This window comes from Sphingobacterium deserti (genome assembly GCF_000757725.1).
In the GTDB taxonomy this organism is placed as follows: Bacteria; Bacteroidota; Bacteroidia; order Sphingobacteriales; family Sphingobacteriaceae; genus Sphingobacterium; species Sphingobacterium deserti.
The window spans coordinates 1-57,671 of the sequence record NZ_JJMU01000001.1 but is presented as its reverse complement, the minus strand read 5'-3'; the positions used below and the strand labels follow the sequence as shown (position 1 = coordinate 57,671).

General features: G+C 41.5%; 49 protein-coding genes. 32 read left to right on the top strand and 17 right to left on the bottom strand.

Going from position 1 to position 57,671, the window contains the following annotated elements:
- Positions 1-24: 24 nt before the first annotated feature.
- Both DI53_RS19795 and DI53_RS00240 read right to left on the bottom strand, forming a co-directional pair.
- Positions 25-246 (bottom strand): PLDc N-terminal domain-containing protein, encoded by a 222-nt coding sequence (locus tag DI53_RS19795; protein WP_071790439.1) that lies wholly within the window; start codon positions 244-246, stop codon positions 25-27.
- 177 nt (positions 247-423) lie between these two features.
- On the bottom strand, positions 424-1,071 hold the full coding sequence (locus tag DI53_RS00240) for a metallophosphatase domain-containing protein (protein ID WP_241462334.1): 648 nt from the start codon (positions 1,069-1,071) through the stop codon (positions 424-426).
- Between the two features lie 196 nt (positions 1,072-1,267).
- On the opposite strand from DI53_RS00240, the gene DI53_RS20235 reads away from it, so the two are divergent.
- From DI53_RS20235 to DI53_RS00230, 4 genes are all read left to right on the top strand, one after another.
- Positions 1,268-1,423, top strand: coding sequence for a hypothetical protein (locus DI53_RS20235; RefSeq protein WP_157836738.1), 156 nt, complete (start codon positions 1,268-1,270; stop codon positions 1,421-1,423).
- An 81-nt stretch (positions 1,424-1,504) separates the two neighbouring features.
- Positions 1,505-1,660 carry a hypothetical protein gene (locus tag DI53_RS20230; protein WP_157836737.1) on the top strand — a complete coding sequence of 52 codons (156 nt, stop codon included), beginning with the start codon at positions 1,505-1,507 and terminating at the stop codon, positions 1,658-1,660.
- 1 nt (position 1,661) lies between these two features.
- Complete coding sequence (nadE, locus tag DI53_RS00235; RefSeq protein WP_206537970.1) at positions 1,662-2,432, top strand: NAD(+) synthase; 771 nt, start codon at positions 1,662-1,664, stop codon at positions 2,430-2,432.
- Between the two features lie 111 nt (positions 2,433-2,543).
- Positions 2,544-3,458, top strand: a complete 915-nt coding sequence (locus DI53_RS00230; RefSeq protein ID WP_037494093.1) for a cysteine hydrolase family protein — start codon at positions 2,544-2,546, stop codon at positions 3,456-3,458.
- A 286-nt stretch (positions 3,459-3,744) separates the two neighbouring features.
- On the opposite strand, the gene DI53_RS00225 is transcribed toward DI53_RS00230, so the two are convergent.
- From DI53_RS00225 to mnmE, 5 genes are all read right to left on the bottom strand, one after another.
- Positions 3,745-4,260, bottom strand: a complete 516-nt coding sequence (locus tag DI53_RS00225) for an RNA polymerase sigma factor (protein WP_052071898.1) — start codon at positions 4,258-4,260, stop codon at positions 3,745-3,747.
- Between the two features lie 551 nt (positions 4,261-4,811).
- A complete protein-coding gene (locus DI53_RS00220; protein WP_052071897.1) occupies positions 4,812-5,951 on the bottom strand; it encodes a glycosyltransferase family 2 protein in 1,140 nt (379 codons plus the stop codon).
- A 68-nt stretch (positions 5,952-6,019) separates the two neighbouring features.
- Positions 6,020-6,637, bottom strand: a complete 618-nt coding sequence (locus DI53_RS00215; protein WP_037494113.1) for a DUF4142 domain-containing protein — start codon at positions 6,635-6,637, stop codon at positions 6,020-6,022.
- Positions 6,638-6,881: 244 nt separating this feature from the next.
- Positions 6,882-7,247 (bottom strand): DUF1304 domain-containing protein, encoded by a 366-nt coding sequence (locus DI53_RS00210; protein ID WP_037494092.1) that lies wholly within the window; start codon positions 7,245-7,247, stop codon positions 6,882-6,884.
- Positions 7,248-7,614: 367 nt separating this feature from the next.
- Entirely contained in the window at positions 7,615-8,991 is a 1,377-nt protein-coding gene (mnmE, locus tag DI53_RS00205; RefSeq protein ID WP_037494091.1) for a tRNA uridine-5-carboxymethylaminomethyl(34) synthesis GTPase MnmE, read from the bottom strand.
- A gap of 84 nt (positions 8,992-9,075) precedes the next feature.
- On the opposite strand from mnmE, the gene DI53_RS00200 reads away from it, so the two are divergent.
- The 5 genes from DI53_RS00200 (at position 9,076) to DI53_RS00180 (ending at position 16,171) form a co-directional block, all read left to right on the top strand.
- The gene (locus tag DI53_RS00200; protein ID WP_206537969.1) at positions 9,076-9,618 is read left to right on the top strand and encodes a DJ-1/PfpI/YhbO family deglycase/protease; all 543 of its coding nucleotides are present in this window, start codon (positions 9,076-9,078) and stop codon (positions 9,616-9,618) included.
- Positions 9,619-9,855: 237 nt separating this feature from the next.
- Positions 9,856-11,994 carry a catalase gene (locus DI53_RS00195; protein ID WP_037494090.1) on the top strand — a complete coding sequence of 713 codons (2,139 nt, stop codon included), beginning with the start codon at positions 9,856-9,858 and terminating at the stop codon, positions 11,992-11,994.
- Positions 11,995-12,184: 190 nt separating this feature from the next.
- Positions 12,185-13,342, top strand: coding sequence for a zinc-dependent alcohol dehydrogenase (locus DI53_RS00190; protein WP_037494088.1), 1,158 nt, complete (start codon positions 12,185-12,187; stop codon positions 13,340-13,342).
- Between the two features lie 134 nt (positions 13,343-13,476).
- Positions 13,477-14,496 carry an SDR family NAD(P)-dependent oxidoreductase gene (locus tag DI53_RS00185; protein WP_037494086.1) on the top strand — a complete coding sequence of 340 codons (1,020 nt, stop codon included), beginning with the start codon at positions 13,477-13,479 and terminating at the stop codon, positions 14,494-14,496.
- A gap of 760 nt (positions 14,497-15,256) precedes the next feature.
- Positions 15,257-16,171 (top strand): LytR/AlgR family response regulator transcription factor, encoded by a 915-nt coding sequence (locus DI53_RS00180; RefSeq protein ID WP_037494085.1) that lies wholly within the window; start codon positions 15,257-15,259, stop codon positions 16,169-16,171.
- 217 nt (positions 16,172-16,388) lie between these two features.
- On the opposite strand, the gene DI53_RS00175 is transcribed toward DI53_RS00180, so the two are convergent.
- Together DI53_RS00175 and DI53_RS00170 are read right to left on the bottom strand one after the other, a co-directional pair.
- Positions 16,389-17,288, bottom strand: coding sequence for a PepSY-like domain-containing protein (locus DI53_RS00175; RefSeq protein ID WP_131555125.1), 900 nt, complete (start codon positions 17,286-17,288; stop codon positions 16,389-16,391).
- 138 nt (positions 17,289-17,426) lie between these two features.
- Positions 17,427-18,266, bottom strand: a complete 840-nt coding sequence (locus DI53_RS00170) for an SDR family oxidoreductase (protein ID WP_037494084.1) — start codon at positions 18,264-18,266, stop codon at positions 17,427-17,429.
- A gap of 239 nt (positions 18,267-18,505) precedes the next feature.
- Here DI53_RS00170 and DI53_RS00165 point away from each other — a divergent pair, with 239 nt between their 5' ends.
- From DI53_RS00165 to DI53_RS00150, 4 genes are all read left to right on the top strand, one after another.
- On the top strand, positions 18,506-19,519 hold the full coding sequence (locus DI53_RS00165; RefSeq protein WP_037494083.1) for a TolB family protein: 1,014 nt from the start codon (positions 18,506-18,508) through the stop codon (positions 19,517-19,519).
- Positions 19,520-19,538: 19 nt separating this feature from the next.
- On the top strand, positions 19,539-20,150 hold the full coding sequence (locus tag DI53_RS00160) for a hypothetical protein (protein ID WP_037494082.1): 612 nt from the start codon (positions 19,539-19,541) through the stop codon (positions 20,148-20,150).
- Positions 20,151-20,310: 160 nt separating this feature from the next.
- A complete protein-coding gene (locus DI53_RS00155; RefSeq protein WP_169741982.1) occupies positions 20,311-22,224 on the top strand; it encodes a tetratricopeptide repeat-containing sensor histidine kinase in 1,914 nt (637 codons plus the stop codon).
- Positions 22,217-22,837: a response regulator transcription factor gene (locus tag DI53_RS00150; RefSeq protein ID WP_037494079.1), complete on the top strand. Its 621-nt coding sequence runs from the start codon at positions 22,217-22,219 to the stop codon at positions 22,835-22,837. Before DI53_RS00155 ends, DI53_RS00150 begins: the two co-directional genes overlap by 8 nt.
- Positions 22,838-22,898: 61 nt before the next feature.
- Here the strand turns inward: DI53_RS00150 and DI53_RS00145 are convergent, their stop codons facing one another.
- The 3 genes from DI53_RS00145 to DI53_RS00135 all read right to left on the bottom strand — a co-directional run bounded on the left by DI53_RS00145 (position 22,899) and on the right by DI53_RS00135 (position 27,105).
- Positions 22,899-24,188, bottom strand: coding sequence for a sensor histidine kinase (locus DI53_RS00145; protein ID WP_157836736.1), 1,290 nt, complete (start codon positions 24,186-24,188; stop codon positions 22,899-22,901).
- Between the two features lie 343 nt (positions 24,189-24,531).
- On the bottom strand, positions 24,532-25,953 hold the full coding sequence (locus DI53_RS19450) for a LuxR C-terminal-related transcriptional regulator (protein ID WP_052071891.1): 1,422 nt from the start codon (positions 25,951-25,953) through the stop codon (positions 24,532-24,534).
- A gap of 192 nt (positions 25,954-26,145) precedes the next feature.
- Positions 26,146-27,105 (bottom strand): lipid A deacylase LpxR family protein, encoded by a 960-nt coding sequence (locus tag DI53_RS00135; RefSeq protein ID WP_037494077.1) that lies wholly within the window; start codon positions 27,103-27,105, stop codon positions 26,146-26,148.
- Between the two features lie 318 nt (positions 27,106-27,423).
- Between DI53_RS00135 and DI53_RS00130 the strand changes: the two genes are divergently transcribed.
- The 6 genes from DI53_RS00130 (at position 27,424) to DI53_RS00105 (ending at position 31,600) form a co-directional block, all read left to right on the top strand.
- Entirely contained in the window at positions 27,424-27,639 is a 216-nt protein-coding gene (locus tag DI53_RS00130) for a hypothetical protein (RefSeq protein ID WP_131555123.1), read from the top strand.
- Between the two features lie 592 nt (positions 27,640-28,231).
- Positions 28,232-28,579 carry a hypothetical protein gene (locus DI53_RS00125; RefSeq protein WP_037494075.1) on the top strand — a complete coding sequence of 116 codons (348 nt, stop codon included), beginning with the start codon at positions 28,232-28,234 and terminating at the stop codon, positions 28,577-28,579.
- Between the two features lie 134 nt (positions 28,580-28,713).
- Positions 28,714-29,541, top strand: coding sequence for an ABC transporter ATP-binding protein (locus DI53_RS00120; protein ID WP_037494074.1), 828 nt, complete (start codon positions 28,714-28,716; stop codon positions 29,539-29,541).
- 8 nt (positions 29,542-29,549) lie between these two features.
- On the top strand, positions 29,550-30,365 hold the full coding sequence (locus tag DI53_RS00115; protein ID WP_131555121.1) for a hypothetical protein: 816 nt from the start codon (positions 29,550-29,552) through the stop codon (positions 30,363-30,365).
- The gene (locus DI53_RS00110; protein ID WP_037494072.1) at positions 30,366-30,737 is read left to right on the top strand and encodes a GntR family transcriptional regulator; all 372 of its coding nucleotides are present in this window, start codon (positions 30,366-30,368) and stop codon (positions 30,735-30,737) included. It abuts the gene before it with no gap.
- Between the two features lie 5 nt (positions 30,738-30,742).
- A complete protein-coding gene (locus DI53_RS00105; protein WP_037494071.1) occupies positions 30,743-31,600 on the top strand; it encodes a hypothetical protein in 858 nt (285 codons plus the stop codon).
- 52 nt (positions 31,601-31,652) lie between these two features.
- On the opposite strand, the gene DI53_RS00100 is transcribed toward DI53_RS00105, so the two are convergent.
- Positions 31,653-32,756: a mechanosensitive ion channel family protein gene (locus tag DI53_RS00100; protein ID WP_052071888.1), complete on the bottom strand. Its 1,104-nt coding sequence runs from the start codon at positions 32,754-32,756 to the stop codon at positions 31,653-31,655.
- A 201-nt stretch (positions 32,757-32,957) separates the two neighbouring features.
- Between DI53_RS00100 and DI53_RS00095 the strand changes: the two genes are divergently transcribed.
- The 4 genes from DI53_RS00095 (at position 32,958) to DI53_RS00075 (ending at position 38,229) form a co-directional block, all read left to right on the top strand.
- A complete protein-coding gene (locus DI53_RS00095) occupies positions 32,958-34,178 on the top strand; it encodes a DEAD/DEAH box helicase (RefSeq protein WP_037494070.1) in 1,221 nt (406 codons plus the stop codon).
- Between the two features lie 589 nt (positions 34,179-34,767).
- The gene (locus tag DI53_RS00085) at positions 34,768-36,447 is read left to right on the top strand and encodes a GMC oxidoreductase (protein WP_037494068.1); all 1,680 of its coding nucleotides are present in this window, start codon (positions 34,768-34,770) and stop codon (positions 36,445-36,447) included.
- 4 nt (positions 36,448-36,451) lie between these two features.
- A complete protein-coding gene (locus DI53_RS00080; RefSeq protein WP_037494067.1) occupies positions 36,452-37,036 on the top strand; it encodes a gluconate 2-dehydrogenase subunit 3 family protein in 585 nt (194 codons plus the stop codon).
- Positions 37,037-37,077: 41 nt separating this feature from the next.
- Positions 37,078-38,229 (top strand): Gfo/Idh/MocA family protein, encoded by a 1,152-nt coding sequence (locus tag DI53_RS00075; RefSeq protein ID WP_037494108.1) that lies wholly within the window; start codon positions 37,078-37,080, stop codon positions 38,227-38,229.
- 78 nt (positions 38,230-38,307) lie between these two features.
- On the opposite strand, the gene DI53_RS00070 is transcribed toward DI53_RS00075, so the two are convergent.
- Entirely contained in the window at positions 38,308-39,582 is a 1,275-nt protein-coding gene (locus DI53_RS00070; RefSeq protein ID WP_037494066.1) for a DEAD/DEAH box helicase, read from the bottom strand.
- 357 nt (positions 39,583-39,939) lie between these two features.
- Between DI53_RS00070 and DI53_RS00065 the strand changes: the two genes are divergently transcribed.
- The 6 genes from DI53_RS00065 to DI53_RS00040 all read left to right on the top strand — a co-directional run bounded on the left by DI53_RS00065 (position 39,940) and on the right by DI53_RS00040 (position 49,328).
- Positions 39,940-42,279, top strand: coding sequence for a TonB-dependent receptor (locus DI53_RS00065; RefSeq protein ID WP_037494065.1), 2,340 nt, complete (start codon positions 39,940-39,942; stop codon positions 42,277-42,279).
- 27 nt (positions 42,280-42,306) lie between these two features.
- On the top strand, positions 42,307-43,464 hold the full coding sequence (locus tag DI53_RS00060) for a PepSY-associated TM helix domain-containing protein (RefSeq protein ID WP_241462333.1): 1,158 nt from the start codon (positions 42,307-42,309) through the stop codon (positions 43,462-43,464).
- Positions 43,465-43,538: 74 nt separating this feature from the next.
- A complete protein-coding gene (locus DI53_RS00055) occupies positions 43,539-43,808 on the top strand; it encodes a hypothetical protein (RefSeq protein ID WP_037494064.1) in 270 nt (89 codons plus the stop codon).
- Between the two features lie 146 nt (positions 43,809-43,954).
- Entirely contained in the window at positions 43,955-46,297 is a 2,343-nt protein-coding gene (locus DI53_RS00050) for a GH92 family glycosyl hydrolase (protein ID WP_071790438.1), read from the top strand.
- A 142-nt stretch (positions 46,298-46,439) separates the two neighbouring features.
- Positions 46,440-48,707, top strand: coding sequence for an alpha/beta hydrolase family protein (locus DI53_RS00045; protein ID WP_206537968.1), 2,268 nt, complete (start codon positions 46,440-46,442; stop codon positions 48,705-48,707).
- 240 nt (positions 48,708-48,947) lie between these two features.
- Positions 48,948-49,328, top strand: coding sequence for a hypothetical protein (locus DI53_RS00040; RefSeq protein ID WP_131555119.1), 381 nt, complete (start codon positions 48,948-48,950; stop codon positions 49,326-49,328).
- Positions 49,329-49,428: 100 nt separating this feature from the next.
- Here the strand turns inward: DI53_RS00040 and DI53_RS00035 are convergent, their stop codons facing one another.
- Positions 49,429-49,743 carry an HU family DNA-binding protein gene (locus DI53_RS00035; RefSeq protein WP_476712779.1) on the bottom strand — a complete coding sequence of 105 codons (315 nt, stop codon included), beginning with the start codon at positions 49,741-49,743 and terminating at the stop codon, positions 49,429-49,431.
- Between the two features lie 515 nt (positions 49,744-50,258).
- Between DI53_RS00035 and DI53_RS00030 the strand changes: the two genes are divergently transcribed.
- Positions 50,259-52,211, top strand: coding sequence for a gamma-glutamyltransferase family protein (locus DI53_RS00030; protein WP_071790440.1), 1,953 nt, complete (start codon positions 50,259-50,261; stop codon positions 52,209-52,211).
- Between the two features lie 64 nt (positions 52,212-52,275).
- Here the strand turns inward: DI53_RS00030 and DI53_RS00025 are convergent, their stop codons facing one another.
- Together DI53_RS00025 and DI53_RS00020 are read right to left on the bottom strand one after the other, a co-directional pair.
- Entirely contained in the window at positions 52,276-53,025 is a 750-nt protein-coding gene (locus tag DI53_RS00025; RefSeq protein ID WP_037494060.1) for a GIN domain-containing protein, read from the bottom strand.
- A gap of 781 nt (positions 53,026-53,806) precedes the next feature.
- Positions 53,807-54,175 carry a diacylglycerol kinase family protein gene (locus DI53_RS00020; protein WP_037494059.1) on the bottom strand — a complete coding sequence of 123 codons (369 nt, stop codon included), beginning with the start codon at positions 54,173-54,175 and terminating at the stop codon, positions 53,807-53,809.
- 133 nt (positions 54,176-54,308) lie between these two features.
- On the opposite strand from DI53_RS00020, the gene DI53_RS19930 reads away from it, so the two are divergent.
- Positions 54,309-56,315 (top strand): sensor histidine kinase, encoded by a 2,007-nt coding sequence (locus tag DI53_RS19930; RefSeq protein WP_131555117.1) that lies wholly within the window; start codon positions 54,309-54,311, stop codon positions 56,313-56,315.
- Between the two features lie 444 nt (positions 56,316-56,759).
- The gene (locus DI53_RS00005) at positions 56,760-57,356 is read left to right on the top strand and encodes a hypothetical protein (RefSeq protein WP_037494057.1); all 597 of its coding nucleotides are present in this window, start codon (positions 56,760-56,762) and stop codon (positions 57,354-57,356) included.
- The last annotated feature ends 315 nt before the right edge of the window (positions 57,357-57,671 follow it).

Genomic DNA, 57,671 nt, shown 5'->3' with positions numbered 1-57,671 from the left:
AAAGTTCTTCACACCATTATTTCACTATGTTATGGAGTTTCCACGGCGACTATTCGAAAGGATGTGTTTCGCTAAATAAATTAATGATCCAAAAATGGGAACAAAAAGTAGTATTAAAATCCAAATCAATCGTTGCCATCCCGATTCATTTACTACTATGAGATAGGTAACGTAGATCAGAAGAGCTAATGCTGCTACCGAGAGTATCGACAGCTCAATGGTGCCGATGTTTATAAATGCTATCATTTTTATCACTTTAGGTCAACTTCATATTTTGGTTTGACATGCAGATAAAGGAATCTGTAATAATCTAAACATTCCGTATTGGGAACTTCGAGTAATTACTGGTGAAACCTTTATGAAATCACACATCATTTTCTAGTCCGATAAACGAAGATAGTTATTTATATCCAGCAGTGAAACTTATACGACCACACTAATTTCCACCGGCTTATTCCTTAAATCGTACCAATTGTCCAGTACGCTCGCGTTTATAAAAGTAATTTCTCCTTTAGTAAAACTGCCGTAATCCTCATGAATATGCCCGAAAATATGATATTTCGGTTTCACCGTTTCAATACGTTCTAATAAATCTTCACAACCGGTTCGCTGCCCATAGACAGTTTCGTCTAAAATCCCTAAAGGCGGACCATGCGTTATTAATATATCGGTATCAAGCGGTATTAAATCCCAGTGTTTCTTTATGTCATCCCCACGATCCCGATTGAACGCCCAATTGTTGAACCAAGGCGTGATAGGAGATCCCCAGATTTTGAAGCCTTCTACTTCCACCTCAGCATCGTTAAGATAGGTAACACCCTTGGGAATCATATTCAAAATAACATCCGGATGTGCATTTTCAAAGAGAAAGTCGTGGTTACCAGCAATAAATATTTTGTGCTTAAAATTTAATTTAGCAAACCAGTCTAGAAAATCGAGCACCTCTGCTTGGCCGCCAGATTGGCTTATGTCACCCGCGTGGATGATAATATCCCCCTTGGGCAACTTTAATAAGCGATGGCAGCCATGGGTGTCTGAAATTGCTACTACTTTGATTTCCCTCTTTTTCAATAGACTATTTTATATACGCTAGTATAGTAAATAAAGCTCAATAAAACATGGCGTATGGATAATTCCATTTTATCTGCCATATCGAGGAATAGATTGATGCGTACCTTTTAACTCAATAAATTTGTGGTTTTAAACTCGAACAATCATCTTTATCAAGTATAATTTACCCAACGCAAACATTGGAACGCTAGATAACATGATCATACTTAACAAGCAGAGCATAGTTACAGAGCAGTTCGCAAATAGGGAAATAAAGGTAAAGGACTTTGATAACCCCTGTTCAGCTGGAGGTAAGTTCCATTCGCCAGGGCAGATCTTGAACGAAATGGGGCTAGCGAGGTTTATCTACTAGTGATACATTGCAAAGATGGGATATTCTCTGGGAAGTTGCTGCAAGATGATTCACCGATAAAGAAAAATTACGAGTACTTTCATGATGAGCGAAGTGCATCCAGAGACAGCGGAAGCATTGGAAGACCGTGATTTGCATAAACTAAGCTATGTTGATGGCGAATGTATTCGAACCCAAATATTTGAGAAAATAAAAGAACTAGTAAAGTCAGAATCAAGACGTGTTTATGGAAAATAGAATGATTAAATCATTTGTCATCAAGGATGACAACGTAGAACAATATGCAACGACAATCGCTAATTGGATAGCGGATCGTGTGAAAAGTGCGAATCGTAAGGGCGTGGTATTGGGGATGAGCGGAGGAATAGATAGTAGCGTCGTCGCCTGCCTCTGTCACCTTGCAAAAGTAGATACCTATTTGGTGATGCTACCTTATGGCAGCGACATGAACAATTCCCAAAGTTATCAGCACGCTTTAGAGCTCATTAATAAGTTTGATTTCGCCTACCATATTTATGATATCCAACCCGCTGCAGATGCATTACAGGTGACAAACCAAGATTTTTTAGCAAAGGCTGATGCCACCAATGTGAGTTTTAGTTTGGCAAATATTCGCCCACGTGTGCGCATGACTTACCTTTACCAATTGGCGCAATTGGGTAGCCGGTTTGTTATTGGTACGGGAAATATGGCTGAAGGAACAGTTGGATACTTTACAAAATGGGGAGATGGCGCTGTGGATTTAAATCCTCTTGCTAAGCTAACGAAACAGGAAGTATATACATTAGCAAAGTTTTTGGGCGTGCCGGATGCAATCATCAATAAAAAGCCTTCAGCTGGATTGTGGGAAGGGCAAACCGATGAAGACGAACTTGGAATGAGCTACGCTCAGATTGATTCATTTATCCTAAGCGGGACTTCAGGTGATGCTGACATTGATGAAAAAATAAAGCAACGCTTTGCACTTTCTGCACATAAATTCGCAGCGGTGCCCATCTTTACTGAATAATTATATTGAGCGTTACGGCTCAATATATAACCCATGTAAGGCTCGTGCTACGCAGAGGGCAAAGTGAATAAAAAATGCTGTACAGGAATTGAAATAACACGAATCACGCATATGAAACCAACATACGAGGAAATTGTGAATATAGATCACATTGCTAGCCTCGGTAGCAATGAAGATATAAACCAAATTCTCGCGCTAGGGCAGACGACAGCTAATCTGCCTGCTAGCCAAGATACAAAACGCACATTGCTATTAGCTATCGATGTGCAAAACGACTTTATGGAAGAGATCGGCAGCTTGGCGGTTGCTGGATCCAAGGATGATGTGAGACGCCTCACACAGTGGATGTACCGTAATCTTAGTTCGTTGACACAGGTTATTTGTAGCCTCGACTGCCACTCCATGATGCAGATATTCCATCCAATTTGGTGGCTGGATAAGGATAATAAACATCCAGATCCTTTTACCATTATTACGTATGAAGATGTAGCGCGAGGCGTTTGGAAAGCGACTAATGGCGAGACAGACCGTTCGCTGGAATACTTGTTTAATTTGGAATCTGCTGGCAAAAAGCAACTGTGCATTTGGCCGTACCATTGTTTGGAAGGTACAGAAGGCGCAAAATTAGAAAGTGAATTTACTAAAATGCTTTACTTCCATGCCGCAGCCCGTAATGTAAGGCCTAGACTGGTTTACAAAGGTCAAGATCCGTATACGGAAATGTATGGCATTATCCATGCGGAATATGATAAGGAGGGTTATGTTAATAAAGAAGTTCTCGATGCCATTCGTGAGTTCGACGCGATCTATATTGCCGGACAAGCATCGAGCCACTGCGTGTTGGCATCGGCAGAACAAATTTTGGCATACTTCAAAGACGATCGATCCATCACCTCGCGCATCACCATATTGGAAGACTGCATGTCTCCGATAGCTGGCTTTGAAGAAAATACGAAGGAAAAATTTAATATGCTTCGAGAGCGATACGGAATAAAAATCCGTAAATCTACTGATGTAGTTTTATAGTAGGGCATGATGAAGAATTTGCAGTTAAAGTACACTTATGCATATCCGCGTCCGGCAGTCACAGTAGATTGTGTCATTTTTGGCTTCGATAAAGGAGATTTGAAAATTCTCCTGACGAAGCGTGGGATAGGACCCTATATTGGTAGATGGGCGTTTCCAGGAGGCTTCATCCGATAGGCGTAAACTGCCGCATCTTCCCTTTCAATCGAACGACTGAAAGGGAAGATTGGTGATGAACCTGACGGCAGGTCGATCTTATCTTATAGCGGGAGTATAAACAATTTTTCTAAGCTGTTTTTCTGTAAACGGCTAATTGCTTTTGCAAATATTTACGCATATGATGGATCCGGGTTTTGACCGTTCCTTCTGGTAACGAATAGATCTCGGAAAGCTCCCGATATTTATAGCCCTCGGTGTAGCGTAAGAAAAGATCATAATACTCACCTGGATACTTGCTCAACAATGTCTTTACATCTTTCTCGAGAAAGCTCTTGTCTGCAAGGTTTTGTGTAGACGGTTCCATGCATCCGTCTTCTTTAAATCCGCTGACCTGAAAGTGTTCATAGCGTACTCTTTTTTGGTTTCGGCGGTAGCCATTGATATACACATTTTTCATAATCACGTAAAGCCAGGCCACGAGACGTGGATTATTGAAATATTTCTCATAAAATTTGAGGGAAAGAGCAAGGGTCTCCTGTACCAGTTCCTGTATTTCCTCAGGATCTTTTGTAAACTTTAAAGCGATGCTCTTTAAAATTGGGACATTTTCCTGGATGGCACATGTTAAATCTTTATTCGTCATAATATGTGTTTTTAGCTGATGTAGTTTATTTGGCACAAAAACAATGCGCGTATTCCCTTGCGTCTAATGCCCAAAAGCGCCGGGAAAAATCATCAAAAAATTACCTAGGCACTACGTAGTTTGCATGCACAATTCAAGCTATTCATAGCGGTTTTAGTGAGGTTGCTCATTAGAAAAAATACTTTTGAGAAAAAATGCGGTTTTTATTCAGGTGTTTTTAATTCAAATTAGGAAGAAACACGAGCATCAAGCTCGATTATTTTTAAGGCAACGGTGTAATGATATTGTAGCAGTAAGACGGGAATTCCGAAAAAGTATTACAGCTAGTTCATGTAAAATCGTTCGATACTGGTTTGGTTCAGTTGCATTGTAATAGAGGAAGGTAACCGAACTATTATGCGTTTCCAGCTAATCAATGGAGGTAATAACACGATGAAAAAGCATTATCACTTCGTGGGTTTCTGTATGGGCTTGCGCGTGGGATGTTAATATGATCTATTGCTAGCTGTCTTAAAGCGACTTTGTTACTTATACATGATTTTATAAAGCTACTATGCTGATAACTTACCGTCGCTAGGATAGCGTAATACAGGTGCCTTTCTTATTGTTCTTCCTTTCCACTTCCCCCTGCCACTTAAATGAATATAGATGGCCGTACTTCCTATAATAAAAAGATTGAATAGTGTGATAGGTAGTAACACGACATTCGTTAGGACGTCTTCATTTGCAAGTAGTGATGTCAATATACGCGTGCCAAATAGTATCGCACACAGTGTAAGAAAACCGATAGTGCCTGTCAAGCACCACACTAAAAGCGGACCAAAGACCATGGGCAGCATATAGGTCAGGAAAAGAGCAATTTTATCATTAAATGGACCGAGAAAGTTTTTTCCGAAGCCATTTACGGCTTCCAGGTAACCTTTGTACATACGGCATCCCACCAACTTGTTGCCCATTAGCGTTTTTCCTTTCTGGGAAAGCTGCTTTACTGTGCGCATAATGCATAGATCTTCGACGATTTCGGTTCTGACACGCTCATGGAATTGATAAGTATGGTACTTATGAGCGTTAAAACACATCACTTGTCCGCATGCTGCCGCGAAAACGGGCATTTCATGCTCTGAAACTAAAGGCAGTGGGAGCAGGGTAAGCAACATATGATTCATCAGAGGAACCGACACTTTTTCACCTAAAGTCATTAGTTGTTGTTGCGGTACAATACTTAAAAGTGTAAGCTTGTCGTGCGACATGGCCTGTGCCAGACTCGCAAGGAGCTGTGGACGTGTTACGATATCTGCATCTAAAAATAGCAAGTAGTCACCAGAAGCCTTTTCCGCCAATTGCGCGCAGGCGAAATTCTTGCCCGTCCATCCCGCGGGAAGCGGTTTGCCTTTAATCACCGTGAAGTTGTCGAAGCTGTTGGCATATTGAAGTGCGATCTCTGCTGTTCCGTCATTCGATTCATCGTCGAGAATGATAATTTCAAAGTCTGGATAAGACTGCTGCTTTAAAGACTCAAGCAAGAATGGTAATGATCTCGCTTCATTCCGCGCCGGAATCAATATTGATATTTTGGCTTTTGATGATTTTGTGCAATGTGGTAGGAGCGGTTTACGATAATAATTATACGCCGCGACTGCAAACTGAAGAATGAAAAAGATAAATAGATAAGCAATAAGGGTAACTGCCATGGGGGAGGGTTGAAAATGCAAAAATAATAGCCCACAACATGCGTCAGGGGCTATTATTTCTTTGTCACTTATTTCATTTCAGATTTAATTTTTTTGATAGCTTCCAAATGCGACTTTACTACAGGCGTCGTTTTTGTTGCAAATTTTTTCAAATCAGCATCTTTTAACGACATACTGCCCTGTTCCATCAACGCTACCGTTTTTTCATGGCCTTCCACCATGGCCATCACGTAAGCTTTATCAAATTCTGCACCTTTTTTACTCTTCAGCATTGTGAGCTTATCCATGTGTGCCTTGTCTAGCTTCTCAGGCAACATTAAATTTTTGGAACCTGCTATTTGTTTGAGTTCGGCGTTTGCACGGCTATGATCGGTAACCATCATGTTTGCAAACTCCTTCACTTTCGCGTGGCTGGCATGTTGCTGCGCCAACTCACTCATCTGCACTTCCGCCATCCCTGCGATAGCTGCTGTATTAACGAATGTGGTATCCATAGCACTAGACTGCATGGTCATAGAGTCCATTACCATAGAATCCATAGACATAGAATCCGTATGCATATGCATTGAATCGGTCGACATGGCCGTTGAGTCGGACATGTTATTAGCTGTAGCACTCCCGCTACCACACGCTTGCAGGCCTGAAGCCGCCGCGCTTATTGCTAATATGTAAGCTATTTTTTTCATTTTCTGATGTTTGTTCATGATGAACGAGCAAACGGCATGATTGTTCAAATGGCTTACTATTTTATTGACCGTTCGACGGTAAATCGAAACTCGGTTGGAAATGGATCATACTCCGCTATTTGCTATGCTTAGATCTGTGCTACCTATTTGTTGGATCTAATTTTTACTGTTTTAAAATAGAAGCTTTCATGTGAAGACGACAATGGCGTAAGGGATAAATGATTATTATGCCTATCCAATTACGCTATTTAGAAAGCAACACCAGGACAAGCCCTATTAGTGCCGGAAGACCTTGTTTAAAAAAGATACTTTTCTCGGCCGAGATGGCTCCATAAACGGCAGCAATAACAACGCAGCCTAGGAAGAACAAGGCGATATGGTGTTGCCACGTGACGTCGCTTATCAATAACGACCAAATAAGACCCGCCGCTAAAAATCCGTTGTAAAGCCCTTGATTTGCTGCTAGTCCCTTAGTGTCCTTAAACAGGTGTTTTGGCAAGGACTTGAAAGTCTCCTTGCCCTTGGTCTCCCATGCAAACATTTCGATCCATAAAATATAAAGGTGTTCAAGGGCTACTATCCCGATTACTACTTTTGTTAGAACTTCCATAGGTATGTTGATTATCCAAACGAATTTACAAAATATCCTGTCATCTCGGTTGATTTGCAGTGAAAGCCAAACAAAACTTGAATTTCAACTACAATTGCTGCTGATCGTTTGGAGTCTTTATGTTGCTACAAAACCTGAAGCTTTTGCTCATCAGTTAGGTTAATCCACATAGATTAAGACTGATAAAGATTAGCAAGTTGTTTCTGAATACGCACAGCAATATACCGTATTATATTTTTCATTACTTATCGACTAGCTATCAACCCTACTCATACTTGCCATCATACCTTTCACTGAATCACAGCCTAGATTTTAATCTGTTCAGATCTTTACGAGAAAATAGAACCTTTTGTCCAGTAATACCCAACTACTTCCCAATACAAAACTTGGAAAAGATGTTTTCCAGCAAGTCATCTGTTGTTACGCTGCCCGTAATTTCACCAAGGTGATGAAGAGCTTGCCGAATATCCATGGCCAAGAAATCAGACGTCACGGGATTATCTATACCATACAGCACACGTTCGAGCGATTCCTGCGTTTTCTGTAAGGCTTCTACATGTCGGATATTTGTAACCAGTACATCGTCCGTTTGAATATTGAGTAGATTTACTTGACGAAGCAGTTCGGTTTTAAGCTCTTCGATGCCTATTTGCTCCTTTGCAGAGATATACACAGGAGCTAACACTTCGAAGGTTTGTCTTTCTGCAGCTGACAGCAGATCGGATTTATTGATTAGCGTTACGAAAGCAATGTTTAACGCAGAAAGTTCGGCGATCTGTTGCTGGGCAGTTTCCAGTGAATCCTGCGTAGGATCGAACAAATAAATAATCAGGCTCGCTTGCTTCATTTTGTCCCGTGTGCGCTCAACACCTTTTGCCTCAATCACGTCGAGCGTTTCGCGAATGCCCGCGGTGTCGATGAAACGAAAGGTGATACCCTGTATATTTATTTCGTCTTCTATGGTATCCCGCGTTGTGCCTGCTATATCGGATACTATCGCACGTTCTTCGTTCAATAATGCATTAAGTAAAGTAGATTTTCCAACATTTGGTTTTCCTGCAATTACGACCGGGACGCCGTTTTTCAGCACATTGCCCTGCTCAAATGAAGATATGAGTCGACGAATTACCTGTTCGATATTTAAAATAAGCGATTTCAACTGATCGCGATTTGCAAACTCCACATCTTCTTCGCCAAAATCAAGTTCCAATTCGATTAACGATGCAAAATGTACCAAGTCTTCGCGTAACTTTTTAAGTTGGTTGGAGAAGCCGCCACGCATTTGTTGCATGGCCACCTGATGAGAAGCGGCAGAATTTGACGCGATAAGATCAGCTACAGCTTCCGCTTGCGATAGATCCAAACCGCCGTTTAAAAATGCCCTTAATGTAAACTCGCCCGCCCGAGCCGCTCGAGCTCCTTTTTTCAAGAGCAGGTTAATCAGTCGTTCAATGATATACTTTGAGTTATGCGTTGAAATTTCAACCACATTTTCTTTTGTATAGGAGTTTGGTCCTATAAACAGAGAAACAAGTACCTCATCTATTATTTCTTCGCCATCGCGGATCGTACCAAAGTGAATCGTATGAGAAGCTTCTTTAAGCAGATCTTTTCCTTTAAATACCGCATTCGTAATTGCTATTGCTTCCGCACCTGATAATCGAATGACTGCGATAGCGCCATTCGCTCCAGATGATGTAGCAAGTGCTACGATGGTATCTTGCGAAATTAAATCAGTTGACATCCCGCAAAGGTACGGTTTAGAATTCATTTTGATTAAAACTTTATACGACGGCGCACGTTCGTTTTATGGTAATAAAATACAAAGATGATGAAAGAGAAAATAGCAATTTTAACAGAACTCGGATTTGAAGAAGTAGAATTGACCTCTCCAAAACAAAAACTTGAAGAGCAGGGATACGACGTGCATATTATATCACCCAATGAAGAGAGCAGCATCAAATCATGGGATAAGACAGACTGGGGTAAGGACTTCAACGTAGATGTGCACGTAACAGAGGCAAATGCTTCGGATTACCGCGCGATTATTCTGCCAGGGGGCGTGTTGAATCCAGATAAACTACGTGTCAGTGAAGAAAGTATAATTTTTCTCAACAAGTTTGTGGATGATGGAAAGCTTATCGCAGCTATTTGTCATGGCCCGCTTATTTTGACAGAAAATGGTTATGTCGGTGGGAAGCGACTTACATCCGTAAAAAACATTAAGACAGATCTCGTGCACGCCGGAGCCGAATGGGAAGATAGCGAAGTTGTTGTCGATGGTAATCTTATCACCAGCCGAACGCCGGAGGATCTCGACGCCTTTAACGGGGCAATTATTGATTATTTAAAAGATACGGAGGAACAATAATAAGTCTACCTAACGAGAAAAGAAAGGTTCGTATTTAAGTTTAAGATTAAAGAGAAGGTTGTAATAGCGACCTTCTCTTTTTTCATTGGGCTCACTTTAGGGTCTAGATAATGTAGCGGATGCTTTATTCACCCAGATCCCGAAATGATAGAACCTTTATAAATTATAGTATATACAAAATTTACGAAACGAAGCTATTCCATTATTGTTCGATAGGAAACATAAAACAAATGCGTTATGGAGAAGAGCACAGTAAAGACAGACCAATTATCAAAACAGCGAGACCTTGCGAATTTTAGTCAGGATGATGCTGGCCACCCAATGACTACCGATCAGGGGGTAAAGATTAACAACGATGCAAATTCTTTGAAAGGGGGGAGCAGAGGGGCTACCTTATTGGAAGATTTTATATTGCGGGAGAAGATCACGCATTTCGATCATGAACGTATTCCAGAGCGCATCGTGCATGCTCGCGGTAGCGGCGCCCACGGATATTTCGAACTTTACGAAGATTTGAGCACACTTACACGTGCCTCGTTTTTGACCGACACGAGCCAAAAGGTACCTATATTTGTTCGGTTTTCTACTGTAGCGGGTAGTAAGGGGTCTGCTGATCTCGCGCGTGACATCCGCGGTTTTGCCGTAAAATTTTACACGAATGAAGGTGTCTTTGATTTAGTAGGGAATAACACCCCGGTATTCTTTATCCAGGACGCGATGAAGTTTCCAGATCTAATTCACTCGGTAAAACCTGAACCCGATAATGAGATACCGCAAGCAGCGTCTGCGCACGATACATTTTATGATTTTGTTTCTTTAGCAACAGAAACGCTGCACAACCATATGTGGGCGATGAGCGACCGCGCGATTCCGCGCAGCTTACGCATGATGGAGGGGTTCGGTATTCATACCTTTAGGTTGATCAATGACGCCGGAAAAGCTCATTTTGTTCGGTTTCACTGGAAGCCCGAATTAGGTGTTCACTCGGTAACTTGGGATGAAGCCTTGAAAGTAAACGGTGCCGATCCAGACTTTCATAGACGCGACCTTTGGGACGCTATTGAAAGCGGAAATTTCCCGTCATGGGAATTGGGAATACAAATCATTCCCGAAGAAGATGAACATAAATTTGACTTCGACCTGTTAGATGCGACCAAACTTATCCCAGAGGAAATGGTGCCGGTAAAAATTGTGGGTAAGATGACCTTGGACAGAAACCCTGATAATTTCTTTGCCGAAACGGAACAAGTGGCATTTCACCCGGGGCATATCGTGCCGGGGATAGATTTCACCAATGATCCTCTTTTGCAGGGACGCCTGTTTTCTTATACTGATACACAGCTTTCTCGACTGGGCGGGCCTAATTTCCACGAACTCCCAATAAATCGCTCTGTAGCGCCGGTACATAATAATCAGCGGGATGCGCAGATGCGTACCACAATTAACAAAGGGAAGGTGGCGTACCATCCGAACTCCATGGCTGGCGGATGTCCATTTCTTTCGAAAATAGCAGATGGGGGCTTCTCCAGCTACGAAGAACGTATAGATGGTAATAAAGTACGTGCGCGTTCAGCAAGTTTTAGCGACCATTTCTCACAACCTGCACTATTGTACCGCAGTCTTTCCAATTGGGAAAAGGAACATCTTATCGGAGCCTATACCTTCGAACTGGGGAAATGTACGATAGATCCTATAAAATCGAGAATGCTCTATTTACTAGATCAAATCGATCACAATCTAGCACAGCGAGTCGCAGAGGGCATAGGGCTACCTGTTCCATCCGAAATTGAAGGTCCTATCAATAGGAATGTTGGCGCAGACGAAGATGTAGAAGCGCAACAGCCGGGCAAAGCGAAAATCTATTTGGAAAAATCTCCTACCTTGAGTCAGGAGACGTCTACGGCGTACCCAATAGCCACGCGTCAAATTGCGGTTTTAGTCGATAATGGTTTTGATATGGACGGTTTCGGAAAAATGCAAGCTGCCCTGTTGGCTGAAAAAGCAATTGTCAAATTGATTGCGCCAAAAGGTGGTGTGATCACGTGTAGCAAGGGTATGGAGCATAAGGTAGACGCAGCATTGCCGACTACGGAGAGCGTGCTATTTGATGCTGTTTACATTCCTTGCGGTAAGGAAAGTATAGATTCATTGGCTAAACAAGGGAAGGTATTTAAGTTTATCAATGAAGCTGTCAAACATTGTAAAGCATTGGCTTTTGAAGGCCGAGCGAAAGAATTGTTTGAAAAATCTGCCGCGAAAGACTTTCGTGATGACAAAGCGATCTTGCTCGATGATGAACCACAAAAATTCATAGCGGCAATAGCACAGCATAGAAACTGGGATCGGGAGCCAAAAACCATGCACATCGCCGTTTAATCATGCTGCTTTGGCAAAGCTAAAAAGGTGCAAGTGGGTAATTAACCCCTTGCACTTTATTTTTAAATTACCAATCGATCAACCACATTAGAACCAAAAGATAAAACCTACGTTCAAAGAATAGCAGCTATCATATTTAAAAGGAGTATCGCATAGCCGCCTATTAATTATATATAAATCACGATAAACTATGAAAGCAGCAGTGTTTCACAAACCCGGAGATATACGGGTAGATACCGTAGCGGATCCATCAATCTTGGATCCACAAGATGTTATTTTGAGAGTTACATCAACCGCTATATGTGGTAGTGATCTTCACATTTTAAGTGGTGCTGTGCCGCAGAAAGAAGAGCTGATCATGGGGCATGAGTTTATGGGTATTGTCGAAGAAGTTGGCTCGGCAGTTACCAAGCTCAAAAAAGGTGATCGCGTAGTGGTACCTTTTCCAATAGCCTGTGGTCAATGTTTTTTTTGTAATCACGAAGCATCAACAGCGTGTGAAAACTCCAACTATAAACATTACGGACCCAACGGCGACATGCTTGATCAAAAAGGCGCAGCACTTTTTGGCTATACCGATCTTTATGGAGGATACTCCGGCGGTCAAGCCGAATATGTTCGTGTACCGTATGCAGATATTAGCCCGCGTATTGTGCCCGACCATCTGACTGATGAGCAGGCACTTTTTCTTACGGATATATTTCCGACAGGTTGGTCCGCTATCGATTGGGCGCAGCTGAAAGGGGGAGAAGTCGTCGCTATCTTTGGTTCAGGGCCTGTAGGGCTTATGGCACAAAAAGCAGCTTGGTTGAATGGGGCGAGTCGCGTTATCGCTATTGATCCGTTGGATTACAGACTGGATAAAGCACGAGCAGTAAATAAGGTTGATACCCTAAACCCGAATAATGTTGACGTGGTGGAGGCAATACGAGAGATGACGGGCGGTCGTGGTGCAGACGTTTGTGTCGATGCTGTCGGTTTCGAACCGGAGCGTAATTTTTTAGATAAACTAAAAGCTACCGTAAATTTTGAAATGGGTTCGATGAAAGTTTTAGATCTCTGTTTTCAAGCCGTAAGGCGCATGGGCACTGTTTCCATCGTCGGTGTATATGGGTCTACCTATGATAACTTTCCTTTGCACCGAATTTTCGATAAGGGAATTACGATCAAGCAAGGACAAGCACCCGTGTTAAATTATATCGATAAGCTGATCGATTTGGTTAAGGAAGAAAAGGTTGTGCTAGACGATATCATAACACATACATTGCCACTTTCAGAAGCAAGTTTTGGCTACGAAATTTTTGAGAAAAAACAAGAAGACTGTGTAAAGGTGGTTTTGAAACCTTAGACTAAATAATAGACTTTTTAGAGAAATTTCCAAGAATAATTTTAAAGAGGCCGGTGTTATCATCGGCTTTTTTTCGAACTATTTCGTTCTGCTTTCGTTTTATAGAAAGAGAAATCGGTTTAACACTGTATAAGATGAAAACGAATATATTATCGAACACACTAAAAATTGCACTTTTCGCTGTTGGCGCACGTATAGTGATGGATAAAGTAATACGTCAAGGTAAGAAACAAAACCTTTATGGTAAGGTCGTCCTGATAACGGGTGGGTCTCGCGGCCTTGGTCTTGCTCTGGCGCAAGAACTTGTAAAAAAGGGTGCTATACTCGCCCTATGTGCGCGTAATGAAGAAAATCTAGCGCAGGCATCTGCAAGCTTGCAGGCCGCTGGCGGCACAGTTTTTACCTGTGTCGCAGATGTCAGTCAGGCCGAGGATGTAGAAAATATGATAGCAAGCGTGATTGCAGAATACGGTCGTATTGATGTTTTAATAAATAATGCAGGCGCAATGATAGTAGGACCGGAAGAAACCATGGATATCGCCGATTACAAGCAAATTATGGATACTAATTGTTGGTCCAGCCTATTCACTACGAAAGCTATCCTTCCACACTTTAGAAATCGCAAGGTGGGGCACATTGTCAACATTGCTTCCATAGGAGGTAAATTGTCGGTGCCACACATGCTACCTTACAGTGTGAGTAAATTCGCACTTGTGGGGCTATCCCAAGGTTTTTCAGCAGAACTGGCTAAGGAAAATGTTCGAGTTACTACGGTAGTGCCGAGTCTCATGCGTACAGGAAGTCCCCGCAATATCGACGTCAAAGGTAATCACCAATCAGAGTATGCATGGTTTAAGATAGCCGATTCGCTACCGCTATTATCGCAGCATGCTGCCTTTGCAGCGAAGACTATCGTTGAGGGGATTGAGGAGCGGAAGAGAAACATCACATTAGGTTTAAATGCAAAAGTAGCTATTGCCTTACAAGCTTTGCTGCCCGAGACCACCGCCATAATTACAGAAAAAATAGGAGCGTTTTTGCCATCAGGTACGGACAAGACCACCAAGAAAGGGTACCAAAGCGAATCTTGGTTAACGAAAACAGTCACTGGATTTTTAGCAGATAGATCGGCTAAAAAGTTTAATCAATTTTAATTTCGGAATTGTTGCGACGCAGACTTTAATGGCGTATGCTTTTTTACCATACGCCCGTCCGACAATCTATCTACTTGTTTGCTGTGTTTTTTAGAAGTATAGACTTTGGCTTCAAGTCGTCGGCCATTTCTATTGGTCTACTGGAAGCAATCCGCGACCTGTTAAGCAAAGTTTAAGTTTTCGTAAGAGAGAGATAGAGTTCAGCTTTTTACAGTCGAAAATCGACAGCTAAACTTCACGCTTTTGGATTAAAAGGTATTAGACATTTCTTAAAAATAGTTCCATCGGCATCCTATTTTTTTTGTGTCGTTCGAGAAGGAAGCTTACGGTCGTCGATAAAGCATATGCTTAATATGCAAAAAAGATGTAGGTAGCTGAATTTTCAACTTTTTAATATGCATTATTTTAACATACTAAAATCGAACTGTGCAGTTCATGCTGTCTTTCTGGAAAGCGATCCACTACCGAGATTCAACGCGTTGGTTTTTCGTCTACGAAAGACAAATCCATAAGGCACGACCTGAATTATAAAGTTTAATTGGTTAGTTAACAGGGGGTTGTTTCTACGTTAGACTACTCGCCAAAAGTATCGCCATTCTATTTGCGTAAAGTGGACGGCACAATTGTTCACCGTCGTTCCGCACGCGTTTCATCTAAAATTATCAAGAAAAAGGCTGCTGCATTTTTATTAACTATAGCGATTTTTTATTTTAGCATAAGTTAGTCCTTTACTAACTTTTGTTATTTAAAACTCGCCATTATGTATTTGAAAGATTTAACTTATTCTTTTCGAGATAGTGTCAAATTATCTTATTGTCCGTTACTTTTTCAAGGCCTGTTAAGCTTCCTTCTTGCCTGTTACACTTACCCTGTATTGGCAGAAAGTTTACGTAATAGCGGTAGGGATCTCGGAGGCGTTCCCCTGTTGCTGACTTCATATTTCCTAATTACAACGCTTTGGGTAAGCGTTCAGAAGATAGTCCTTTCTTTCGATAGAAAGCTACCTTGGCCTTTAAATTTCACTTCCAGATTAACCATTCAAACATTACTTATAGTTGCATTACCGAGTGTACTCATCACGGGGCTTTTATCTCTCATACTGTTTCTATATAGCGGAGATGCTTCGTTAGTACAGCGGTTTGCATTTATGCTTCAACCCGTGATTTTCAGTTTTCTTCTTGTGATCAACTTAATTTATACCGTTTGGTTTTTTGTAGATTTCTGCTTTTTTGCATGCAATATGGGGGATATGTTGTCCAGAGCGTGTGAATCGGCGGAGAAGAAACTGTCCGACCTTTCACAGGCGAACCTGCCGACGAATTATTTAAAATCTTTGGATGTGCGTGTAGGCTTCCGTAAGGAAGTCATATTAGTAGAAAGTATTGGCCTTTTTGAGGCCTCAGCTGAGGGGCGTAGTTGTATGCTGAAGGATGGGGGATTTACCTATGAATTTGATTACGCACTTGACACGTTGGCTGAAAGCCTCGACCCAGATCTATTCTTTAAGGCAAGCCGTCGGTATTTGATAAATCGGCATATTATAATTGGGTATCAACCGGCAAGGCACGGTCGTATCCGTGTCCAGCTAAAACGGTCTGTAAAAAGCGTAAAAGAAATTATCATTAGCCGTGATTTCGCAAAAGAGTTTAGAAATTGGTATAATACCGATAGCTAATGCTGCTTAAATGTGATGTTTAAACTGATTTTTAGTCCAATTATAACTATTACGGTGGGGAGGGGAAGATGAAGCTGTTTTTCTGTTGTGTACTGTGCTCGAGTTCACTTTGCTTTCCATCAGCACCCTTCCTCCCGTAATTATTTTTAAAGTTTACAAAAGACGGCCGCCAGATTCTGACAGCCGCCTGCAAAATATGAATTGTATAGCCTAAAGATTAATCCTCTACACGAATAAAATTACCATTCGCATCGAATTCTAATTCTAGATCATTTCCACTTGTCGTATGTTGTATTTCAATAGTGAAGCTACCGTTACGCTTCTTTTCGATCTCTTTTACAACGTAGGCGGGAAAAGATTGAACAATATACTGGGCAATATTAGCAGGAATTAGTGCCGCTGGAATAATTACATTGCGTTTGCTTTCAATTTCTACCCAATCTCCAGCTTCGTTAAATTGAATTTTTATTCCGTTGTCTAAATAAACTTCGAAGGAGATCTCATTATCATCTTTTTCTCTTTTAATTGTAATTGCAGTCGCACCGTTAAAAGAAGTAGTAAGGAAATTACGTGCATTCGCTGGTAATTGCTCCAATGGAATACGCACTTCGTCATCATCATCATTGCCATCCAAATCGACACCTATAAATCTTTGCTCACGGTCGAATACCAAATCCACGCTATTATTGAGCTCCACGGTGAAACCAAATTGCTCACGTTCTATCTCGATTATATGATTATTGGCATAGTTAGCCACTACATATGCTTGAATCGCGGGAACTTGACCTTCCAGAAAACTGCTTGGAATGGGTAAATTTCTCTCGCTCTCAATCTCGGTCCATAAGCCATCTTTGTCAAAATCTATCTCGAAGCCATTGCTTAATAAAGCCTTGTAGATAGAACCATAGATATTCGCGCTGCTTGATCTTCTTGCCGATGTAACATTCGCATCCGTAAAATAAGTGCTCAATGTGGTGCGTGATGCCTGCGGAAGCGCAGATACCTCAATTGTCTCTCCGTCGGGTTGAACATCGTCATTATCGTTACTACAGCTGAGAAAGCCGATAGTCACTAAAACAGCGAAAAGAGCGGTGGAGATTTTTTTGTACATTTTCATTTCTAATACTTTTTTGTTTTTGATAGTCGTCACCTTACAACTTCCAGGCCAAAATACGTTATTTGTTTTCTTCACGCTATGTAAGTGTATCGTCGGCGGAAATATGTAGTAGATCAATGACGTCGAAATGAAAACGTACTAGTCGTTGTCAAAATCAGTTGATAATGTTATCGTTCTGTATTTTTCTACTTCTTCCTCTTGTATGCGTTGCTGTTCAATAAATAGTTGGTAGGCATCTGGTCCCAAGATTAATCGTTGTGGTGGCAAGTCCATGTGAGCAATAGCGTCTAACACTTCGACAAGTTTTTCTGGATCGCCGGGTTGTTCGCCGCTAGCTTCAGACCAAGCCTGCTGCGTCTGGTCCATTAGGTATTCAGGAACGCGGGTACTTACATAGCGTATGGAAGCGTCGTCCATAAAGCTTGTGCGAAACTCTCCAGGTGCAACAAGCGTTACCTTCACGTCGAAATCCGCCAGTTCTTTCATTAAGCTTTCCGTAAGACCCACAACCGCGAATTTCGATGCGCTATAGCTGCTGGCTAAAGCAATGCCTGAATATCCTGCAATAGACGAAATATTAATAATATGGCCTGCGCGTCTGGATCGAAAATGTGGAATCACATAGCGAAGTACATTGACGGTCGCAAAAAGGTTGACATCTACGGTCGCACGAAATTCCTCATCACTCATCTCCTCTACACTACCGATTAGCGCATAGCCCGCATTGTTCACCACAACATCCAATTTTTCAAATCTATCGATAGCATAGTCTACCGCCTCTTTGACAGCAAGATCCGAAGTTAAGTCCACCTGGAGGGGTAGAAAATTGTCGGTATCATTTGCTACTTGAGAACGAAGAACTTCAATGCTCCTGCTGGTTGCAATAACTCGGTCACCATTTAATAATAAACGCTTTGTCAACGCTAAACCGAAGCCCCGAGATGCGCCGGTTATAAACCATGTTTTCTGCTCTTTCACTGTTTATATCTTCTAAATACGTAAAATTATGTCAGTGATCAAATCTACGTTTTATAGACGGATCCATGACCTTCTATTTTTTTGTTGCTCATTACTAAACGCTAGATTGTTAAATGTTCTCCTGTCATTGATTTAATTTTCTATTCGATAGCGTTATAAATTACTGGTTTTCGTGGATTGTCTACGAGGTATTGGTTGGATAACTTTGTTATAATCAACTTCATTATAATTTCGGAACGATGAAAATAGACACCATACAAACAATTGATAAAGATACTCGGCCTTATTTGTACCGGCTAAATCTTATGTTGCTTAGTTCCTTGCTGTTCTTAATAGCGTGCTCCAAAAGCGATGGCCCAGACGACCCAGGTAATAATAAATACCCAGAGTATTTGAGCGGTACAATTTATTATGACTGGGCCACGGAAGGAATCATTAAAATGAGCTTGCCAGATGGCACTGGCGGCGCTTTTATCCCGGATAATACCAAATTAAATAACTTCGACATATCACGGGATGGCAAATTGCGACTTTCGGTTATAAATGCGAGCTCACTAGGGCAGTACGATATCCGTTTCACAATAAGCAACATGGATGATAGCGGTATCGTTGAGGAGTTCATTTATAACAGTCCGTCAACCAATACCTTTTGCAAAGGTTTTCTATCGCCTGATAACAATTTCATTGTAGTCACTTCAAATGATGCAGAGGATGGTATAACGATATTAAAGCGCAACGGCGAGTTTGTAACGCGGATAATGGGAATTAATGGGGAAGAGTTCGATTTCAATGAAACGCGACTTTGGCTACCTAACAATAGTCTATTGCTCACCCACGGCAAGCTGATTCTTCGGTTGGATCCGCCGTATACCAATGGGACATTGGTCAGGCAGATGGATTATGATGATTGGGGTGATTTACAGGTGAATATGCAGGGCAGCATGCTTGTTGTGCGGATAGGGAACCACCTTCATACGATGAACATGGACGGGACAAATCTAACGCAGCTGACCACAAGTAATTTCAAAGAGGCCGAACCTGCTTTTTCCCCAGATGGCAGGCATTTATTGATCGGTACCGAATATAGGCAAACAGGACCTTTTGGATATATCTGGCAACTGAAAATTATTCCCAGCACAGGTGGGCCATATAACGTAGATCCGATAGAGCAAAACTCGCCGGAAGCGATTCCTGTTATATGGAAGGATAAAGATAAAATAGAGGCGGCCGGGGGGCAAATGCTATGGCGATAACACCTATATATTAGAACATATGAAAAATAATTTTTTAACACTATGTATTGCAACGGCATTGCTATTGCTGACAGGCTGTTCCAAAGATGGAGATGGACCAAGTGATAATGATGATTTTGTATCCCTATACGGATCAAAACCTTTTAAAGGGGAAGCCAAAGGGCAGCGACTACTCAACGGCCAGGTAAATTATAACTGGGAAGGGGAGGCACGAATTGCATTGATGGAGCCTACGGCGGATTCTGTTTCGCTGCTGTTTTTGGCTGATTTTGGGGATGAGGGAGAAATAAACTTTAAAATTCGAGGCGCGTACAACGACGGAAATTTTCGAGCAGGCGAAAGCGATCCAAATTCTATGTTTGCTATTAACGGTAATACTTTGACAGGAACAATAGTTAACTCATCGCAATCGATGAATTTTAATGGAAGCTTCGAGCGAGAAAAGGCATCAGTCGCTATGCGCGTAGAGTTTTTAGAGGAAATAGGGGCTTTCCCCAAAAATGCCATCCTAAATCTGACGTTTGAAACATCACGCGACATGACGACTGATAACGGAGAAGGATGTGAAATGCGTCTGGTCCCTATTTGGAGCCCGTCGGGCGTGACTATGGGAATGGTCCCGGATTGCTAGTTCAAGGTTTAATACGTATATTCAACGCATACACCCGATAGAAACGATGCGCCACACCCGAAACTTATGCTTAATTCTGCAATTACTTTTTTTTGCTAATTCCCTTTTTGCGCAGTCAGAGAGAAGCATACAGGTCTACGGTGACAGTTTGTACCAGGTTTTGTCCAAAATTACAGATCCCGAACAAAAAGCAGAAGCGTTGCTTGATCTTAGTTTCTTTTGGAGCGATTACGACACGGTAAAGGCCTTCTACTATATTGATGAGGCGCACGACCTTTTGGGAACCAAAGCAAAAGACAGGTATTATCAAGGGATATTTTCATTCTATCGCGCGTCTGTGCTCTTTGAGCCGGCGCCAGAGAGAGCCAAAAGCGCGTATCTGGAAGTAGACAATATACTAAAGGCATTGCCTGACAATAAGCGTGCTTTGCGGTATCGAATACGTGCACTTGGAAGTTATGGAGCGCTTTTGCAACGCGATGGCCATGCTGAAGAATATGTGGAGGTGCTCCTGAATAAAGTTATTCCGATGGCGAAGGATATACGCGATTCCGTGTTGCTCGGTGTCAACCTTCAAAATGTTGCTATGGCTTTGATGAACATGCAGCGTTATGATAAAGCTAATCAATACTACGGTGAAGCATTACAATTGTTGCAAAGAAAAGCAAATAGCGAGGAGGAACGATTGACTTTGTTTGTAAATGCTGCGCGAAATCGGCTCTATCAACAAGATATGGAAAACGCACGTAAATTTCTAGATAGTGCGGAAACAGTATCAAAAGCGATTCCGTTGTCAAGCTATATGCCTACTTATCATGTCGTGGAAGGAAGTTATTGGGAGCGTAAAAACGAGATTGGTAACGCGCTCGCACATTTCGATAAAGCATTGCTGAGGGCGAAGCAGATGAATAGTCAGGATATTATTCCGAACATTTTGTACGGTCAGTATGAAGCGTTGAAGCGAATGGGCAGATATAAAGAAGCGAAGGCGGCACTGATTCAAGTATTGCCCTATGTGGAAGGAAAGTCACTGTTGCGCAATAAGCAAACATTGTACTACCATATTGCAAACCTGAATACGCTGACTGGAAATTTTAAAGAAGCTGCTCAGTGGTATGAAAAATTCAAGTTGGTCTCAGATAGTGTTTTTGCACACGCAGGCGAAGACAAGATTCTCACATTGGAACAAAAATATAAAACGGCGGAAAGGGAAAACGAGTTGTTGCTCGCAAAGAGTAAATTTCAAGAACAGCAATTATCTTTAAAGCGTACCCAAAGTTGGCTGGTAATAATGGTATTTGCCAGTGCTTTATTGGCGCTATTAAGTGTTTTATGGTACAATACCTCACGTAATAGAAAACGCTTAGCCGCACAGCAAGAGCTGTTGTTGCATCAAGAACTGAAGAACCTGCAACAGCGAGAAAAAATTAGCGTATTCAACGCTATGGTACAAGGACAAGAAAAGGAGCGGAGCCGTATCGCGCGCGATCTTCACGATGGATTGGGAGGGATGTTAGCTAGTGTCAAATTACAACTTTCAGCAGTAGCAGATGACCAGCAGGCTGAACAGCGAAAGGAAGAAACCAATATGGAACTGTATAATATTATCAATCAGCTCGATCAATCAGTTAACGAACTGCGTCGAGTCGCAAGGAATATGATGCCTGAATCCTTACTTTATATGGGGTTGGAGGCTGCACTGGGTGATCTTTGCAATGCTATGCGTCACAAGGGGCTAGATATAGAATTTGAAGCGAGAGATTTACGAAATGATTATGATCAGTCGTTCTTGATATCCGTTTATAGAATAGTACAGGAATTACTTACCAATGCCGTCAAACACAGTGATGCAAGTAAGGTTTGGGTGCAGTGCAATGAAAATGATGGACATTTCTATTTATCCGTAGAAGACAACGGGAAGGGCTTCACCTTTAATAAGAATCCAGAAAGGGCTAGTGGTATCGGCTTATCAAATATACTAAATAGGGTAGAATTGCTTAATGGACAACTGGAAGTCGATTCTGTAATAGGAAGAGGAGCTTCGTTTCACATAGATATTAATTTAAATGGATAAAATTATTTCTGTCATCATTGTCGACGACCATCCATTGGTGCTCAATGGCCTGCAATTTATACTGCGCAATACAAAGACCATAGATTTGAAAGGTTGCTTTATATCTGCGACTGATGCACTTGCGTTTTTGGAGATAGAAAAGGTGAGTGTCGTGCTCATGGATATCAATATGCCTGAGATGAATGGTATTGATGCGACATTGGAGATTAAGAAAAAATATCCGCAGACCCATGTAGTCGCTATCAGCAATCTGAACGAAGCCAGTGTAGCTGATAGGATGCTTCAAAGTGGGGCTTCGGGATATCTTCTCAAAAATATTGCTGCAAATGAACTTATCCAAGCAATAAAAGATGTTGATAACGATCAGAAGATCGTCAGTAAAGAGATGCAGGCGGCGATGGAACATCGAAAAACGGAGATACCCGTCGTGACACCAAGAGAAAAAGAGGTGTTAGCACATTTAGCCGAAGGTAAAACCACACCTGAGATTGCAGATCTGCTATTCATTAGCAAGCTTACTGTGGAGACACATCGTCGGAATTTACTGCAAAAGTTCAATGTAAGCAATGCCGCATCGCTTATTCACAAAGCCGCTGAGATGAAGTTTATTTGAATTGGATGAACACGGAAGTAGGAAAGACCGAGGGTAAAATAGCGAGGAGTCTATAATCTGGCTAAACGGAGGGGAACTTCAGCGAAATCGTTGTTCCACTGTTCTCAACACTTGAAACCTTAATCTCTCCACGGTTAATTTCTATCAAGTTGTTTACCAAGACTAGTCCTACTCCCGTGCCCCGTTCGCCCGAGGTGCCGTAAGATGGTAATTGCAAATTGTTAAATAGCTTCTTTACTTTTTTCTTGGACATCCCCACGCCCCAGTCTTCTATGGAAATCTCTACAGCTGCATCCATTTTTTTTGCGGAAATCTTAACTTTGCCGTGTTTATGGCTAAATTTAAGGGCATTATTTAATATGTTCCTGAGAATAATATGCATCTGTTCTGGATCGGCGAAGATCAACATACCGAAAGGAACATCAATGACGGTCTGTATTCGCTTGGCTTTACGCTGAGCTTCCATTCCTTTGAGCACTTCTATTAATAGGGTATGTATACTAAAACTGGTCGGCCGACTAACCAGCCCTTGAAGGTTCTGACTACTCCAATGCAACAGATTATCCACATTTTCCGTCATCATATGTAGTTGCGCCGCTACCTGCGAGAAAGCCTGTTTTTTAAACTCCTCGCTCGTTTCATCGTTTATGATATGCTGCAACATTTGTGTGGTAGCAATTAGTGGCGAACGGATATCGTGTGCAACGATCGCAAATAGTTGCTCTTTATCTCGATTAAGATCTTGCAGGTGAAGTTGTTGTTTCTTTATCTCATCCTGGTAGGTTTGTTGAATGTATTTAAAATGTCGAACCGTAAAGAAGACAAAAAACACAGCCAAAGGAAGATTGTAAGATAACCGTCCTTGCGTAAGCGAAACCATGCTATTAAGATCATGAGATAGCGTCCTCGGCAGTATTACGGCAAGCACCAAAGAAATGCAAATAAACACCTGCATCCATTTGTTCTGAAATATGAGTATCCCCCCGATCACTACACAAAAAACGAAATATTCAGCAATATTGTAGGATAAAAGGCTTAATGTGCTTAGAAATAAGATCGTCACACCTAGTAAATAGAATCTAGCTACAATAAATTTCTTATGATAGTGAAAATAAAATACCAATAGCACCGATAGACTAAAAATCAAATCGACGATTGCTAGATCAATAATGCCAAGGAGAAGATTAAATACGCTATAAAATAAAGCACAAATAAACGACCACATTGAAATTAGGTTCACCATTCTGATGCGCCGATCCTGTAGATACGACATATCCGGGGTCACCCCAAAAGAATCAACCTTAAGCCAGAAGTTTCGTAAAATTGTCCAGCACCGTTGAAATATTTCCATGTATGAGCATTGATTTTTTTCAGTTTTAAATAAGGCATTTTTGCGGTGCCCATCGAATTTTAAACCCATCAATTTAAAATTTGAGCAAGTTTGTATAGGCAAATATAGCTTTTTATCCTTTAATACGCTATAATTTAAGCTTTATCGATAGTTTGATGCGCTATATTAGAGGTTTTGGTTTCGTTAGCTGCTAAATTTCTGTAAAGACAGTTACCTTGCGCTAAGCGTATCATCACTCCAATGTTAGTATATTGTCTTTTTAGGGGTAACGATATTTACAGGATACCCTACGGTTTGATTGCGTTATTTCAGTATCTTCATGAAAGTCAATACTATTGCTAACTTACTCCCGAAGTGTCTGCACTTGATTTCTGTTTTTCACGTCCAGCTTGACATACAGGTTACTGATATGGTATTTTGCAGTACTAACGGATATAAACAATTTGTCTGCAATTTCCTTGTTTGTTAGCCCTTCCCATATACATCCAAGGACCTCCGTTTCGCGTTCCGTTAGATCGTGTAATCGTTTTAAACGCTCGCTCACTGCATGTTTCTGTACATCGTTCGGCTGCGGTTCGTGAATGGCGCTTATTGTGGGGCTTAAAACGGCATCTGGTGGGGGAGTTTCTTGGTCAATAAAGCGTAAGTATTGATCGAGTTCTTGGCGATTTTTTTCATTTTCATCTTGCAGTGCCCGCACCTTGTAAATAATTGCAAAGCTTACGCTTATAATCTCCAAAGCACTTATCAATCGAAACGTCCCCAAATCAAAAAATGAAAAAGTATGGGAGTCAATATGTGTGTACAAAACATATAGGATTCCAGTGATAATCACCAAGCCAAAAGCCAGTACCAAAAAACGTGCATACACATCTTTTCGAAATCGCATAGCCGCAAGAAAAATGCAAGATCCAGCGAGCAAAAAACACAACACATATACCAACGCATAAAAAAGTAGGTTATCTGTTATGGTGAATAATAGCGCGGACAGCAATAGCATCATGGATCCGTATAGATACCATGTTCTATAGCGTCGGAAAAATGCCTGTAAATCTAGAAAGTACATCGTGAATGGTAGCGCGATTAGTGCCGTGATGGAATTGTTCCATACCATCAGGTAGTCCAACGTCCATTTTCCATTCGAGAAAAAGTAGAACATACCATCTTCGTAGAAAAATGTTATGAATATGGTTAACAACAATAAGCAGTATGTTATAAATCGACGATCTTTAAATATCAGGTAGAAAACAAAATTAAATACAATAGACATCAACGCAAGCCCATAATACAGCCCGATGCGGAAAAAACGCATAGACTCAGAACTAATGAATGCTCCTCGTTCTTCCAGCTGTACTTCTGCAACCTTAAGCGCACGATCTGGAAAATGCAAAAGATAAATGGAGTCGATACTATGTATATGGAAGCGCGGGAATCTACTGGGGGTATGTGCTGGAGAGCCAATATCGACGGTCGATTGCTTGCGTAAGTCTCCATTCTCGTGCAAGAAAAGCTCATAGTCGTGAAGGTTTGCCGATGGTATTTGGAGTATTAAAGATTTGTTTCTAAGGTCCTTTGGAATAATTCCTTTCACCCAAACGCCACCTGTTTCGGTCTCTAACGAATGAAGTTCCGCATTATTATAAAGTTCTTCAGATGGGGATTGGCCAGTCGGCTGTAAGGCGTATTGCGCGGCGTTTGCAGTGCGCGAAGCTGCGCAACATAAAAACCAAATGATAGCACAGGTCAAAAAATATCGTGATTGCATAGGTGGTGGTTGTGCTTTTAGTATAAGACGCCTAAAATAAGATATTTCGATAACTATATGTGGCGAATCGTAAAAAAAGAATAGATGTCAGATAATAATACCAGGGAAGTCGTAGCAAGTTATCAATACGAAAACTCATATTGACGAAAAAATTCATATCAAAACCACCCGTTCTATTGGACTGCGCATCATTTAAAACCGGTAGTAGGCCGATATACTGCCGTATTGATGATGCCTTGCCGGACTATAAATTTCTCTCGACTTAAACATGAGCGCGTAATCAAGCGTAAATCGATCGTTTGAATAGTTAAGGCCTATCTTTTGTTCGAAAACAAGTGGGCGCACATCAAACGTTACGGGACTGCCGCTGGAAAACAAACCACCTTGAATAGTCGCATCATAAGCGACATAATTCAGTTGGGGCTTGGCATATACATAGAGCTCTTTCTTTAAGGCTTTACGCATTGTTTGGTTTCGGCCTATCCTCGCATTATGGTAGGCAGATTGGCTGAATGGATTTATATTTCCTGTCCTAAAAAGCAATCCAAGGCCCATACCTGTAAATGTTGTCCCAAGATTCAACTGACTTTCTAGAGAAATATCAAAGACATTTTGCTTTCGGAAAAACAGCGCAGTGTAGTTTAGCTTCACATCTATCGCAACGGCATTATCTATTTGATATTCCCATCCGCTCGTTTCGTAAAGGCCTACAGTCTGATGGAGTAGGTTTTGCGTTTCTTGGCCCATTGCATGCGGGCCGATAGTGCCCAGGCTTAGACCTGCTTTTAAAACCTGCTCATTCCTGAAAAAAAGATTTACTTGTCCGTTTGCAAATAAATATCCAGCAAATGGTCTGTCTTGCAAATAAGGTTCAGGTACAAAGGCAGATAATGGTGTATACATTTGCTGCCCGATCCCAACTTCGTAAATAATCTTATTAAATTCTTTACCTAGAAATTTGCTTTGCTCCGCCGCCTGTCGGTAAAAAATGAACAGACCATTTGTGTAGTAGCGATCTTGGCCGTACCACAAATAAGCATCGTTATCAGTCTGTATGCCTATCTCGCGACTGTATTCCTGGGATTTTAAAACACAAGTGTGAATCATTAGAAATACAACAATCAGCAAACTTTCTTTTAATCTCAGTTTCATTCCAATTGCCGTACTACTTTAAAATGAATCGATTACCCATGTTCATACCTGCTAGCATAAAGTGTATTTAAAAAAACGTGATAATCTACGCATTATTCCTGGGCTTTCCTGATCCATTTTCATATTATTTTCTTGCAATGAAAAGCGATCCCCTTTGCAAAACATGATGCAACACGGAATCCATCAAACCGAATTCACGGTTTTCCGCCATAGGAAATTAATTTTTTACAAATTATTTTTGTGATGTTCCAAAAGGTTGAGAACTTTAAGAAAGGATATTGCTATCGGAGATCCCAAATAATACAAAACAGCATGCCAATGATAAAAAGACTTCTATGTGCATACCTAGCCGTGCTAAGCTTATCAGGGTGCAATAAATCGCAAGACTCCGTTGCTTATAACAATTCGATCATCTCAATTATCAATGATAGTGAAAAGCACGTAACTGAAATGAACGGGGCATTGAACATCGCTGATGATGTGAAAGCAGAGGCGGTCAGTAGTTGTGGGAAAAGTCGATCAATCGGGATATAGCGAAGGTTGAAGAGAATGATAAGAAATAAAAGGCTGATGTCGGATTAGCTGTACAAACGCTAACGCAATTTTCGTAATTATTTAAAGCGATGAATCGTGTGCCATCGCGAGACGCTATGGGCTGGATATTAGCACTAAGCATAATGAGCAGAAGGCAAAAAGCTCGGTAGAAAAATTTTTAAATAAATTTGCATATATAAAAAATAGTTCCGAAATTGGAATTTCATAATTCAGGCCGCTATGAGCATGGCGGCAAGTTATAATTGGTTTTGAAAGGTTTCCATTCGCCCGGATGGAAACCTTTCTCTTTTTACAATTCGTCGCCCGAAATTCTACAATAGTCGATGAAATGGAATTTCCTAAAGTATATTATTTGCTATAAGCAGTCCTAAAACATCCGAATACTACGACCTACCTATTGCCGGAGTTGCAATGCATGATTAATTCCATCATACATCGAAAACGAGCGATTCGTTAAAGATTGTTAATTTGTAACATACCTGATACAAAAATGAAACTATTTCACGTAGCTAGACGTTTAACCAATAAGAAGACACTACGTAAATAAAATGTTTAATTAAAAAATTAGGATATGAAAAAGTTGATTTTAACAGGTTTAAGTTTGATGTTCGCACTAACACTTACATTTGCCCAAGAGGGGAATCCTGAAGACAAAGCAAAAGCAAAGGTAGAAAAGATTGCTGAAAAGGTAATGTTAACACCAGAACAGAAGACGGCGGTATATGATATCGTTCTGGAACATACGAAAGCTAAATGGGCGCTTAAATCAGATACCACTATCGCCAAGGATGTCGCCGAGCAACAAGCAACAACTTTAATGGCAAACGCCGATGCCAAAATTATCGAACAATTGACTGATCAGCAAAAGCCCCTTTACGGAAAATACATCGAAGAACGTGATGCGAAGAAGAAAGACTAGCATCTACTAAGATGTAACAGCATAAACATGTTCAATAAGATCTTGCTACAGCCCGTAGCAAGATTTTTTTTATCATATTTTGTCAAATATAAAAACTCTCCTATATTAGTGTGTTATTTAAATAGTACACTAGTATGATAACTATCCAAAACCTTAACTTCAGTTATAGTAAAAGTCGGCCTCTCTTTAGAGAGATGGATCTGCAATTGAAACAGGGACATATCTATGGCCTATTGGGAAAAAATGCCGCCGGAAAATCTACGCTATTGAAAAATATCGCAGGTCTTGTTTATCCTCACCAAGGCAAGATTACCGTTTTCGGACACGATCCACAGAATCGCGAACCTTCTTTGCTACGCGAGATCAGTTTCATACCGGAAGAATTTTATCTCCCTTCCATACGTTCTGATAAGTTTGTTCGTGCAAATGCCCCTTTTTACCCGAAATTTGACCAAGCGTATTTCGAAGAGCTGATTAGAGAATTTGAAATTCCGCTCAATCAAAAGCTCGCCGATATGAGTTATGGGCAGAAAAAAAAGTATCTGATATCTTTCGGATTAGCTACGAATACAAGACTTATTATTATGGACGAACCGACCAATGGACTGGATATTCCGTCGAAGGCGCAATTCAGAAAAATTATGGCCGCCACACTAACCGACGATCGTTGTGTCTTAATCTCTACGCACCAGGTCCGCGACCTCGATAATCTGATCGACGCTGTTATCCTCCTAGACGAATATCGCGTAGCATTAAACGCATCCGTAGAGGATATCACTACGCAGTTTTGCTTTAAGAAAGTAAAAGAGCTGTCTGATTCCGTGCTATACGCAGAGAGCGCGCTCGGCGGGTTCAATACCATACAGCGTAACCAAGCAGCTGAAGATTCGAGATTAGATCTCGAATTACTTTTTAACGCTGTAACACAACGCAAAGAAGAAATTACTGACCTTTTAAAATAAACCTAAATATGTCTGATTTATTCGATATCCGCAGATTAATGTCCTTAATTAATAGACAATGGATAAGTTTTGGTAAAGTTTATATCATGTCGATAGGGATAGCCGCCGGTGTTATAGCAGCCTTTTACGGCTATGCTGTAAAGGAGTTCTTTTACAATTTCTCGGCTGAGCCGGGTTTTATGAAGCATTTATTGTCTTTTAGGCCCGTACTTTTTATTTTTCTCGGTTTACTTTTTGTAACCATCATCGCTGGGACATACTTTTCTGACTTGGGACAAAAGCCGAAAGCGATATTTGAAATATTGATTCCCGCGTCTCGTTTGGAAAAATTTATAACAGCGCTATTTTTTAGTTTATTTATAACCATGATTTCCTATGTGCTGATCTATATGGTTATTGATTTCGGATTCGTTATCTATCTCAGAAAAGCAGTAGCGTCCATATCGCTCAGCGATAACGACGTTGCTAATGCGGCTATCAACAGTAAAGTTCCCTTTTTGTCTATGAAAGACTTTCCAGCAAGGCTCCCCTTTTTCTATTTTCTGCCATTCCTTTTGAGCGCAATATTCCTGCTCGGTTCGATAGCTTTTCAAAATTTCCAATATATAAAAACGGCGATTTCGCTTATTATATTTATAGCGGTATGGACCATAACCTTGGTATACCTCATGAATGCGCTGACACGAAATACGATGTCTGTATCAGATCGCGGCTTGTGGAATGAGGAATTGAACATTTTTCGTTTGATTTTGGGGATAGGCGTGTTCCTAACGCTTGTCTTTTGGATCATCGGATTCTTGCGTTTAAAAGAGAAGGAGGTATAAATGGAGTTTAATGATAATAAAGCAATTTACATACAAATAGCTGAGCATATCTGTGAACATATTATGTTAGGTACATGGAAAGCGGAAGAGAAATTACCATCTGTGAGGGAACTTGCAGTACAATTGGAGGTCAATCCAAACACGGTCATGCGCACCTATGATCTCTTGCAACAGAAAAACATTATAGCAAATAAAAGGGGCGTTGGATTGTTCGTGACAAAGGAATCTTTACAACACGTACAAACCTACCGGAAAAGTATTTTTCTTGAAGAAGAGCTGCCTCAGCTATTTCGAAACATCTACCTTCTTGATATCAGTTTAGAGGAATTAAAAACGCGATACCAAGGTTTTATTGATGAAAATTTTAAATAATTATTATGAAAACAAGTTCAAAACTATTGATCATATTGGCGATAGCCATCTTCGTTCTACCCTTGTCTATTCTCTCCTATACGGTTAGCCGGGGTAGGGTAGGGCTCGACGAATATTCCAATACATTCCACGAAGAAGCGACCCAAAGTGATAAGGAAGATCGGTATTTGAAGACTACCGCATTACCCGCTTTCCAAAAAGTGAAGGTACTCGGGCACGCACCTAAGCCCGGGAATATCAACATAGTTTTTGTAAAAAGCGATAAATACGCCATTAAAATCGATAAAAACAGCGCTTCACATTTTTCAGCTACTGTCAACGAAAACCGAGAATTAGTAATAACTGGGGAGGAGCCTTATTTCTATCACAATACTGTTTACATTTTCGCACCGAGCGCGCAAGAATTGACGTTGAAAAATGTGGGTGCGAAAATAGAAGCAAATACAGAACACCTAGCTATACTGGGAGACAGCATCACCGAATTGCGCTTTGCTCCTGAATCGTCCATCGGCGAACTGATTGTCGAGCTGAAGAATTCAACGGTTTCTATGAGTAATCCTCAGCGAGATGTAGCGTCGCCCGACGCTCAAGCGGGAAATGCTAAGCTTGATGTCTTCAACTCCAATGTACGTATCGAACATCCAAATTTCGACAACATGCAAATCAAGGCTGAGCGTTCAAAAATAATATTTGATAAGGGCTCATCTGGCAATTTGATAAATTCCCTTTATTTGCACACCCTTGGACAAAATTCCATTACGTTAGACAGTGTGGGCGTGGGAAGCATTAAGGGGGCGCTTTCCGAAGAAACAACAATTGATCTGCCTATTCAGCAGTTACGCAAGCTCATCAACAATCAATAGTGAAACATTTTTCCCGGCCGAAGGAAGTAGACATTCGGCCGGATATTTATAATTAATGTGAACGGTCGTCTGCGATGATTTTATCGCTTTCATAATTAGAGAGGCTAACTCTGGTGCGCGATAAGCTTTCTGGATAATTCGCGCTGATGTACTTAATCATCTCCTCTCTCACGTGTGCACGTAATTCGAAAGCTTGTCCAGAGTTTCGGCAGCTCATCAGACATCTTATTTCCATGGTTTGTTCACGTAGATCCGTCACATGAAGCACATTAACCTGTCCATCCCATAAGCTGTTTGCCTGTAAAAGTGATGTAAGCTTTTCACGAAGCTTGTCAATAGGGACAGCGAAGTCCGTATATAAAAATACCGTCCCTAGTATTTCAGCAGTTGTTCTTGTCCAGTTTTGAAAAGGCTTTTCTATAAAGTAATTGATCGGAAGTACTAAGCGGCGTTTATCCCAGATTGCGACCACCACATACGTTAAGTTGATCTCCTCAACGCGTCCCCATTCGCCTTCTACCACCAGTACGTCATCCATACGGATGGGCTGTGTGAATGCTATTTGAAAACCGGCTAATAGATTTCCAAGGGATTTTTGCGCAGCGAAACCAATGATAATACCACCGATTCCAACCCCGGTCAGCAAACCGGCACCAATTTTACGCATACTATCAAAACTCAATAATATGATGGCGAGTGCTACCAATATGATAATGCTGACTAATAGCTTTCTGATAAATACGATCTGCGTTCGGATCTTACGCTCCCGCAAATTGTTTTCCTTACTAATGTCGAAGCGATGGTAAAGGTAATCCTCAAAAACGCGGATAACACGAATAATAAGGATCGCAAAACAACCTACAAAAAGCATTTCCGTAATTTTGCTAACCACAGGGTGCGTGGCACTATTGAATCGCGTGAAGGGAAGGAGGGCATTGAAAACCAATAGCGGAATGAAAAAACTGAATATTTTGCTAAAATGTCGTATGACCGAACGCATGACCGAATACATGGTATGGCTAGACGATTGCTTTCTTACCAAAGGAACTAAAATAGCTTTAATAAGAATTCCCAACAAAAGCGCAAATAAAATAACCAATAAATTCCAAGTCCACGAAGGCATCTTAGCCGATAATAGCGATATGTATTGTGTCATTAATTTATTAAAATTGTTCCGCCTATGTAACAGCTTACATCGTGTAGCGTTCATTTTTATTTCGATTCCACTTGCTAAAGCTAAACGACGTTTTTTAGCTGGTTTGCTCGTAGTACACGAAAATCTTAGAAATTATATATGGGATATTTGTTGTAGAATTTAAAATATTCCGGTACTTTTAAAAAAAACAATACATTAAATTTGAAATTTACCGAATTTGGTTTCTCTGCCACTTTGGAAGAGGGCTTAGATAGCATGGGGTTTGTCGATCCCACACCCATACAAGCACAGGCCATCCCTGTCATCTTAAAACAACACGATTTAATAGCTTGTGCACAAACAGGAACTGGCAAGACGGCATCCTATCTGTTGCCCGTCCTCAACCGGATAGCAAACAATCCGCAAGAACGTGTGAATACGCTGATTTTAGTGCCTACACGGGAGCTAGCATTGCAAATAGATCAACAGATTATGGGCTTTGGTTACTTCACGGGCGCGACATCAATATGCGTCTATGGCGGTGGAGATGGCATGGGCTACGAGCAACAAAAACGTGCTATTCGGGATGGCGTTAACATAATTGTCGCCACACCAGGTCGCCTTTTAGCGCACATGTCTTCGGGTAAGTTTGATTTTAGCCATGTAGAACACCTTATCCTTGATGAGGCAGACCGCATGCTGGATATGGGCTTCCATGATGATATCATGAGAATCATCAGTTATATGCCGAAGAAAAGGCAAAGTCTGCTTTTTTCAGCGACCATGCCACCGAAGATCCGTACGTTGGCAAAAAAGATTTTACAAAACCCCGAGGAGATCAATGTCGCTATCTCCAAACCTAGCGAGGGAATCGATCAACAGGCATACCTTGTTTATGACGATAACAAAATAGCGCTCATAAAAAATATCTTGGAAAACCCCTTGTATGAGAGCGTTATTATATTTGCCTCTAAAAAAGAGCTTGTGAAACGGTTGACCCGCGAACTTATAAAAAATGGACTCTCTGCCGAAGGATTCCATTCAGATCTCGAACAGTCACAACGTGAAGAAGTAATGCATCGGTTTAAGGCGAAGCGCTTAAGGATTTTGGTTGGCACAGATGTTATTTCTCGCGGTATCGACATCGTAGGAATTAGTTTAGTAGTAAATTTTGACGTGCCGCCAGACCCGGAAGACTATGTTCACCGTATCGGGCGTACGGCAAGGGCTGCGACCACTGGAACGGCTATTACTTTTATAAATGATAAAGACCAGTCGCGCTTCGCAAGGATTGAACGCCTGATAGAAAAGGAGGTGCCTAAAAAACAACTCCCCGAAGGATTTCCTGCTGGTCCGACCTACGAGCCGAAAGCAAAAAAAACGAATAAGCCGGCAAATAGAAAGAAAAAGTTTAAAAAAGTGCATAAACCCAAAGCAGAATAAATTAAACAAAAGGGGGAGGATTAGCATACTTATTTATGAAATCTCGTATTTTAATCCTGCCCTAGCGCTAATTCCATTGTAAACGCTAATCTACCGATTAAGTCCGTACCACCCGCTGAACATTTTTTGAATGCTTATCTTCTATGTAGCATTCTTGGTCCAATTTTCTATTCATCTTCTATCGTGCGAAACTCTATCCAGTAAAATTGTAGCAAGAGTTAGTAGATAAATTCATTAAATGATTGATTCAAAAGTGTTAAAATTTTACTTAGCGTAGTAATTGTAAGATTAAAGTGCTATTATTGTTTATTAAAAGTTTTTAATTGCTCGGGAAGAAACCCGAGATGCTGAGAAGAGCGACCGATTTTATAAGTCTTATCACGGATTTATTTATATGATTAATGTTTAGCAATATTTGATTTGGATTTATGCAACCGGTTGACTTGGTGTTTAAATTGCTGTTGAGCTTTAAGATTGCTGTTGAGCGTAGTTCGCTTTCCGTGAAAGCTGCGTACATCTCCATTTTCCTGGAGATGAAAGCTGGTAAAGAAATCTCGCGTATGGAAGATAATTTTATAAACTTAATAATATGGAAAATATCACTTATGATGCCATTGTAGTCGGCTCCGGTATTAGTGGAGGATGGGCTGCAAAAGAATTGTGTGAAAAGGGCTTGAAAGTTTTGCTATTGGAACGCGGAGGACCCTATGACCATGTCAAGGATTACAAAACTGCTACGAAGGATCCATGGGAAATTCCACATCGTGGGCGGACAACTAGTGAGCAAAAGAAAAAATATCCGGTTATTCATCGCAGTTGGGCAGCACAAGAAGTCGTGATGGATGCATGGGCCAACGAGGAAGACAACCCTTATACAGAAGTCAAGCCATTCATATGGTGGCGAAGCTACCGCATGGGTGGTCGGTCTATTCTGTGGGGTCGACAATCGTACCGCTTGAGTCAAATGGACTTCGAAGCTAACGAGAAAGATGGCGTAGCTGTTCCTTGGCCCATCAACTATGCGGACATGGCGCCTTGGTATGATTATGTAGAGAAATTTGCAGGGATAAGTGGGTCAAACGAAAACTTACCGCAGTTACCAGATGGCCAGTTTTTGCCGCCAATGGAATTGAATTGCGTCGAAAAAGATATGGCTGAAAGAATAAGGAAAGAGTACGAATCAAAACGACACCTTATCATCGGGCGAACGGCAAATCTGACCAAACCGATTGAAGGTCGTGTAAACTGCCAATACAGAAACAGGTGTTGGGAAGGATGTCCCTTTGGCGCATACTTTAGTACACAATCTTCTACTCTTCCGGCAGCTCAAAAAACAGGAAACTTAACAATACGACCTTATTCTATCGTAACCAAAGTGTTATATGATAAAAATTCGAAAAAAGCCTTGGGGGTAGAAATTCTAGATGCCGAAGATAATCAGACATATGAAATAAAAAGCAAGATAGTATTTCTTTGTGCCTCTGCACTCAATAGTACGTGGATCTTATTTAATTCAGCGACAGACGTTTGGCCTGATGGTTTGGGAAGTTCAAGTGGAGAGCTAGGACACAATGTGATGGATCATCATTATAATATTGGGGCTGGCGGAATTATAGAAGGTTACGAAGACAAATATACTTACGGGAGAAGAGCAAACGGATTTTACATTCCACGTTTTGTGAATTTAGGCTCAGATAAACGGGATTACCTCCGTGGTTTCGGATATCAAGGGGGTGCAGGTCGTGAGGGGTGGTCGAGGAGCGTGGCAGAGCTTAGTTTGGGTGGCACTTTCAAAGATGCTTTAACAGAACCTGGTGTATGGTCGGTCGGTGCGCAAGGTTTTGGTGAAATACTTCCATATCATGAAAATAAGATTTCGCTAGACAAAACAAAGAAAGATAAGTGGGGTCTACCTATATTATCAATGGACGCAGAGATTAAGGAAAATGAATGGAAAATGCGTAAAGACATGCAAAGCGAACTAAAGGAAATGTTAGAAAAATCAGGCGTCAAAAATATAGGCGGCTGGGATGGTGGACACGCTATAGGCCACGGCATACATGAGATGGGAACCGCACGCATGGGATTAAGCCCCAAAACCTCCGTATTGAACAAGTGGAATCAAGTATGGGATTGTTTAAATGTTTTTGTGACTGATGGTGCCTGTATGACTTCATCAGCTTGTCAAAATCCTTCATTAACTTATATGGCACTTACTGCTAGGGCAGCAGACTATGCAGTAAGCGAACTGAAAAAAAATAACATATAGTCGCATGGATCGTAGAGAATTATTAAAGATGGTTGCCCTGCTCACGGGAGGAAGCATCATCGGCGGAAATATATTCCTTACAGGATGCACTTCCGGTAAAAAACAAGGTTCCGAAAGTGGTTTATCCTTTAACAAAACCCAGATAGATTTATTAAACGAAGTCGCGGATACAATCCTGCCTACAACGGAACGAAGCCCAGGGGCAAAAGCAGCAGATGTGGGTTCATTCATGACGGTCATAGTAAAGGATTGCTATGAACCAGAAGACCAGAAAATCTTTCTAAGTGGTATAAGCGAATTGGATGAGCAGTGTATAAAGACGTACAAAACCGGCTTTGTAGATTGCACGGCAGAACAAAAGCTATCGTTTTTGACCACACTTGAAAAAGAAGCAAAAGAGTATAAGGATAAGAAAAATACAGAGGAAAGAAAGGGCCCGCATTACTTCACTATGTTTAAGCAGCTAACGTTGCTAGGATATTTTACTTCGGAGATTGGGTGTACACAGGCGATGCGGTATGTAGCTATTCCAGGCCGCTATGAGGGGGATGTTCCTTATCATGCCGGTGATAGAGCATGGGCTACCTAGATTTTGTTACAATAGATGGTGAAGTACGTAAAAAGGAAATAATGAGCATAAAAAAAATTAGAATGGGAATGATTGGCGGTGGTAAGGGCGCGTTTATAGGGGAAGTTCACCGCATGGCAGCTGCGCTCGACGGGGGGATTGAATTTTGCTGCGGCGCACTTAGTGCTGACCCGGATAAGGCGGTAACGTCTGGTGAAGCATTGTCGCTTCCTGCCGATAGAATATATGGCAGCTATCAGGAGATGATCTTGAGCGAAAGCCAACTTCCTGATCACCAACGTATACATTTTATAAGTATTGTCACGCCTAATTTTGCGCATTTCGAACCTGCTATGATGGCTTTGGAAAATGGCTTTCACGTCGTTTTGGAAAAGCCGATAAGCTTTTCGCTTGAAGAAGCCCTGCTATTGCAGGAGAAAGTGAAGCAGACCGGTCTTCTTATTTGTTTGACACATACCTATTCTGGCTACCCCATGGTCATACAGGCACGGCAACTAATTGCTGATGGTAAATTGGGAAAGATCAGAAAAATAATGGTCGAGTATCCGCAGGGCTGGCTGAGCACACGTATTGAAAATGATACGCCGCTCGCAGCTTGGCGAACGGATCCGGAAAAAGCCGGTCAAAGTGGTTGTATGGGTGACATAGGTACTCATGCAGCACATTTGGCAGAATATGTGTCTGGATTGAAAATCACGAAGTTATGTGCAGACCTTCATGTGTTTGTCGACGGGCGTCGTTTGGAAGATGACGGCAATATCTTGCTGCGGTTTGATAACGATGCTCGCGGCGTGCTTTCAGCTTCACAGGTGGCTGCAGGGGAGGAGAATGCGCTCAAGCTTCGAATTTATGGCGAGCATGGCGGCATCGAATGGAATCAGCAGGAACCCAATACCCTGCTAGTAAAATGGCTGGATGCGCCTGTGCAAATCTATCGCGCTGGGCAAGGCTATTTAGCAGATGCGGCCAAATCCAATATTAGACTGCCCGCCGGACATCCTGAAGGCTATATTGAAGCCTTCGCGAATATTTATAGAAATTTTAGTGCAACGCTGCAGCATATGTCCAATGGACAGGAACCAGATGCAAATATGCAGGACTTTCCAACCGTGGAAGACGGCGTTAGAGGCATGCAATTTATCGATACCGTACTACACTCATCCCGTTCCGATCAAAAATGGACCGACTTTTAATGCGATTGCTTCGCGGATTATTTTTCGGTAGTGTCGCGCTTCGAAAAGTAATCCGCTTCCAGAACATTTGTCTTTCTACTAACGCTTTTTATTTTTTTTAGTCATTTTCGCTTTTACGCCACTACCATAATTATAAGTTTTGCTATTGCTTTCTTTTTTCTTATGAAAGGCGCCGCCTTGCGACTCATCAACCTTATCGTCTTCTTTTGGACTGTCCGATGGGCGATAAATGATCAGGTTGTCAGGCAGGGGCATAACCGGGATTTTTTTTCCCAGCGATTGCTCTATTTTACGAAGTTCCGGAAGTTCAATATCAGTCGCAAATGTTATCGCAACAGATTCGAAAGCGGATGTTTTTAAAATATGAGATACGAAAATGTCACTGCTTTCAGGAATCTCAAAATGAAATATGAAGGGAATATTTGATAAATCAATAGCGGTTAAGCCCTCATTTGCGACGAGAAGAATACGGCATTCAGGTATTTGATGGAAATCTTGCATATTGTCTATACCGGCATCGTCGTGGAAAAAAGGGTTGTAGATAGCAGCTTCTCCCTTAGCAACATGCAAACGCTTAAGTAAATTATGTGCTGTAAGCCGGCTGTTCACAAACACCACCACTTTATCGAATACTTCGGCATCGCGCATTAAGACATTCAACAAGTTTATTTTCGTCGTGAAGTTCGGAACCTGATACAACATCAGGTCATGTGTTTCTAATGTCTCTTCACCAAGCTCTTCAGCTTCAACCCGTGTAGCAAACGGCATAAAATCATCAATCATGAGGTGCAATTTATCATGTTCGACAGTACTGAATGCCAAATACTGGACATCGCCACAACTTTGAGCCAATTCGCGTACATTCGTTTGCATACCCTGTTTTACGATTTCCTCCGCATCATCAACAATGAATGTTTGTATCCGATTCAAGTTAAGTCCAAGTTTTAAATAAACTGCACGTGCGCGGTTCGGGGTTGCCACGACAATATCAACTCCACGAACCAAATCCTCGATCTCCTCTTCCATGCTTCCGCTCGCTTTAAGTCCCATGATATGAAGATCTCTATTCTTACTGATAACTAGAAAACGGTCAATTATCTCGTTAATCTTTTCCTCATTTGGTGCTAAAATTAGAACCTTCGGCGCCTCATCCCTTGTATATTTCAAACGCATCAACACCCCAAGTACATAGGTTGTTGTTTTGCCCGCACCTTCAGGTGCAATCCCCAGAATACTTTGTCCACCAATAATTCGAGATAGCGATTTTAACTGAATTTCTTTGGCCGTAAAATATCCCAAATCGGTCATGGATGCTTGAAGGCGCTTGCTAAGTTTTAATTTATCTAAAGACACTGCAGAATGTTTAATTGAATACCAAATGACAAAGGTAGCTAAAATTTAATGCAGTTTGTGGGCATGAGCAATGTTCCCTTGATTAAGTGTGTGTTGCCGGAGAAGCGAATAATAATTCCGTTCACTTTCTGTGTTTGGAAGAAGTTAAAGACTGTAAAATTTTATAATCATCCCCTTGGAAAGGCAATACAAATTCTACGTTAGGTAACATATAGTTGTGCTCGCTATGTTAAACATCAGATTACAGAACTATTGATTAAACATAAGCTTTTTACTTTTCTAACGAAGCAAGAGTTGCAGGCTGACGAAAGTTTTCTATATTTGGGCAATTTAAAAACAGTCTAAATAAAGAATAGTATGTTGTTCAATACCAAAATGTATTTGAATCCGCTGCTGACAGCCATTATGATGTCGATGGGAGCATATGCTTTTGCACAAGATGTGACGGTACAAATCAAAGATACCGAAAAAAACACACTTACTAATGCCAATATCTGGGTCAACGGAAAGCTTCAAGGGCTTACAGACCAGTCAGGAGTCCTCGTGTTTTCGCGTCCGGCAACGAAACTTATACAGATCCGTGTTTCCCATAGCAGTTATCCAGATCGTATACATCGCGTAAATTTGGATACACTGGTATCGCCTATCCAATTAGCGATGAATGACCAGCGAAAGCTTGACGAAGTGGTGGTTACCGCCGGTCGTAAACCAGAAAGTATAGCAAATATCCCATCATCCGTTTCCATCCTCACGACAAAGGAAATTGAATCGCAAAGCCAGATCAGTACCGACATTGCCAGCGTATTGGGCAACACGATTCCTGGCCTTGGCGTAGCTGCAAGGAAAGGAACAAATAGCGGACAAACATTGCGCGGTAGGGCGGTTCTTGTACTTATTGATGGAATACCGCAATCCACACCCCTGATGAACGGCGCAAGGGACATTCGATCCATCGATCCCAGCGTTATCGAACGAGTTGAAGTGATAAAGGGCGCCACCTCTATTTATGGAAACGGCTCCGCAGGGGGGATCATTAATTACATCACCCGGAAAAACGATCCTCAGGCAAAAACAATTGGAGGTGTGACTACTTTACGAGGAACAGTTAACCCATACCATAATAAGGAAACCGAAGGGTACCGATTCTCCCAAACGCTTTATGGGCGACAAAATAAATTTAGCTATACCGCGAGTGGCGCGGTTGACTACACGGGTTTACAGCGCGATGCTGACGGTGTACCACTCGGCCAAACGGATGGTCTTTCCAACAGTAGATCGTACAACGCCTTTTTAAAAATCGGTTATGATATTGATCCAAATTCATCATTATCCCTCGTTTACAACTTCTTCAATAGCCTGCAAGATGCACGATACATTAGCAAGAATGGAAGGTATGGAGAAACACCAACCATAGGTATACTTGGAGTAGATCCAGGTGAGAATACGGGCACTCGCTTTAACCATAACGCGATGCTTACTTATTCTAAAAATCAGCTGTTCGGCAATACCTCGCTCAATGCATCCGTTTATTATAATACCTTTAGCTCTATGAATCGCTATGTGGAAAGATCCAATTCATGGTATGGTCCGGGGCAAACACAGATAAACTCAGAAAAGAAAGGCTTCCGGGCCGATTTGAATACGCCGTTCGAAATAGGGAGCGTAGCGGGCGGCGTCACCTATGGTATCGACTTGTTAAATGATGTTACCTTTCAAGACTTGACAGATGGACGTGTGTATGTCCCAAACATGGATATGTTCAATTATGCACCATTCGCCCAATTGACATTAACTTTTATCGACCATTTGATTTTTAAGGGTGGAATGCGTTATGAAGATGCCACCGTGAAAATACGAGACTTCCAAACCATAGCTTCCGGACCTGGAAATGAAGGTAGTGTAGCGGTTGAAGGTGGGACAATACCTTATCGTGGTACGACATTCAATGCGGGACTTCGTTATAACAAGTATCGTTTCTTAAATCCGTTTATAAGCTTTTCGCAGGGGTTTACAATCAACGAACTGGGACGTATCGTGCGAACTGCTACGGAAAGTGATCTACAGAACATACAAACAGACCCTATTGTGACCAATAATTACGAAGTTGGATTTTCCAGTCAGATTAGTATTTTCAATCTTTCGGCAGCTTACTTCATCAGCACATCCAAGCTGGGAGTTAATCTAACCGCCCGTGAAGAAAATGGCTATTTTTTTCCCGAGCGTGCGCCGGAACGTGTAAACGGTGTGGAACTAGCACTTGACGCACGTATATCTTCCGAAATTGCGGTAGGCGGTACGTATTCCTATGTAGAAGGGAAGTTGAAAAGAGAAGATGGTACGAAAACCTATCTCGGGGGATCTCGAATTATGCCGCCAAAAGCGACAGCCTACATTAACTACGCTCCAACTTCCGCTTTTGACCTCCAGCTTTCTTGGGTCCATACAGGAAATCGTAACCGCTTCGAGCGAACCTCAAACAATGTATATTTAGGAAACGAAGGCCCGGTTAGGACAGTAAACCTCTTAAATTTCAACGGAGGGTACAAGATAAATAGACAATGGTCCGTAGGCGTAGGCGTCGCTAACCTGCTGAACGAGGATTACTACACAGTTTATAGTCAATTTTCAGCAACAGACCAAAATTACGTTAAAGGAGAAGGCGCAACAATGTCCCTTAATCTTAACTATCGATTCTAAGGGATGGTGAAAAAAGCGATACTGTGGATGCATAAGTGGCTTGGTATAACATCGGGAATTGTTGTGTTTATTATAAGCCTAACGGGCGCTGTATATGTGTTCCATGATGAGCTTAAATTGCAATTGTATCCAGAGAAATACTTCTTAACATCATCCTCCGCCGCAGACCCAAAACCGCTCACCGAGCTTGTCCAAATCGCGCAAGCTGCACTTCAGCCTGATGAAAAGATTACACGTGTCGATCTTTATCCGCAGCGAGACCGTTCTTGGGTATTTCGTGCGTCAGAGACCAATGAACGTGCTTTCGGGCATTGGGCCTATTTCACCTACTATAAGCGCGTTTTTTTGGATCCATACGCTGGAGAAGTTATAGCAATAGAAAATTCAAAAAATGAGTTTTTCCAACTTTGCTTACAACTGCACATGAATCTCTTACTCGGAAAAACCTACGGCCATCCGTTGGTCGCTTACGCTACATTGATCTTTGTCATTTTACTGGTCTCAGGCATCGTTTTGTGGTGGCCGAAAAAGTGGAAAGGCAAGGCGTTAAAAAAGAGCTTGCAATTGGATTTTAAGGTGAAATGGAAAAGGCTCAATTATGACCTGCATAACGTCATCGGGTTTTACAGCTTCGGCATCGCCCTGATACTTGCTGTGACTGGACTTGTTTTCAGCTTTCCCAACTTCAAAAAAGCGTATGTTGACACGTTTAATTCTGTGTTTCCGACCGCATACACACTTAAAACGCCGCAGCAAAGCAAATCAACAATAACTGCGCACTATAGTGATCCCTTGGACAATGCGCTGGCTCATTTGCTGCTGCACTACCCAGATGCAGGGATGATGTCAATTAGGCTACACGCCCATGATAATCCGTCAATTGATATACAAATCAGGATGCAGGAAAAGCGTAGTGGAGTTTTTAAATGGTATTACTTTCGCAAAAAAGATCTGGGGATAGATAAAATTATTGATAGTGATAAGCTCCAAGCCGGAGACAAATTAGCTTCCCTAAATTTTGATGTACACACGGGAAGCATCGCAGGTTGGGGTACCAAAATGCTGGCATGTCTTGCTTCTCTTTTTTGTGCTAGTCTCCCCGTGACAGGCTATATATTATGGTGGCATAAGAGCCGCAAGTCAAAAAAGCGAAATAGGAATGTCTCGGCCATAACGCAAGCTTAATGTATGTTTCGCTATATCTTGGAAACTATTTTGATAGACACATGTTCGTTAGATATATTTAACCGATAAAGTTTATGACAAGAGAAGAACTAAAAAAAGGAAATGTCATTCGTGAACGCCAATCTGATGAGAATGATATGAAGATAGCTTTTCACTATGTGATGCGAGATAACGAGAATGTTGGTATAGGTCTTTTTCATGGGGATAACCCGCATTGTACAATTGCTATGATTAAAGATTTTAAAGGAAATCCTCTAGGTCAAGAGGAGTCCGCAGGCTATCCCACTACGGAAAAAGAACTTGATGAGCTGGATGCGTTGTTCCACGACTATTTGGAAGATTAACAAAATTGTTTTAGCAAAGTGCTCAACGCATATCCTTGAGATTTGGCTACGGTAACGTTTCCAATTAATTTGTTACATATTTGTAGCTCCGTGTGCTTACACGGAGCTAATTATTTTAATAACTTGCCCGTTCATCGTCGAAGAATATGAATAAAATCCTAAGCCTTTTCAGTCTCTTGTGTCTTTTCCAAACAAGCGGAATATCTGTTTTTGGTCAAGCGAATAAGTTTGCAGTAGATTACGTTAATCCGTATATGGGTAACATCAGTCATTTGTTGGTGCCTACGTTTCCCACTATACATTTACCAAATAGTATGCTCCGCGTGTATCCGGAGCGATCGGATTACACAAGCGATCAAATAAAAGGATTGCCCTTAGTAGTTACCAGTCATAGGGGGCGTTCGGCATTTAATCTTAGTGCTGTGCAGGGAACGGTCCAAAGCGAACTTCAGAACGTGTATTTGTACACCTACGATAACGAGCAAATCGAGCCTTATTATTATGGTGTTTCGCTACTGGATGCTCAAATTGACGTGCGTTTCGCACCATCGCATCAATCTGCCATATATGAATTGACGTTTAATGACGAAGGGGATAAAAATTTAATTTTTAACACATTATCCGGTGATGTTTCCATTAGCGGTAAAGAGATTCATGCCTCGCAAAAGTTGCAAAACAGTACTGTAGTTTACTTATACGGCGAGGTGGATGTCGCCCCAATAAAAGAGGGTGTTCTGGTCAACAATCATATCGATAAAAGCAAAAAGATCGCAAATGGCAAGGGAGTGGCGGCAGGATTTCATTTCAATCCGCAAACATCGAAAGTGAGATTTCGTTATGGCATATCGTTCATCAGTGTAGAGCAGGCAGCAAAAAATTTACGCCGTGAAATAAAAGGTTTTGATGTATCCGAAGTGGCTGATAAGGGGCGCCAAATTTGGGAAAATGCGCTATCTTCGGTCAAAGTAGAGACTCCTTATGAGGACGATAAAAGCTTATTCTACACCTCTCTTTACAGATGTTTCGAACGGCCGGTAAAGATCTCCGAAGACGGCCGGTATTTCAGCGCTTTTGATGGCCAAGTACATACGGATAAGGAAGATTTTTATACGGATGATTGGATCTGGGATACCTACCGGGCGACACATCCGTTGCGTTTATTAATTGATGCGCGCAGGGAATCTTCGATTTTAAACTCATTTGTACGCATGGCAGAGCAAATGGACAATTTCTGGATGCCCACTTTTCCCGAAATCACAGGCGATTCTAGACGCATGAATTCTAACCACGCTGTGGTTACGATTGCCGACGCCTATGTGAAGGGCTTGCGTACGTTTGATGTGGATAAAGCATATGAAAGTGGTAAAAGGGCCGTTCACGAGAAAACATTAGCTCCATGGTCGTCTGCGCCCGCAGGCTGGTTAGATCAGTTTTATAAAGAAAAAGGCTATATCCCCGCGCTTCGGGAAGGAGAGTCAGAGACCGTTCCGGAAGTACATCGTTTTGAGAAGCGACAACCAGTAGCGGTAACTTTAGGAACAGCTTACGACGAATGGGCACTAGGGCGGTTGGCACTGGCACTAGGAAAGCAAGCAGATGCATCATTACTATTGAAGAATGGAAAAAACTACCGCAACCTCTACAACAGTGAAACCGGTTTTTTTCATCCAAAGGATAAGGAGGGACGCTTTGTTGAACCTTTCGATTATCGCTACGCTGGTGGGCAGGGCGCTCGCGAGTATTACGGCGAAAACAATGGTTGGGTTTACCGTTGGGATGTACCCCACAATGTGGCGGACCTGATCACGCTCATGGGCGGTAATAAGCCGTTTATAGACAATTTAAATCAGACATTTCGCGAGCCGCTCGGGAAAAGTAAATTCGACTTCTTCAGTCAACTACCCGACCACACCGGCAATGTCGGCCAGTTTTCAATGGCTAACGAACCAAGTTTGCATATCCCATACCTATACGCATACGCGGGTCAGCCCTGGATGACACAGAAAAGAATTCACGAATTGATCCGGCAATGGTTTAGAAATGATCTTATGGGTGTGCCAGGTGACGAAGATGGGGGAGGGATGTCGGCATTCGTTGTATTCTCTATGATCGGGTTTTATCCGGTGACACCAGGCTTACCCGCTTATACCATCGGAAGCCCATTCTTTGAAAAGGCCAGTATTGCGCTGTCCAATGGTCAGACATTTCGCGTTATCGCTAAAAACTTTGATAAGCGAAATAAGTATATCCAATCGGCAGTTCTAAATGGTAAGGCGCATAATGCATCGTGGATTCAGCATAAGGACCTAATGCAAGGTGGCGAGTTGATATTAGAAATGGGAGAAAAGCCTAATAGAAGCTGGGGTAGTGAAATAGCGCCACCATCTTTTGAAATGCCGAAATATAAAGCGAATGCATCGCATTTTCGATGGCATTTTGAAGAGCTGAGCATTAACTGTGTTTCCAGCTCTTTTCCGCTTTTGTTATGATAGCATATACTTACAATCGTATAGCAATCAGTGTGTTACTGTTTTTTGCGAGTTTGCCGGTATGAGCAATCAAAAAAAGCCTTCTTAAAATGTAACTTTTTTATGATAAATTCGACTTATAACTAAATCAAGTCAATTAAACATGAAACAGATTTTTTATTCGATTGTATTTGTAGTTTTGGGAATGTCAAATACCATTGCACAAATTAAGGGCGATTGGAAAGGTACACTGGATGTTCAAGGTACCGCCATCGAAATCATTTTTCACATTGCAGAAGAAAATAGTGTGCTACAGGCAACTATGGATGTTCCACTTCAGGGCGCTGTCGGGATCCCTGTATCTTCCGCAACATATGAAGAAAATGCATTAAGTTTAAAAATCGACCAAGCGGGAATACAATATAAAGGAACTTTAGAAGGCGAGACGGTTACCGGAACATACAGTCAGGGCGGTATGGATTTGCCATTGGTTCTGAAAAAAACCGTGGTTACCAAGCCTGGTGATACCACACTTGTATCAACAAAACAGCAATTAGCCGATCTGATCTCTTTAGATAAAGGTAACTTTAAGTACCGCGTCGAAGATTATTTTGCAAAACCTAAAACGTCTGGTTTCCAGCTATCGCCTAATGGTAAATACATCTCCTACCGGGAAAAAGACGATAAAAACAAGCGACATGTGATGGTGAAGGAAGTTGCAACAGGAAAAGTTGTGCGCGCTATCGAAGAAAAAGAGGAGCTTATTCGCGGAATGGGCTGGATTAATGATGAGCGTTTAGTATACGTCATGGATCAAGGCGGCAATGAAAACTACCACCTGTATGCAATCAACATTGATGGGGGCAAAAATATCGACCTTACACCATTCGAAGGCGTGCAAGCATCGATCCTAAATATGCTGAAAGAGCAAAAGGACTTTATCATCATTCAAATGAATAAAGATAATAAACAGGTTTTCGAGCCCTATAAGGTAAACATCCATACAGGTGCTATGGAAAAATTATTTACGAATGAAGACCCGGAGAATGCTATCGTTGGGTATGAATTTGATAAGGATGGAAATCTACGTGGCTATGCTAAAATGCTGAACGGAATCAATACGCAATTTTTTTACAAACCATCTGGAACAGCTGATTTTACACTCTTCCACACGACTAAATGGGACGATACATTTAGCATAGTATCTTTCAATTACGCGTCGCAAAATAAAGACGAAGCATATGTATTGACAAACCTCGATTCGGATAAATCTCGTATCGTGCTATACGATTTGAAAAACAAAAAGGTGCTCAAGGAAATTTATTCGAATGATGAATACGATGCCAATCTGATTGCCCTTTCGCGTAAGCGTAATTGGGAGATAGATTTCGTAGGCTATGAGGGTGAAAAAGTAGTTATAAAACCCATTAGCGATACATTTAAAAAGATCTATACAAATCTAGACAAGCAATTTAAAGGCTATGAATTTTCTATTGCCGGTAAAACGGATAATGAAGATCAGCTTCTCGTTGTCGTACAAAGCGATAAACTCTATGGTCGCTATTATCATTACGATACAAAAAGTGGAAAAGCAACACTTTTGGTTGATTTAATGCCACAGCTGAAAGAGCAAGACATGGCCGAGATGCGCCCTATCACCTTTAAGTCACGTGATGGATTGACGCTGCATGGATACATCACATTACCTAAAGCAGCCTTAGATGGTAAAAAGGTGCCGTTGATCGTAAATCCACACGGTGGGCCACAAGGCATTCGCGATAGTTGGGGATTTAACCCTGAAACACAGCTTTTCGCCAGCCGCGGATACGCTACATTACAGGTGAACTTTCGCGTTTCAGGTGGATATGGTAAAGATTTCTTGCGTGCCGGCTTTAAAGAGATCGGTCGTAAGGCAATGGATGATGTGGAAGATGGAATTCAATACGTAATTGACCAAGGCTGGGCCGATAAAAGTAATATTGCCATTTACGGCGCAAGCCATGGTGGATATGCCGTTTTACGTGGACTTACGAAAACACCTGATCTGTATAAAGCAGGTGTAGACTACGTAGGTGTTTCCAATATCTTCACCTTGATGAGTTCTATCCCAGAATATTGGAAACCGTATAAAGAAATGCTATACGAGATTTGGTATGATCTTGACAAAGAGGATGAGGCTGCAATAGCCAAAGAAGTTTCTCCCTTATTTCATATTGATAAAATCAAAGCTCCATTATTTGTTGTGCAAGGTGCAAATGATCCGCGGGTGAAAATAGCAGAAGCGGATCAAATTGTCAAAGCACTACGAGAAAAGGACGTAGATGTGCCTTACATGGTAAAATATGACGAAGGGCACGGGTTTGGTAAAGAAGAAAATCAAATCGAATTTTATAAGGCGATGATCGGTTTCTTTACTAAACATCTAAAGTAGTAGTATACTTTTTGAAAGCCTATGAAGCTGCCTTCCATCGTTTTGGAAGGCAGCTTTTTTGTAATATCCCTTTTTAGGGATAAGTCAGCGTCGCATTATACATTATCTTTATATCATCACAATAATATAGCTCTTATGTAGAATCACCTCCGACTTTTCAGCCTGTTCATTACTATCTTTTACTGTGGCAAGAGTGAGGCACAGATCATAAGCTTAGGTTATAAACAGCAGCAAAAGCCTATGATGCAGGTTTCTCTGAACTATCCGTTTGTACTTAGTGCATATAGACCGTTTGAATTTATGGTTGGTATAGATTACACCACTAAAAATAGGGAAGTCTCCTCGGGCTTGGTTCCGCAAGCTACGCTGCATTACTATCTCATAGATGATAGCAGTAACAATTTCTTACTGGGAGTGGGAACAGGGGCGGGGTATATGTTTGATTTTAATACTAATCGTAATAATCAAATCCGTATTAATCCGCACCTTTATTTTGAATACGGTACAATCTTGAACCTGCGCGTCGGCTATGACGTAATGTTTCCGAATAAGCGTGGCTACCCGTTTTTATCTATTGGTTTAGGTGGTTTCCACGGTATTCGCCATTTGAAATGGATGTGATCGTATATGGTTTTGCTCAACAGAGATGTATGACAACTAATCGAGGGGGGCAGTATAGTGATTAAAAAACAAGGGAGCAGCGCTCCCTTGTTTTTTATTTTTACTTTTTCTTTCCTTTTTTTGGTGCATCCACTGCTTCTTTTAAAGCTTTACCTGCGGTAAATTTAGGAAGTTTTTTAGCGGCGATTTTAATTGTTGCGCCGGTTTGCGGATTTCTACCATTGCGCGCAGCGCGATCAGAGATTCCGAATGTTCCAAATCCGATTAACGTAACGGACTCTCCCTTTGATAAGGTTGAGGATACCGCACCAGTAAAACTGTTAACTGCTTTCTCTGCCTGTGACTGCGTAATTCCAGCCTCGCTGGCAATATGCTTGATCAAGTCTGCTTTGTTCATTATATTTAAATTTAAGATTGTAAGTATCAGTACTAATTCTATGCCATAAATCCTTTTAGGCTCGGTCCGAACGGCATGATTTTCAATTTATATTTATTTTTTGTCGTTTATAAGTCGGCATAAAAATATAGACAATCGAAAAGATGTACTTAATTTTTAGCCTATTAGCTGAATCTAATATAGAAAAAAAATATTTATCCAAGTAAATGGAATGTTAAATATTATAATCCATTGTGGAAACCATGTATGCACGCAAATCTAATCTTGTCTGCTATTTAAACGTGAAATTGAATAAGCAGACACCGTTTTCCTCATACATCTATTGAAATCCGCCCGTTTAATCAAGAAGGCGTTGCTATACGCCTGCGCGAGCGTAGCGTAAAAGCACAACTCTAAATTTAGTTTGGTTAATAATATTTCAAAATATATAGTTTTAATAAGTTAGTGAGCATCTCGTTAGTACATTTTACCGAAACCAAAATGCGTATTTGTGTTTCATTAATCAAAACCATATCTTGTACGAAAAACTGACTATGCCAACGTTCTCTTTCCGTCTTACCCTCTTTTTAGTTGCTGTTTATTGTACCATTATCCATACAGGTTATGCACAGCGTACGCAGAAGCCGCCGCTTCATGGCAAAAACTGGATGGCTATAACGGGAAAGCCCCTCGCTGCCACGGCCGGTGCTAAACTATTTAATGACGGTGGAAATGCCGTTGATGCGGCCTGCGCGATGTTAGCAGCTACCTGTACCATGTGGGATGTTTTGAGCTGGGGCGGCGAGACACAAGCATTACTCTATCATCCAAAGCTAAAGAAGGTAATAGCCATAAATGCTCTTGGGGTTGCCCCCACTGGCGCTACCGTAGACTTTTTCAAGAGCAAGGGGTACGCATTTCCCCCTGAATATGGCCCATTGGCGGCTGTTACGCCGGGCACCCCTGGAGGGTTATGTTATATGTTGGCAAATTATGGAACGAAAAGCCTCGCCGATGTATTAAAGCCTGCTATGGAAATGGCCGCCGGCTATCCGATAGATGCACAGACAGCAAACAGTATCGAACGTGGCAAAGACAGAATCAAGCAATGGCCATATAGCAAAGATGTGTTTTTGGTCCATGAAGGGGAGACGCGCGAAGGGCCGGAAGCTGGAGAAATTTTTGTACAATCAGATCTGTTACAGACCTTACAGAAAATGGTCGATGCAGAGCAATCAGCATTGCGTGCGGGTAAAGGGAGAAAAGAAGCTATTATGGCCGCCTATGATCGTTTTTACAAAGGCGATATAGCAGCAGAATTTGTGCGCGGTAGCCAGGAGCAGGGCGGCTTGATAACCAAGGCGGATCTCGCGAATTGGAAGCCTGTTGAAGAAGAGGCGCTGCATGTAAATTATAAAGGAATCGATGTGTATAAACTGCAGGAGTGGACGCAAGGCCCAGCGCTGTTACAGAGTCTGAATATATTGAAGCATTTCGACTTAGGAAAAATGGGATATAACTCCGCCGACTATATTCATACTGTTTATCAAGCAATGAACTTAGCATTCGCCGATCGTGATTTTTATTATGGTGATCCCTATTTTCTCCCTAAAACTCCTATCGAAAGCTTGTTGAGCGACGACTATGCGAAAGTCCGCGCGAAGGAAATTAATCCGACAAAGAACAATGCCTTCGCTGCACCGGGAGATCCGTATGCATTACAAGGGAAAAAAAATCCATTCTCCGCTTTACTGATTGAGCGTGCGAAGTTATCGGACACAACCGACAGCGGAATCAAAGACTTTGTCCCCAAGCATGATGCTACGCCGGCGGTTGCCTTGGCAAATAGCAGTAGGGGTGCAGAAACTGCAGATTTTTCAGCTGATAGCGCCTATATGGATCGCTTGATGCGCGGAACAACTAGCATTGAAGCGGCAGACTCCGCCGGCTGGGTGGTATCCATCACACCTAGTGGCGGATGGTTGCCGGCTTGCATCGCTGGCCGTACCGGCGTTGGGATGAGCCAACGTTTACAAAGCTTCGTGCTTGATTCCTTGGTTAGCCCTTTCAATGTTATTGCGCCGGGAAAGCGCCCTAGAGTGACGTTAACACCCTCACTCGCGTTAAAGGATGGTAAGCCCTTTTTATCATTCGCTGTGCAGGGCGGTGATACGCAAGATCAAAATTTACTGCAGTTCTTCTTGAATGTAGTAGAATTTGGCATGACTGTACAGGAGGCCAGCGAAGCGCCAAACATAAATAGCAATCAACTATGGCTGTCATTGGGCGGAACAAAGATTGCCGATAGAAAGCCAAGGGCAGGTAGCTTGTTGTTAGATAAACGCGTTGCTAATGCCGCAATTGAAAAATTAAAGTCTATGGGATACACTATACAGCTCGGTGAGCGTACCAGTGGTCCTATCAACGCTATTTACTTTGATCAAAAGCATAATACGCTATGGGGCGGAAGCAGCAATAATGGCGAGGATTATGGAATAGGCTGGTAAGCTCCATTGTTAATGTTATTTTGCTTATGCGAAAGGAGAATAGCTTTCGCATAAGCAAGATAAACTATTGCTGACGAATTGTCCCGCTGGATGACTTATCCGTTGTTAAGCTGCGAGGCGATCCAATATAAACTATCTTTCCTGAAGATGATGCATCTGCAATTAATTTTTCCTCTACCTTTACTATTGCTTTTGCAGAAGAACTTACTTCCACCACCGCCTGCTTTATTTCGAATTCCGAGAGATCAGCTTGTGCAGAAGAGCTGACGGCTATTGTCGCAGATTTCGCAGAGCCAAGAAGATGTAATTGTGCGGAACTGGAAAGGTTAATTGTCAGCGAAGTCGCTGCCATGTTAGCATTGAGTTGTCCGGATGAGCTTGCATCTATGGTAGCCTTGTCTGTTGCCAAATTTGCCACGTAAAGCTTGCCCGAAGAGCTAATTTCAACAAGGATAGCCGCAGTTTTAATAGAGGGCTCTACGCGTAATGAAGCACTTGAAGTTACTTTTAATCTTTGCAATGAAGACGATGATGTGTAAACGGTCACCCTGTTCGTTCCACGCGTTCGAACATTGCTGTTCGATTTGTATCTAATAATAAGGGTTCCATTTTCTACCACCGTTTCTAGCTTCTTTAAATGGGTGGGATCTTCCACTTCAACGATGATCTCGTTTCGGTTCGACTGCACGTAGGTGGCTTCAATGCCGCTTGAAACGGCAATACCTTTGATGTTAGCAATTCTACGGCTTTCTTTGTGTTGCGCTTGGACCAGCATACCGCTCAGTATAAACACGATGGTTAGTAGCTTATTCATAATTTAAATTCTGTTTTTGTCGGTCTTAAGATAACAAAAATAAATAAAGGCGTAACGCGATTCGTTGGAATAGATTGAATCTTTCATACCATAGTCACCGACGGGAAGAAGTGGTACATCAAGCTCATTTATCCATTTAGGAATGCGATTGGACTGCAGCCTGAACTTCTTTACAAAAAAGAAAATTCCCTGTATGGGACAGGGAATTTTTCAACCTATTTAAAAATAGAACACAAATAATGTGTCGGTCTAAATGTAATGCGCTGGTAAAGGTACATATCAATTTTAAATTCACCAAAATTTGAACAATAGTTTTTCAAATATTTTTTGAGAATCTAGGGGGATATACGTTCTGTAGATTGGGATATTGTCGTATAGAAGAAATTAGTTCACAAAAATCCCTGTTCTCGGTAAAGTCTCTTCTAAAAACACGCCGAAGCGTGCCATGTGTCTACTACCATCATTGATACTGATCACTCACCAGACAGTTGTACAAAAAAAATCCTGTAGCAGGTGCTTCAGGATTCTTTTAAACTAACCAATTATTAACCTAAAAATTATGAATTACTAAAGGTTCTGCAATCGCTATGCCATAGTATTTGTATCACTTTATTTTTACAATACGAAGCGATTTTACGCCAACTTCGGTCTTATCGCTAAACACTATCCGCTGACCTCAGCAATCTTAACAGACGCGCGTCTCGTGGATAGCATAAACCTGTATTGCTGTTGTATATACACTACAATAGTTGCCCTTTTTTCTGTACAGTTCACCGGCTGATTAAATGATCTTTGGCAAAAAGATGAGTAGCCCGACAGTTATAGCCAGTAATGATGCAAATAATACTGCCCCAGCAGCGATATCTTTAACTTTTTTAATTTGAGGATTTTGTTGTGGCGATACCACATCTGATAAATATTCCAGTGCTGTATTAATTAATTCGGAGATGATGACGAGCGCTATAGCAAAACATAGAGCGATCCACTCGATAGGAGGCAGATCAAAATAAATGGCGGCGCCAATAACAAGAAGCGCTGCGATACAATGTATTCGTAAATTGAGCTCTCCGTTAAACGCCACGACCAACCCTTGAATCGCAAATTTAAAGCTTGCTATTCGGGATTCAAGTTTAGTTTTTTGCTGTTTCATAGCTTGTGTTTATCGTTCGTTTACAGTATCGACGTTGCTATTATACAAAAAACGATACCATTCGGATGAGATATTGCATTTTAACTTTACTTCGCGATGGACTAATACATAGCTTTTATTATTTTTGTAGCATTTGTCATTAACCCCATTAATTAAAAACGGCTTGGTATCTGCTTCAAAATCGATCATCCTCGGTGTAACTTTCATTTTGTGCTACTTGTTTACCTCGGCTCAGCAAACCGGTTGGAACAGACTAAATAGCGAGCTAGCTACGCTTAATGATGATTCCCTAAAAGTCATGGCGCACTACAAGGTTTCTACGGAACTTTACAAGAGCTCACCACAGGAAGCAAAGGAGATTGCTGAAAAGGGGTATCAATTGGCCGTAGCAAATAAGATGGGCGAGATTCAGCTTTCATTTCTTAACGTGATTGGAGTAATCGAATCAAAATTGTACAATTTCGATGAAAGCATTAACACGCACTTCAAGGTGCTTCGCGCACGGGAAAAAAACGGCGATAGAAAAGGTGCTATGCTTTCTCTTTTAAATATAGGGAATGTGTTCAACGTAAGTAGAGATGCTAAACAGGCTCTCGTATACTACGAGCAGGCTATGGTCATCGCGCGAGAGATAGCGGACATACGAAACGAAGCAAATATCGCTATCAATATTGGAAACATCCGAGCGCAAGGTGCATTAAAAGGATCAAAAAAGGCAGACGTAGTCGACGCGATAAACTACTTGTTAAAAACAATAGATTTTTCCAAAAGAAAAGCTCCTGAAGTCGACTTGTACAATTGCTATACACTGCTCGGTTACCTCTATCTGAAAAATGAAGATGTGTTGAAAAGCGAATACTACACAGATTTGGCAATTGACATTGCCGAAGCGGGTAATTTCACTTACGGTATATGTTATTCGCGGATCAACAGAGCCAATATTTTTGTGCGCCGGGGACAATTTGAATTAGCGGAAAAAGAAGTAGAAATTATTCGGCAGAATATTGAGAAAAGTGGACTGCACGATCTCTTTGACGAATTTAATTCCGACTTTCAGAAGATAGCCAAAGCCATTAAAGAAGACGATAAGGATATCGTTTTAACTGATGTGGACAGTGCCACGGTTGCAGATGCCGAAGAAATGGAACTGCTTCGCCTAAAGGTTCGCGAAGAGCTTCGTGAGAAATATGAAACCGAGAAAAAGGAACTGGAAAATAAAAACTTACTTCTTGAAAATGCCGCTATAGAAAGAGAGTCGTTGTTATTTAAACTTTTATTAAGTGCTGCTTTAACCATTTTGCTAACCTTCGTTATCATGCTGATATTGCTGCAGCGTAAGAATGTACAACTGCGTAATGAGAAGCAAAACGTAGAACGAGCACGAGACGAAATAAAAGAGCAAGCAGAACGTATTCATGAACAACACAAAGAACTTTTCCAGGCAGACCGCTTTCGATCCCGCATCTTTTCCGTTGTATCGCATGATTTGCGTGCCCCTATAGCGAATTTTCAGGTTTTGCTTTCCGTGTCAAAATTGATCGATCTGCCGGCTGATGATATAAAGCGCACCTTAATAGCCATTGGTCATGAAGTTGAAACAGCATCTAAAATGTTAGACGAATTACTAGTTTGGTCCTCGCAACAAATGGGGAATGAAAGTTTAGAGATAACATCATTAGCCGTTTTCGAATTGGTAGAAGTATGTAAATCGTTATTTTCGGATCGATTAAACTTGAAAGAGTTAGATTTAAAAAATTGTGTCGATCCCAATGTAGTTATCCAAGGCGATCTTAAACGTTTTGAATTCATTCTGCGTAACATTATTAGCAACGCGATTAAATTTAGTTATCTCGGAAAGACAATCACCGTCTTCCACGAAGAGCGGCCAGAGGAAGTAGTAGTTGCTATTGCTGATGAGGGGGCGGGCATGGACAACGAAAAATTGGCGAAGTTGCAAGATCGCGATATGCAGGAAAGTTATCTCGGAACTTTCCAAGAAAAGGGCGCAGGTATAGGTCTTATGCTTTGCCATGAATTTGCAAATCGTATGGGTTGGCATATACGGATGGAGAGCAAAATCGGTTTGGGAAGTACGTTCTACATTTGTATTCCGAAACATAGCATAAGTCAAGAGGATTAGCTATCACGGAGCGCAATGCTGGTGTCAACATTCATTCAGATCAATGTAATGCGGTAGTTACCCATTATTCCTATTCATCATACTATACCGACTCCTGAATGGGTATAGGCCTGCATGCGTTTTTCTTAAGGTGATTGCACGCAATTTTTCCATCCTTTTACTTAAACGTAGCTTATCTTTAATTAGTGTTTTTATTTCTCTTTGAGAAATATTTAGATTAAATTCGTTGAATGTATGCTCTTTAATGTCGGTTTTTATGATGATTCATTGGTTCATGTAAACACATTTGCGCTTATAGTGCGTCTATTAATGTTTTAAAATGTAAACTCAATGGCTTATTCGGAAGAGGAAAATATTGATACGAGGGCATTTTGGAGATGGGTCAATTGTTCGTAGCGCAATGAATACTCACATTGTATTTTTTAACATTATAATAAGAAACTAATGAGAACATTATTTTTATTATGCGCCGGATTTTTAACTACCTGTAGCATTGCTCAGGAGAGAAAAGACTTTTACGTAACCCCTTCGCAGGATACTGTGTGGGGCGAGCTTATCGGGCCTTCGATAATGGCTATGAAATTTCAACGAGCTAGTGACGGTGAAAAAATAACGTTGCGTGAGAAGGACTTCATACTAGCGAAATCTTATAAAACAAATAAAACTTACATTGCCACGTTCTTTGACGATGATGAGAAAAGAAAGCATCCCACTGTTTTTGTATCAAGATCGAAAGGTCCTATCTATCTGATCAAGCGTAGAAGGATGGGCGCGGCACCTGGCGGTTACCCTGGGGTTGGCGTAGGTGTGACAATCGGAGGGAATGATGTTTATCTCTACAAAGAGGAGAATGGTTGCGTTGTGTACATTAATACTGCTGCAACGCTAGGCTCCAAACATAGTGATTCCTTGTATCAATTAAAAGCCATGATGGGCGATGATCCTCATACAGTTCAATCCATTGATGCTCTAATTGGACAAAAAATGTCTTTAAAAACTCTTACTGAGATTGTTGATACCTATAACGCTGGAAAACCTTGAGCGTTTTAAGTCCTATATTTCCATCATAGGCGCTGCGCTGTTCACCTTTTTATAGCGTTATGTAGGTTTTGTGCTGACCACTACTTGGGCATGGTTGTCGGAATCATCTCAGCAATCCTCTGTGAACCTTTAGCAAAGGCTCGTAAGCTTCATGTTAAGCTAGGGCGTTTCCGGCTTCCCCGTAAGAGTAAGCTTTACGGGCAAGAAGAATTTCCGCGCGTGTTTCGGCCAGATCTTTGGGCAGATGTCCCTCCGGCAGGGGCCAGCGTATAAAAATATCCCGCAGATCCACAGGTGCTTGCGTGGTTCGGGGAA

Excerpts from the sequence above, each read along its gene's own strand:
- DI53_RS19795 (WP_071790439.1), bottom strand. The coding sequence starts at position 246 with ATGATAGCATTTATAAACATCGGCACCATTGAGCTGTCGATACTCTCG.
- DI53_RS20235 (WP_157836738.1), top strand. The coding sequence starts at position 1,268 with ATGATCATACTTAACAAGCAGAGCATAGTTACAGAGCAGTTCGCAAAT.
- DI53_RS20230 (WP_157836737.1), top strand. The coding sequence starts at position 1,505 with ATGATGAGCGAAGTGCATCCAGAGACAGCGGAAGCATTGGAAGACCGT.
- nadE (WP_206537970.1), top strand. The coding sequence starts at position 1,662 with ATGATTAAATCATTTGTCATCAAGGATGACAACGTAGAACAATATGCA.
- DI53_RS00230 (WP_037494093.1), top strand. The coding sequence starts at position 2,544 with ATGAAACCAACATACGAGGAAATTGTGAATATAGATCACATTGCTAGC.
- DI53_RS00225 (WP_052071898.1), bottom strand. The coding sequence starts at position 4,260 with ATGACGAATAAAGATTTAACATGTGCCATCCAGGAAAATGTCCCAATT.
- DI53_RS00220 (WP_052071897.1), bottom strand. The coding sequence starts at position 5,951 with ATGGCAGTTACCCTTATTGCTTATCTATTTATCTTTTTCATTCTTCAG.
- DI53_RS00215 (WP_037494113.1), bottom strand. The coding sequence starts at position 6,637 with ATGAAAAAAATAGCTTACATATTAGCAATAAGCGCGGCGGCTTCAGGC.
- DI53_RS00210 (WP_037494092.1), bottom strand. The coding sequence starts at position 7,247 with ATGGAAGTTCTAACAAAAGTAGTAATCGGGATAGTAGCCCTTGAACAC.
- mnmE (WP_037494091.1), bottom strand. The coding sequence starts at position 8,991 with ATGTCAACTGATTTAATTTCGCAAGATACCATCGTAGCACTTGCTACA.
- DI53_RS00200 (WP_206537969.1), top strand. The coding sequence starts at position 9,076 with ATGATGAAAGAGAAAATAGCAATTTTAACAGAACTCGGATTTGAAGAA.
- DI53_RS00195 (WP_037494090.1), top strand. The coding sequence starts at position 9,856 with ATGGAGAAGAGCACAGTAAAGACAGACCAATTATCAAAACAGCGAGAC.
- DI53_RS00190 (WP_037494088.1), top strand. The coding sequence starts at position 12,185 with ATGAAAGCAGCAGTGTTTCACAAACCCGGAGATATACGGGTAGATACC.
- DI53_RS00185 (WP_037494086.1), top strand. The coding sequence starts at position 13,477 with ATGAAAACGAATATATTATCGAACACACTAAAAATTGCACTTTTCGCT.
- DI53_RS00180 (WP_037494085.1), top strand. The coding sequence starts at position 15,257 with ATGTATTTGAAAGATTTAACTTATTCTTTTCGAGATAGTGTCAAATTA.
- DI53_RS00175 (WP_131555125.1), bottom strand. The coding sequence starts at position 17,288 with ATGAAAATGTACAAAAAAATCTCCACCGCTCTTTTCGCTGTTTTAGTG.
- DI53_RS00165 (WP_037494083.1), top strand. The coding sequence starts at position 18,506 with ATGAAAATAGACACCATACAAACAATTGATAAAGATACTCGGCCTTAT.
- DI53_RS00160 (WP_037494082.1), top strand. The coding sequence starts at position 19,539 with ATGAAAAATAATTTTTTAACACTATGTATTGCAACGGCATTGCTATTG.
- DI53_RS00150 (WP_037494079.1), top strand. The coding sequence starts at position 22,217 with ATGGATAAAATTATTTCTGTCATCATTGTCGACGACCATCCATTGGTG.
- DI53_RS00145 (WP_157836736.1), bottom strand. The coding sequence starts at position 24,188 with ATGGAAATATTTCAACGGTGCTGGACAATTTTACGAAACTTCTGGCTT.
- DI53_RS19450 (WP_052071891.1), bottom strand. The coding sequence starts at position 25,953 with ATGCAATCACGATATTTTTTGACCTGTGCTATCATTTGGTTTTTATGT.
- DI53_RS00135 (WP_037494077.1), bottom strand. The coding sequence starts at position 27,105 with ATGAAACTGAGATTAAAAGAAAGTTTGCTGATTGTTGTATTTCTAATG.
- DI53_RS00130 (WP_131555123.1), top strand. The coding sequence starts at position 27,424 with ATGATAAAAAGACTTCTATGTGCATACCTAGCCGTGCTAAGCTTATCA.
- DI53_RS00125 (WP_037494075.1), top strand. The coding sequence starts at position 28,232 with ATGAAAAAGTTGATTTTAACAGGTTTAAGTTTGATGTTCGCACTAACA.
- DI53_RS00120 (WP_037494074.1), top strand. The coding sequence starts at position 28,714 with ATGATAACTATCCAAAACCTTAACTTCAGTTATAGTAAAAGTCGGCCT.
- DI53_RS00115 (WP_131555121.1), top strand. The coding sequence starts at position 29,550 with ATGTCTGATTTATTCGATATCCGCAGATTAATGTCCTTAATTAATAGA.
- DI53_RS00110 (WP_037494072.1), top strand. The coding sequence starts at position 30,366 with ATGGAGTTTAATGATAATAAAGCAATTTACATACAAATAGCTGAGCAT.
- DI53_RS00105 (WP_037494071.1), top strand. The coding sequence starts at position 30,743 with ATGAAAACAAGTTCAAAACTATTGATCATATTGGCGATAGCCATCTTC.
- DI53_RS00100 (WP_052071888.1), bottom strand. The coding sequence starts at position 32,756 with ATGACACAATACATATCGCTATTATCGGCTAAGATGCCTTCGTGGACT.
- DI53_RS00085 (WP_037494068.1), top strand. The coding sequence starts at position 34,768 with ATGGAAAATATCACTTATGATGCCATTGTAGTCGGCTCCGGTATTAGT.
- DI53_RS00080 (WP_037494067.1), top strand. The coding sequence starts at position 36,452 with ATGGATCGTAGAGAATTATTAAAGATGGTTGCCCTGCTCACGGGAGGA.
- DI53_RS00075 (WP_037494108.1), top strand. The coding sequence starts at position 37,078 with ATGAGCATAAAAAAAATTAGAATGGGAATGATTGGCGGTGGTAAGGGC.
- DI53_RS00065 (WP_037494065.1), top strand. The coding sequence starts at position 39,940 with ATGTTGTTCAATACCAAAATGTATTTGAATCCGCTGCTGACAGCCATT.
- DI53_RS00060 (WP_241462333.1), top strand. The coding sequence starts at position 42,307 with ATGCATAAGTGGCTTGGTATAACATCGGGAATTGTTGTGTTTATTATA.
- DI53_RS00055 (WP_037494064.1), top strand. The coding sequence starts at position 43,539 with ATGACAAGAGAAGAACTAAAAAAAGGAAATGTCATTCGTGAACGCCAA.
- DI53_RS00050 (WP_071790438.1), top strand. The coding sequence starts at position 43,955 with ATGAATAAAATCCTAAGCCTTTTCAGTCTCTTGTGTCTTTTCCAAACA.
- DI53_RS00045 (WP_206537968.1), top strand. The coding sequence starts at position 46,440 with ATGAAACAGATTTTTTATTCGATTGTATTTGTAGTTTTGGGAATGTCA.
- DI53_RS00040 (WP_131555119.1), top strand. The coding sequence starts at position 48,948 with ATGATGCAGGTTTCTCTGAACTATCCGTTTGTACTTAGTGCATATAGA.
- DI53_RS00030 (WP_071790440.1), top strand. The coding sequence starts at position 50,259 with ATGCCAACGTTCTCTTTCCGTCTTACCCTCTTTTTAGTTGCTGTTTAT.
- DI53_RS00025 (WP_037494060.1), bottom strand. The coding sequence starts at position 53,025 with ATGAATAAGCTACTAACCATCGTGTTTATACTGAGCGGTATGCTGGTC.
- DI53_RS00020 (WP_037494059.1), bottom strand. The coding sequence starts at position 54,175 with ATGAAACAGCAAAAAACTAAACTTGAATCCCGAATAGCAAGCTTTAAA.
- DI53_RS00005 (WP_037494057.1), top strand. The coding sequence starts at position 56,760 with ATGAGAACATTATTTTTATTATGCGCCGGATTTTTAACTACCTGTAGC.